Below are 57,671 nucleotides of genomic sequence, written 5' to 3' on the forward strand. Positions count from 1 at the left end.
CCAGACGCTGATCTATCGGCCACTCGATGTGGCGGCGCTCGCGTCGATCATGCGGCTCAAACTTGCGAAGATCGGCGAACGCATGCAAAGGCAGCATGATGTGCGCTTCGCATGCGATGACGCACTCGTCGATGCGTTCGCGCGGCTTTGTGTCGAACGCGATTCCGGCGCACGCAGCGTCGACGCATTCCTTGACGAGCGTATCTTGCCCACGATGTCGCGCGAGCTGCTCGCGCGTATGGCAACCGGTTCGTCACCGGCGGGAATCCGGCTGTCGGGGGCGCCAGAAGGCAAGCTGACAATCGACTTTGTCGAGCGGGACGACCCATCCAGCGCAATGCCGGCATGCGCGTTGCCCACTCCGTAACCGACGTTACCCCTCGTACCGATCCGCATGCCACCCCGCCCTTCCCTCTATGACGTCCTGCTCGCACACATCGGCGGCGAGCCGCTCGATGCATACGACGACCGCACGCTCGAATGCCTGAGCGTGCAGCAAAACATCCGGCGCATTCTGAACACGCGCGCTGGGGCAATCAAACATTTGCCCGACTACGGTTTGTCCGACCTGACCAACATCTACAAGGCGTTGCCCGCATCCGCGCAGCGGCTGAAAAATCAGATGGAAACCACGCTACTGAAGTACGAGCCTCGAGTCCACTCGATCGACGTCGAGATGATCCAGAACCACGACCCGGGTGTCCTCGTCAGCTTTGAAATGACCTGCCATCTGCGCAAGTCCGGGCTTGTACGGTTCGGCACGCATTTCGAACCGCCCGGTCGCATGCGAATCGATCGGCGTTAAACTTCGGCGCACCGATCGCCGCGACTGGCCCGGTCAGTGGACCACCACCATCTTTCCCCCCGCCTGATTCGCTTCCATCACGCGATGGGCTTCGTGGATCTGATCGAAGCCGAACACACGCGACGGCTTCGCGCTCAGACGTCCCGCCGCAACGTCCTCGGCAATCTTCTGCAGCGGCACGTCCGACAGCGGAAACCCCGGCGTGCCAAACACAAAGCTGCCGAAAAACGTCAGATACACGCCGCTGGCCATTTGCAGCAACGGATTGAAATCCGGGATCGGGGCGAGGCCACCGAGCCAGCCTGCGAGACACGCGCGGCCACCGCGGCATAGCATCGCGAGCGAATCGAGAATCGTGCTGTTACCAATCAGATCGAGCACCGCGTCAATCCGCTTCGCTTCGGCAATACGCTCCGACAGATCAGGGCTTTCGATCTCGACGCGCACCGCGCCCAGCGCTTCCAGCATCGCGAACCGGCTCTGGCTGCGCGTCGTTGCGATCACGCGCGCGCCCGCGTTGACCGCCATCTTCAACGCCGCCTGTCCAAACGACGAGGTCGCGCCGCGAATTACGAGCGTCTGGCCGCTCGATACGTCCAGATTGCGGAGCAGGCACGTCCACGCGGTCGCAAAGGTCTCCGGAATCGCCGCCAGTTCGGCCCACGGCAGATCGGCATCGATCAACGCGACATTTGAAACCGGCGCACGTGTGTACTCGGCATAGCTGCCATTAATCGTGCGCCCAAGCCCGCCCATCAGCGCGGCCACCTTCGCGCCGACCGGAAACTCGCCGCCCGGACACGACTTCACCAGCCCAACACATTCGATCCCGCTCACTTCAGCCGCCTCGGCCCACTCGCCGCGACGCATATGCATTTCCGCATGATTGATACCGAATGCCTTGATTTCGATCACCACGTGCCCGTCTTTTGGCTCAGGTTCCGGGATATCCCGGTAGACCAGGTTTTCGACGGGACCAAATTTGTCGATCACGATTGCGCGCATCTCAACCCTCCTCAACGATCAGGTATGCCTATCTGCCCCCACGCGAGCAGCAGCACGACCGTCACCTCGTTCAAAGCCATTTTCCGCCCGTTCCGGTTCCGCCGCTTTCTATCAGGGATGCCTCCCGACCACGCGGCCGCTCGACCCGACGTCATCGGTCGCGGCGCGTCGCAAATGCGTCGCAATCACCAGAAGGAAACGCAGCGGGAAGCCCCCGATGAAGCGCAGCAAAAGTGACCGGTGAAGCACGATTCCTGTCCAGAACGCACGCCGCGACACACCGCACGGACCCGCGCGGCCATGCTCCGTTTAAAATGGACTGCTCGCCGCACCGCCGCCGCGTTTGCGCGGGTCCCGCGGGCCCGCCCCAACGCGCGCGACGAACCCGTCATTCAACGAAAGCCGTTCAGCGTTTTGCAAGGTATTCCATGCGCATTCTGGTCGTCGAAGACGAGCCCAAGACGGGCGCCTATCTGAAGAAAGGGCTGGAAGAATCCGGCTATAGCGTCGATGTCGCGACCGACGGCGCCGACGGTCTGATCCTCGCGCAGGAAGAAGACTACGACGTGATCGTGCTGGACGTGATGCTGCCGACGATGGACGGCTGGGCCGTTCTGAAAACCTTGCGCGCGACCCGCTCGACACCGGTACTGTTCCTCACCGCGCGCGACGACGTCGACGACCGCGTGCGAGGCCTCGAACTCGGCGGCGACGACTATCTCGTCAAACCGTTCGCGTTCGTCGAATTGCTTGCACGCGTGCGCACGCTCGCGCGCCGTGGGCCGCCGCGCGAAAGCGAACTGCTGAAAGTTGGCGACCTCGAAATCGACGTGAACCGGCGCCGCGTGAAGCGAGGCGCCACCCGCATCGACCTGACGCCGCGCGAATTCTCGCTGCTGCAGCTGCTCGCGCGCCGCCAGGGCGAAGTGCTGAGCCGCACACAAATCGCCTCGTACGTGTGGGACATGAACTTCGACAGCGATACGAACGTCGTCGAAGTCGCGATCCGCCGGCTGCGCGCGAAGATCGACGACCGCTACGACGTCAAGCTGATCCAGACGGTACGCGGCGTCGGCTACGTGATCGACTATAAAGAGTCCGATTGATGGCCGGCCGCTCGCTGACCACCACGCTCGCGCTCGCATTTGCCGGGACCACGATCGCGGTGTTCGCGCTCGTCGGCAGCGTGCTCTACTTCGCGCTCGAAAAGCAGGTGACGCAACAGGACGACGACGAGATCGTGCTTGCCGCACGCCACACGCGGCGCCTCACGAACGAGCTGCGCTCCGCCGACGACGTACGCACGCACGCGGACCGTCTGACGAGCCAGGTGCTCGGCAATGCCGCGCTGTCGATGGCCGTGCGCGACGCGAACGGCACGATGCTGCTCAGCCACAACGCAGAAGGCGGCACGACGTCGATGATCGAGCCGCTGGTCGCGACGCAGCGGGTCGCGCCGTCCGCGCGCATCACCCATACCGCAATCGTCGAGGCGCAGCGCGACGCGCGATTACCGGTGCGCGGGCTCGCGGCCGAAGCGTCGCTGGCGGACGGCAGCGCGGTGACCATCGTGATCGCGCGCGACATGACCGACCGCTGGATCCTGCTCGATCACTATCGCGACCGCCTGTACGGCGCCGGCTTCGGCGGCATGCTGCTCGCGTTCCTGATGAGCTGGATGCTGGTGCATGAATCGCTGCGGCCGTTGCGCCAGCTTGCCGCGCACGCGGCACAGGTGACCGTGGACCGGCTGCATGCGCGGATGAACATTGACAACGCGCCCCGCGAGCTCGCGGTGGTGATCGCGTCGCTCAACGCGATGCTCGACCGGCTCGCCGGCGGCTTTCAGCGGATGTCGCAGTACACCGCCGATCTCGCGCACGATATGCGTACGCCGCTCGCGAATCTGCGCGGCTCGAACGAAGTCGCACTCGCGCGGCCGCGCAGTGCCGAAGAATACCAGGCGGTACTCGAATCGAACCTCGAGGAATGCGAGCGCCTGTCGCGCATGATCGAAAGCGTGCTGTTTCTCGCGCGCGCCGAGCATCCGCAGTTCGTCACGCATATGAAAACGCTCGACGCACGCGAGGAGCTCCAGCGTGTCGCCGACTACTTCGAAGGGATCGCCGACGATGCCGGTGTGCAGGTACGCGTCACGGGCAGCGGTGCGGTCCGTGCCGATCCGGAGTTATTCCGCCGTGCGGTGTCGAACCTGCTGGCCAACGCGATACGGCACACGCCGCGCGAGCGCGAGATCGAGCTCAGCGCCGCGGCGGCCGCGACCGCGTTGCGCATCACGGTTGCGAATCAGGGCTCGCATATCGATCCGTCCGCGCTCGAACGGGTATTCGACCGGTTCTACCGCGCGGACCCGGCGCGCCACAACGCGCCGGCGGGCCCGGCATCGACGGGTCTCGGTCTGGCCATCGTCCGCACGATCATGGAATTGCACGGCGGCAATGCCTATGCCGAGAGCGACGCAGCCAGCACGCGCTTTATTCTGAATTTCCCGAAGACGTAAGGACCGCGCGATCCCATCCGCCGCCCAGCGCTCTCAACAACTGCACGCTGGCGTCGATGCGGCGCGCGTCGATCTGGTCGACGGTGCGCTCGTTCGTGAGCGCGATCGTCTGCGCCGTGACGACGTCGAGGTAGCTGACCGCGCCCGCATTGAACTGGTTCGTCGTCAGTTGCAGCGAGCGCTGCGCGGCGCTGGCCGCGAGCTGCTGGCTTTGCGCTTCGCTCGCGAGCGTCGATAGCGCGGACAGCTGGTCTTCGACCTGCTGGAACGCGACCAGCACCGTTTGCCGATAGTCGGCGACCACGCCGTCGTACTGCGCATGCGCGCCTTGCAGCGCCGCATCGCGGCGGCCGCCGTCGATCAGTGTGCCGGCGAGCTGCGCGCCGAGTGACCAGAACAGACTGGGCGCAGTCAGCCACGGCGCGAAGAATGTGCTTTCGAGGCCGGCGCTCGCGGACAGCGTGAGACTCGGGTAGTACGCGGCGCGCGCCTCGCCGATCTGCGCGTTCGCCTCGCCGACGCGCCGCTCAGCCGCCGCGATATCGGGCCGGCGCTCGAGCAATTGCGACGGCAGCCCGGGCGGGATAGTGGGCACCGGCACCGCCGTGGTGTCCGGCGCAATCGTGAAGGTCGATGCCGGCTCGCCGATCAGCGTCGCGATTGCGTGCTGCAACTGCGCGCGCTGCACGTCGATGTCGGTGTCCTGCGTGCGCGTGCTTTCCAGCTGCGTTTGCGCCTGCGCGAGCACCGACGCATCGACCACCCCCATCTGGAATTTTTGCTGGGCGATCTTCAGCGCGGCCGCATAGGCCGTCACGGTGTCGTCGAGCAGCTTCTTCTGGATGTCGAGCGCGCGCAGATCAAAGTAGTCGGCGGCAAGGTCCGCGCTCACTGACAGACGCACCCCGTCGAGATCGGCTTGAGACGCCTGCGCCTCGTCGCGCGCGCCGACCACCGAATCGCGTACCCGGCCGAACAGGTCCGGCTCCCAACTCGCGTTCAGGCCGACCGAGTAATCGGGCAGCGTCAGACCCGCCTTCGACGTGTGCTTGACGTTCTGCGACGTGCGGAAACGCTGCGCGGCTGTCCCCGCCGTGACCGTCGGAAAGAAGCCCGAGCGCTGATACGCAACCATCGAGCGCGCCTGCTCCAGCTGCGCGATCGCTTTCTTCACCGTCTGGTTCGACACGTCGACACGCGCTTCCAGACGGTTCAGCTCCGGGTCGTTGAACACGGTCCACCATGGGCCGCGCGGCGCGGCATCGCCGGGTTCGGCAAGCGACCAGCCGTTGGTCGGTTGCGGCGTCGCCGGTGCGCCCGCGAAGTGGGCCGGCACCGCGACAGCGGGCTTCGTGTAGGCCGGCAGCGTCGAGCAGGCCGCGAGCGACGCGGCAAGCCATCCGGCAAGCACCGCGCGCGGCGCGATGCGCGTCGGTGCGTCCCTCAGGCTCAGTGCGCCTCTCAGTGCGCCTCTCAGTGCTCCCGTCAGCGCGGCCTCGCACTTGCGCATCCCTGACACAGGCAGGTTCGTCATCATCCGCTCCTGGTTCTCCGCACCGGTTCGTCTCATTGGCTCGCCATGCCCGCGCCCGACGCCGTCGCTTCGATCGTCACCGGTTCGCCCGTCACGATTGCGTCGCCGGGGTTGTTGATCACGCGATCCGTGGTCGAGAACCCTGCCGCAATTTCGACATAGGTGCCAAAGTCGCGGCCGATCGTCACCGTTTTCAACTGCACCTTGTTATCGGGGCCGGCCAGCGCGACGGTCACACCATTCGGCCGGAACAGCAGCGCGCTGACCGGCAATTCGAGTGCCGGGTTCGCCGAGTCCAGTTGCAGATGCACCTGCGCATACGAACCCGGCAGCAACGCACCGTCCCGGTTATCGACGTCGACTTCGACGCGCAGCGTGCGGCTGACCGGATCGATCGCGTCCGCGCTGCGCGCGACCTTCGCGTCGAAATGCCGCCCTGGGTACTGCTGGATCGTCAGATAGACAGGCGTGCCCGGCTTGACCTCGCTTGCATCGTTCTCCGGCACGTCGATGTACACCCGCAGCGTGCTCGTCTGTTCGACATGGAACAGCTCGCCGGGCATGGCCGCGAGCCCCGGCGCGCCGCCCGCGGTGACAAGCGAGCCGATGTCGACATTGCGTGCGGTCACGACGCCGTCGAACGGCGCGGTCACCTTTTCGTATGACACCAGCTCCGCCAGCCGCGCCACGTTCGCCTGTGCCGATGCGAGAATCGAGCGCTTCGCCTCCATGTCGCTCGTTTTCAGATCGGCGTCCTGTTGGGCGACCGATTGCGTCTTCAGCAGCGCCTGCCAGCGCTGCGCGGTCGTGTTCGCATACGCGTAGTTCGCCTGTGCGGTCGCTTCATCCGCGCGCGCCTGGCGCAATTGCGCGTCGAGCTCCGGCGTTTCGATCACGGCCAGCGTCTCGCCCGCTTTGACCTGTGCGCCGATGTCGGTGTACCAGTGCGTCACGTAGCCGCTGGTGCGCGCGTAGATCGACGCATCCGCATAGGGCATCACCGAGCCCGGCAGCAGCAGTTCGCTCGACGCGGGTGCAGGCTTGGGCGCGACAACCGACACCGGCAATGCGCGTTGTGCGGCGAGCTGGTCGGTCAGCGCGCGCTTCGCTTCGAGCCGCGGCACCAGACCGATCGCGAGCAGCACCGCCGCCAGTCCGCCCACCACGAGCAATGCGTGATAGCGCCGCCGCACGGCCGGTTGCGGTGCGTCGCCGTCCGCCCCGGGTGGACTGTCTTGTATCGATTGTTCGAGTTCGGTATCGGTATCGGGGGTATTCATCGCGGTTCCTTGGCGAAGAGGCGTTGCGAGCAGATAGCGGGTTGATCACGCATGCGCGGAAGACGTGTGGTCGATAGCACGCGCCGCCTTGCGCTTCGCGAGCCAGCTATGCACCATGCCGAACACCACCGGCACGAAGATCAGCGTCGACATCGTGCCGGCGGCGAGGCCGCCGATCACCGCGCGGCCGAGCGGCGCATTCTGCTCGCCGCCGTCGCCAAGACCCAGCGCCATCGGCAGCATGCCGATCAGCATCGCGAGCGCGGTCATCAGCACCGGGCGGAAGCGGCTGAAGCCCGCGTCGAGTGCGGCGTCGAGTGGCGGCACGCCGGCGGCGAGCTTCTCGCGCGCAGTGTTGATCACCAGAATGCTGTTCGCGGTCGCGATGCCAATGCACAGGATCGTCCCCGTCAGCGCGGGCACGCTCAACGTCGTATGAGTGGCGAACAGCATCCACGAGATGCCGGCGAGCGAAGCCGGGTAGCCAGTCACGATAATCAGCGGATCGACCCACGACTGAAAATTCACGACCATCAGCAGGTAGACCAGCACGATCGCGAACACGAGCCCGAAGCCGAGGCCGGAAAACGATTCGTTCATCGACTGCACCTGGCCGCGCACCACGATCGACGAGCCCGGCGGCAACTGTGCGCGCGCATCGTCCACGAGTTTGGTGACGTCCGATGCGACGCCGCCCAGATCGCGCCCCTGCGCCGACGCGAAGATGTCGAGCACCGGCTGCACGTTGTAGTGCGACACGACCGCCTGCTGCGTGCCGCGCGTCATCGTGCCAAGCGTGCCGAGCAGGTTCTGCGGGTTCACCTTCGGCGAGATGGTCGTGATCGGGATATTCGCGAGCGTCTGCAGCGAGTGGATATCGTATTGCGGCACTTCGGCCATCAACGGGTAGCTGACGCCGTTCTTCGGGTCGAGCCAGAAATTCGGCGAGGTTTGCGAACTGCCGGACAACGCGATCAGCAGGTTCTGCGCGACGTCTCGCTGCGTGAGGCCGGCCTGGATCGCCTTGGTGCGATCGACGTCGACGTTGATGGCCGGTTCGTCGCCGGGCTGCTGGATGCGCGCATCGACGAGGCCGCGCACGCCGCGCAGCTTCGCGAGCAGATGATTCGCGACCACCCGGTTCGCATCGAGCTTGTTGCCGACAATCTGCACGTCGATCGGCGCCGGCAGGCCGAAGTTCAGAATCTGGCTGACGATGTCCGCGGGCAGAAACGCAAACGTGACGCCGGGAAACGACGCGTTCAGCACATTGCGCAGCGTCGCGACGTATTGGGCGGTCGGCTTGTGGTCAGGCTTCAGCGAAATCAGGATGTCCGCATCTTCGGAACCGATCGGGTCCGACGAGTCGTAAGTCAGGTTGATGCCGCTGACCGGCACGCCGATGTTGTCGAGTATCGAGCCCTGCTCCGACGCCGGAATCACGGTGCGGATCTTTGCTTCGACTTCGTCGGTGAGGCGTGCGGTTTCCTCGATGCGGGTGCCGGTTGGTGCGCGCAGGTGCAAACGAATGTCGCCAGTATCGACGGCCGGAAAAAAGTCGCGGCCGATCAACGGCACCAGCACCAGCGAACCGACGCACACGAGCACGAACAACGGAATGAAACGGCGGCGCCGTTCAATCGCCTGCTCGAGCGCGCCGCGATAGAGATGACGCACCGTCTCGAAACGCTGTTCGAAGCCGGCCTGGAAGCGTGAGAACACCGCAAAGCGCCCTTGCGGCGCACCGGCTTCCTTGCTCCGCGCGCGCATCAGGTACATCGCAAGCGTTGGGATCAGCGTGCGCGAGAAAAAGTACGACGCACACATCGCAAATACCACCGCTTCCGCGAGCGGCACGAACAGGTATCGCGCAACGCCCGACAGCAGGAACATCGGCACGAATACGATGCAGATCGACAGCGTCGATACGAACGTCGGCACCGCGATTTCGCCGGAGCCGTTCAGGATCGCATCGTGCAACGGCGCGCCGTTCTCCAGGTGATGCGTGATGTTCTCGATCGCAACGGTCGCATCGTCCACCAGAATGCCGACCGCGAGCGCGAGTCCGCCCAGCGTCATGATGTTGATCGTTTCGCCCAGCGCCGACAGCGCGATCAGCGACGTCAACACCGCCAGCGGAATCGTGACCGCGATAATCAGCGTCGCACGCCAGCTGCCGAGAAAGAGCAGGATCATCGCGGCGGTCAGGCACGCGGCGATCGCGGCCTCGCGCACCACCCCGCTCACCGCCGACTTCACGAACACCGATTGATCCGACAGCGGCGTGATTTTCAGCGAACTCGGCAGACCGGCGGCGATATTCGGCAGCTTCGACTTCACCTGCTGGATGATCGTCAGCGTCGACGCGCTGCCGGTCTTTTCGATTTCCAGCAGCGCCGCGCGCTTGCCGTCGCTGCGCACGATATTGGTTTGCGGCGCATAGCCGTCGATCACATGCGCGACGTCGCGCACATAGACCACCCCGCCGTTCACGGTCTTGATCGGCAGGTTATTCAGTTCCGCGATCGTATCGGTGCTGCCGTTCAGCTCGACGTTGTATTCGCGCGTCCCGATCTTGGCGGTGCCGCCCGGCAGGATCAGATTCTGCGCGTTCACCGCATTGACGACGTCGAGCGGCGCGAGTCCCTTCGCCTGCAACGCGGCCGGATCGAGTTCGACCATCACCTGGCGGACCTTGCCGCCGAACGGCAGCGGCACGGCCGCGCCCTGCACGGTCGCGAGCTGCGTGCGGATAAAGCTGTTGCCGAGGTCGTACAGCTCCTGCTCCGGCAGCGTGTTGCTCGACAGACCCAGTTCGAGCACCGGCACGGTCGACGCGTTGTAGGTGATGATGTTCGGCGGCAGCGTGCCTGGCGGCAACAGGCGCAGCAGCGACTCGGAGTTCGACGACGCCTGGGCGACCGCGCGATTGATGTCGGCGCCCGGATGGAAGAACACCTTGACGACCGCGACGCCATTCAGCGATTGCGACTCGATGTGCTCGATATCGTCGACGTCCGTCGTCAGCGCGCGTTCGTAGATCGACGTGATCCGCTGCGCCATGTCCTGGGCGGACAAGCCGTTGAACGACCACACGATGCTGACCACCGGCACATTGATATTCGGAAAGATATCGGTCGGCGTGCGCAGGATCGCGAGCGGCCCCATGATGAAGAGCAGCACGGCCAGCACGATGAACGTATACGGACGCTTGAGCGCGAGCTTGACGATCCACATGGCTGGACTTCCTCGACGATAAACGGTGTGTCGGCCGCCCTCGCCGCCCGCTGCGGACACGAAGGCCTCGTGATGGCTAGCAGTGTGCGCAGCCCGCCATTACCCGATACCGACGCATTGATTACCGCTCTGTTATCTACGCGTCGCTGCCCGACATTACGGGTTCGTCATCTGGGCGTCAGGGTCTGGTCAACGTGCGTTTCCGACAATGAACGCGTTGTTCAACCACTCAGAAGGAACGCGTCATGAAATCGCTGATTCACGCTGTCGTCGCGGCATGCGCCGTCACCGCCACCACGCTCGTCTTCGCGCAGACGTCGACCGCTCCGGTCACGCGAGCCGAGGTGCGTGCGGATCTCGTGCAGGTCGAACAGGCCGGCTATCAGCCGGCCGGCAATCAAAGGGAGTATCCGCAGAACATTCAGGCAGCCGAGACGAAAGTGGCTGCACAGCAGGACTCAGCCACCACAGCCGTGGGCGGCGTGATGATGCCGGGATCGTCGGCGTCGGGCATGCGCGCGCCGGTCGTGCTGAGCGCGTCTGGAAACGATGCTGGTTCGGTCTACCAGCACCACTGAGGCGGCGCGTGAGGCGCGTACGCGATTCGCGTGCGCCGCCTCGCTCGCGAGGCCCACGCGCCAGCGGTCGCGATGCTGGTCACCGGCCGCCTCCGAACAGGCTGCGCGACGCAACATGCCGTCGCGCCCGCCTCATTCAGTTTGCCACTTTAAGCGCGTCGTATTGGTCTTTCGTGATGCCCCGGCCTTTATAGAGGAAGGCGGTCAGTTGCCAGATCGTGTCGTCGGATTGCGTCTTGCCGAATGCCGGCATCGCCGTCATGTTCACGCCGTGCTTGATCACCCAGAACATCAGCGGCGGATTGTTGCGGCGGGTTGCCGCGAGCAGGCTCGGCGCGGATGGTTGAATGCCCTGGCCGACCGGGCTTAGCGGCTGGCCGGGCGCGCCGTGGCACAGCGCGCAAGTCGAGTCGTACAGGCGAGCGCCCGCCCGGATATTCTCCAGCGACATCAGATCGGCCGGCGCCACATCCTTGCCGCCGTAGCGATGAAGCGACGCTTCGTAAGTCCGGTGCAGCATCCACGCAACGATCGGGTTGTCCTTTGAAGACGCCGAGACGTTGTAGATGCCGGAGTAAATGAAGGCGAAGCCTGCCGCGATGGACAGCACGAGCAATGCAACCGCCGTCGCGACAACGGTTGCGATTCGGGAACGAGTGGACATGCTGGTGGATACCTCTATGCGTGACCGGTTTAACGGATTGCGCGGCAACGGGTGACGAGCGCCGGACACCTGTCGGGTCGTCGCGGTGCGCCGGTCCCGTGCGCCGCGCATGGGGTCCGATAGTAAGGCGCGCCAGTTTTCCACCCGCCGTCACGCGGATTACCGTTTTGTTATCTTCGGGCGAAACGGATGGGCCCGATTACCGCACGCGACGCAGGATTTCCAATGTGCACGCGCGAACGCGCGTTCGGCACACACGCACAGCGGCAACGTATTCAGGATGGTGCCGCGCTCAGCCGCGCGGCTCGCCTCGCGACGGTCGATTGAAACGCTGCTCGACCACCGGCCTTCCCCAATGCGTGCCTTCGGCTTCGTGCGTCAGCGTAAAGCCCTCGGATTCGTACAGATGCCGCGCCGCGTCGAGTCCTTTGAACGTCCACAGGAAGGTTTCTTCGAAGCGCGCATCGACGAAGTCCAGCGCGTTCGTCAGCAGTCGGCGGCCGATGCCCGTGCCGCGCAATGCATCGTCGACGATAAACCAGCGCAAATGCGCGTGGCCGGTGGTTTCATCGCCGTCGATCGCGATCGACGCGAGCGTCCTGTCGTCTTCAACGTAACACCACAGTTCTTTGCCGCAGGCGGGCAACTTGTCCGCGAATTCGGCCAGTTCGGTCGCGACGCGTCGTTCGAAGAACGAGCCGAATCCCGATGCGCGCGCATAGTAGCGCCCGTGCAGGCCCGCGATATCGCCGATGCAGCCGGGCCGGTAGCCTGTCTCGATCTGACCGAGCGGGACCCGTTCGGATGCGTGACGCGTGGTCTTGCCTGCGTCGTTGTCGAGCGCGAGGGCATCCGCATACAGCGCGAGCGATCGCACGAGCGCCTGCTGGTCCTCCGGCACGAGTCTGCGCAACGCATTCGACACCTGGTCCGTCGCGAACCGGTCGATCTTTCTGCGCAGCTTCTGCCCTTCTTCGGTCAGATAGAGTTGCGACGAACGCGCATCGTCGCTGGCGGTTTGCCGGTACACGAGGCCCGCCGCTTCGAGCTTGGCCAGTTGCCGGCTGGTATTCGATTTGTCGAGCCGCAGCAGAGTGGCAAGGTCGCGCGCAGGCAGGCCCGGTGCGACACCGATCTCCAGAATGGCGTGACAGGCGGACGGCGCAAGCTCGCTATTGGCCAGCGTCGAGCGCATAAAACCCAGTTCGCGCACCAGCTTGCGCGAAAACTCGCGCAGTTCGAGGATGGTGCGCTCGCGCGGCTTCGCCGGTTGTTCAACGTAGTCCATCGGGCGTCTCCTGCACTTATATTGGTTGCGATACGCAACCAATATAAGTGCGCATCGCAGCTTGTTCAAGATTTTTTTCAGGGGATGGACAACGGCGCAGCGCGAGCGTGCGCTATCGCCGCCTGACTGCTGCGCGATCCGTCAATGCGCGACCCACGCGCGCTTATTGCGCAGCGCCGAGCTGCTCTTCAAAGAATGCGCGCGCCGCGTCGATCGTCAGCCGATGCACGTCGTCCTGGTGAGCGGACTGCTGACATACCGGTAGCGTCGCGCGACCCGCGTCCGTGCACGGGGAAAGGAAGTCGTCGTGTGTGACGCCGTCAAAGCGCGTCAACACCGCATGCGGTATCAGCTTTGCGGCGACCACACCGTTAGTCGCCGGCGGCGCAATCGTATCCGCATTGCCCAATACGATCTCCACAGGCACGCGCAGCGCCTCCAGGCTCGCGGGCTGCAACGAGGGCACAAGCGCCGGCGCCATCACGAACACCGCGCGCACATGCGCGATCGCATGATCGCTGCCGGCATCGGCGAATGCGGCGCGAATCTCCGGGCGCTCGATCGCGCGCTCGTAGTCCTGCAGCGTGGCCGCGAATTCGGGTTGCGGCAGGCACGTCGGATCGTCAGGGTGCGCATGACAGAACTGCAGCAGACGCGTCGGTTGAACACGCGCGCCCGCCGCGACCAGCGACGTATACCCGCCCGCCGAAAAGCCCGCGAGACCCAGCCGCGACAGATCGACGTGACGCCCGACGACCGGGTCTCGCGCGATCGCATCGAGCGCCACGCGCAAATCCTCCGCACGTTCCCACGATAGCAATGCGCCGGGCACGGTCATCGGATCGACGCCGTTGTTGCCGGGATGATCGACGGCGACGACGATATCGCCGTCGCGCGCGAGCGCAATGCCGAACCAGCCCATCACGCGCGCGCTGCCGCCAAAACCGTGCGACAGCAGAATGACCGGGCGCCGCGCGCCAGCCGCAAAGGGTGCGTCAGGCGCGGCCGAGCCTACGTTGAATAGCGGCTTCTGCGGCGGGCCGATCACGATGGGCCGCTCGACAGCGTCGTCAGTCGCCGGATACCAGACGGTAATGCGTAGCTCGGTGCGATGCTGCGCATCACGCAGGCTGGCCGTCGGATCGAACGCGACGCGATGCAGCTCGCCGACGGGTGCAGCGTAAGCCGCCGCTGCCACGGCCAGCATCAGCAGACATCCCGCAGTCTTGATCAGCATGTCGCGCATCCTGTCTCCTTATATTCGTTTTAGCTGATCGCGCAAACGCGCGCGCGCGGCATCCAACCGCTTAAAGACGGCCAGATACCGCGCGCTTTGAAACCGCCCACGAAGTCAGTCAGGCATCCCCTGCCCACGCGTCTCCGGCAGGAACCACGGCAGCACGATACCGAGCACATACACGGAGCCGAGCGCCAAGGCCGCTTGCGGCACGCCGCCGAACGATTTGATCATGCTGCCAGCGATAATCGGAAAGACCCATGCTATCAGCCGCGCGGCGTTAAACACGAAGCTGATCGCGGTCGAACGCACCGTGCTGGTAAACAATTCGCAAGGATAGATTGCCATCCACACGTACGCGCAGCCGAGCGTAAAGAAGCCGTTGATCGGCGCGATCACCATCATCGCTTCGACGCTCGACGTGAACTTGTACGTAATGACCGTCGTGAGCAGTGCGCCGACGAACGACAGTGACAAAAACATCTTGCGACCGATCGCATCGACGATAAAACCAGCCACCATATACGCGACGATCGCGCCGATCGTGTACGAGATCGACACTTTCGAACCCCACGACAGCGGATCCGCCACGCTTTCCGCTTTCGCAATCGCCACGGTAAACGTCGGCAGCCAGCTCGATATCGCCCACCAGCCGACGGTCGTGACGATCGACAGCACAAGCAGGATCAACGTGCGCCGTGCCGCTTCACGTTCGGTGAAAAGCTGCGCCAGCGTGAACGGCCGCTTGCTGTTCTGCGCCGCCGCGCGGCCGGCCGCCGGTTGCCCCGACGACGTTGCATTCCAGCGCTTTTCGCGCACCGCGCGCTGCCATTTCTCCGATTCGTTCACGCTGCGCCGGATATACAGCACAAACAGCGCGGGGACTGCGCCGAGCACGAACATCAAGCGCCAGGTTTCGGCGCCAAGCGGATGCAGCGTTGACATCGCATACCAGATCACGGCGGCGATCAGCGTGCCCCAGCCGAAGCCCGATTGCAGAAAGCCCGCGCCTTTCGCGCGCGCCTGCTCGGGCCACGTCTCGGATAGCAGCGCTATGCCCGTACTCCATTCGCTGCCCATCGCGAGGCCGGTCAGAAACCGGAGCGCGCATAAGGTCCAGACGGTATCGGACAATGCGGTGAAACCCGAGAACAGCGCATATAGCAGCACCGACCACAGCATCATCCGTTTGCGCCCGACGTAGTCAGCGAGGATGCCGCCGACCAGTCCACCGATGCCCCAACCGAGCAGCGTGATACCGATCACGACCCCGGCATAGACGGTCGTCGATGCGGCCTGCGCCGGCGTGAGCAACGAATGCAGCATCGGCCCGAGCACAACCACCAGTACAAGCGCCTCGTAGCCGTCGAAGATCCAGCCGAGAAAACTCGCGCGCAGCACGCGCCAGTGCGTCGCCGTCAGTCCGTCGTACCAGCGGCCTCGCGCGCCGACTGCAACCTGCCCTTGTTCCATCTACCTGTCTCCTTGTTGCGGTTCGGCTGGAGCACGCGTGTCGACCTTGTCGACACCTACCCCATGCAACTTCATCGCGTGATTGTTACCGGGACGGTCCACCGGTCTTGCGCCGGTATGCCGCCATTGCCACTGCCACTGTACGCTAGCGCTGGCCGAACGAGGCGCCGTTGAACACCTTGCTCACGCCACGCGGCTCGCTTCGCCAGTATTGCGGCGGCGCCGTGACGCTCGCACCGAGCTCCGCAGCCGCGTGCCATGCCCAGCGCGGGTCCCATAGCACCGCGCGGGCCAGCGCGATGAGATCCGCGTCGCCGTTGCGAATCACCTTGTCCGCATCGGCCGGCTGCGTGACGAGGCCCACGCCGATCGTCGTCATGCCGGTCGCTTCGCGCACCGCCTTCGCGAACGGAACCTGATAATGCGGGCCAAGCGGGATCTTCTGCAATGGCGATACGCCACCGGTCGATACGTCGATCCAGTCGCAGCCGAGTTGCTTCAGGCGCTGCGCGAGCTCGATCGTCTCCTGGATGTCCCAGCCGCCGGTGACCCAGTCGGTCGCGGACACGCGCACGCCAAGCGGCCTGTGCGCGGGCCACGCGGCGCGTACCGCGTCGAACACTTCGAGCGGAAACCGCATCCGGTTCTCGAGCGGTCCGCCGTATTCATCGCTACGCTGATTCGCAAGCGGCGACAGAAACTGATGCAGCAGGTAACCGTGTGCGAAGTGTAATTCGATTGCGGAAAGACCGATGCGTGCCGCGCGCCGCGCGCTTGCCGCAAACGCCTCGCGAATGCGCCGCAAACCGGCGTAGTCGAGTTCCGCAGGCACGGCCTCGCCGTCGCGCTGCGCGATCGGCGACGGCGCGCACGGTCGCCAGCCGCCGTCCGCCGCCGCCGCGATCAGCGTGCCGCCACGCCACGGCGGTTCGCTCGATGCCTTGCGTCCCGCGTGATTCAGTTGCATGCCGATCGGCATGTCGCTGAACTGGCGCACTTCGTCGAGCACCCGTGCGAGCGCGCGCTCGTTGTCGTCCGAATAGAGTCCGAGGCAAAACGGCGTGATGCGGCCTTCGGGTTCGACCGCGGTCGCTTCGAGCAGCATCAAGGCCGAGCCGCTCAACGACAGATTGCCGATATGCGTGCGATGCCATGCGCTCGCCGAGCCATCAATCGCGCTGTACTGGCACATCGGGCTGATCACGATCCGGTTCGCGAGTTCGAGCGAACCGAGCTGAAGGGGAGAGAAAAGGGTTGCGCTCATCGAGGTGACGGAGTTGAACGAAGGAAAAGACACGGGATACGGCGTGCGCAATCGCGTTTCGGCGTGGCTCCGGCTTCGCGGCCCGTGATGGCTAGCGCCGCCTTGACCGGCCCCGCATAGCCCGCGCCCAGTGGCGTATGCGCTATAGAATGCGGGTTACCGGGCGATCTGAGAATTTCTGATTGTTCATAGCAGGCATCGCGAATCGTGATGGATCGGTGGGGATTCCTGCGGGGATTCGAGTCGCGCGACCGTTGCCGTTGCCGCGGCCTATTCGCCCGAGGGAAAACCCGTATACGAAGAGGGAATCATGCGCGTGACCGAGAGCCGTCCGCTGCGCTTCGACATCGAGTCGTTGCGGATTTTTGTCGCGGTGATCGAAGAAGGCAGCATCGCGGCGGCGTCGGGCAGAATGCATCTGGTCGCGTCAGCGGTCAGCAAACGCGTGTCGGATCTCGAAGTCGAGGCGGGCACCCCGCTTCTCTACCGGCATAGCCGCGGCGTGCAGCCCACGGCCGCCGGTGAAGCGCTCTACCATCACGCGAAACGGCTTATCGAGCACCTGCAGCAGATTTCCGACGAACTGTCCGAGTATTCACAAGGTCTGCGCGGCCATGCGCGCATCCATGTGAACTTCACGGCGATGGTGCTGTACCTGCCCGCCGCGCTGCATTCGTTTTTGCGCGCCAATCCGCAAGTGCGCATCGATATGGTCGAGAAAACCAGTGACGAGGTCGTGCAGGCCATCGCCAGCGGCATCGCGGACCTCGGTGTTTGCGCGGCCACGCGGGACGCGCTGGGCGGCCTGCAGGTGCGGCCGTACCGGCTCGACAAGCTGGTGCTGATCGTGCCGCAGGCACACCGCCTGGCCGAGCGCACGCACATTGCGTTCGACGAAACGCTGGACGAAGACTTCGTCTGCATGCCCTATGGCACGTCGATTCCGAAGCTGTGCCGCGCGGCCGCCGAACGCGTCGGGCGACGCTTGCGCGTGCGCATCGAGGTAACGAGCTTCGAAGGCGTGCGCAATATGGTCGGTGCGGGTCTCGGCGTGGGAGTGCTGCCGGAAGGCAGCGTGCTGCCCTATGTGGAGTCGGCAGGCATTCGCGTGATCGAGCTCGAAGAGCCATGGGCGCTGCGGCCACTGGTGATCATCGCGCGCAATTTCGACACGCTGCCGATGCCGGCGCGCATTCTCGTCGATCACCTGCTGAACGATGTCGCCGTCAGCCCTTGAGTTGCGCGAGAAACGCTTCTACCGCGCGATTGAATTGCGCAGGCCGTTGCCATGGCGCGAAATGACTGACACCGTCCAATAACAGCCACTGCGCGCCGGGAATGCTGCGCGCCAGATATTCCGCGTGTTCGCGCTTGATGAACTCGTCGTGCTCGCTTTGCACAATCATCACCGGCACGCGAACCTCCGCGAGTTCGCGCGCGCTCCAGTCCGGTTGGGTCTTCTGCATCGTGCTCACCGCTTGAACGAACGCATCGAACTGCTCCGGCGTCGCCGACAGTTGCGCGTAGTCTTTAACGTGCCGCGAAAAGCAACGTTCAATGACCGGTGTCGCCTCGAATGGTTTTGCGCCGCCCGGGTCCATATTGCAGCCAAAAAAGAGCACGCCGGCGACACGCTCAGGCACCTGTCTTGCAAGTATCAACGCGGTACACGCGCCGTCGCTCCAGCCGACGAGCGCGGCTCGCGCGACATGCAATGCGTCGAGCACCGCGCGCACGTCCGATGCCATCCGTTCATAGCGATAAGGTTGTGCATCGCGTGTGCTGCGGCCGTGTCCACGGCTGTCGAGCGCGACGACATCATGACCCGCGGCCAGCAGCGCCGGCACCTGATGCCCCCAGTTGCCGCTATGACCAAGGCCGCCATGCAACAGCACGACCGGCACGCGAGGCGCGCGGTCGCCGCGCGCGCCGTATGCCGCATACCAGATCTGCGCACCGTCGTGTTCGAGATAGCCTTCGCGCTGGCTCGCGGGTAGCGGCGGCGCGCCCACCTCGGCGAATTGCTCGAGGTCGTCGTCGAATGAATCCATGCTGATGGTCTCCCTGTTGTCCGATCGGGCAGACGTTATCGCCCTGCTCGCGGTTCGTTGCCTCTTCAACTTCTTTGCGGTTTAACGGAATTCCGCGCGCGTCGCCGGTGTTATGCGAGTGGCGTTCGTCGCGTTCATCGTCTGGTGGCAGGCCAACGAGGCCCGCGTACGGATGCGATGAGCGATGCGTTTCTAACCCGAGAAAACATCGATGAAACGACTTTATACAATGATCAGAGGCGGCGCGGCAGTCGCCGCGTTGTTCGGCGTAGTATCCGCAGGCGCGCAGATGATCGATTCCGCGCCTGCAAACGCACCGGTCAGCGCATCTGCAAGCACAAGCGCGGGTATCGCGGCTGCCGCGTCGCTGAACCTGCCGTTACCCGGCATACCGACCGGGCGGCCGTCTCCAAAGAGACCCTGACGACTGGCCTGCGTCAGGACGCGCTGCGCAACGACCTGCTCGATTTCAAGCCGAACGTGCCGCTGCAAATGTGCGGCGCGCATTCCGATAGCCTTGTGTATTTCTTCAATACGCAGATCGCCGAGTAGTTCTTCCGGCAGCAAGGCGTGTCGGCGTCGAGGCTGACGGTGATCGATGTCGATCCGGGTAACGCCGCACCGTCAGGTCCGTTCGCATCGCTACAAGCCGGGTTCGTCGCCGCCCGTGCGCAGGAGGCCGCGCAGCTTGGCAACGCGCCGGGCGCGGCATTGCAGCTCGCTGAGGACGTGCATACGCTCGCAGCGCCGTTCTGTGTGATTGGCGCGCGCAGTTTCTTCCAGAGCTTCAAGTAAGGACACGGCACGCGCGTAGCGTGCGCAAGTGAGTGAATCAGTGAATACGCTTTCACCGCTTGCGACGCGTGCCGCCGACGCGGTCCTGATTGCATCGGCAAGCAGGACCGCCCGGCTGCACGCTCACGCGCGAGCACGCGACACAACGCCTTATTTCGGTTGCGCGACGTAACGCAGATACGGCTTCAACGTCTTGAAGCCTTGCGGATACTTCTTGTTCGCATCGTCATCCGATACCGACGTCGGAATGATCACATCGTCGCCCGGCTTCCAGTTCACCGGTGTCGCAACCGTGTGCTTCGCGTTTAGTTGCAGCGAATCGAGCAGACGCATCACTTCGTCGAAATTGCGGCCCGCGCTCATCGGATACACGAGCATCGCTTTCACCTTCTTGTCCGGACCGATCAGGAACACGGAACGGACCGTCGCGTTGTCGACCGCGGTACGCGTGCCACCGCTCGCATTCGGGTGAATCATGTCGTACAGCTTCGCGACGGTCAGCTCCGAGTCGCCGATCAACGGATAGTTGACCGCATGGCCCTGGGTCTCCTCGATATCCTTCAGCCATCTCTGGTGGTCGCTCACCGGGTCGATACTCAGGCCGATAATTTTCGTGTTGCGCTTGTCGAACTCGGATTTGAGGCCGGCCATATAGCCGAGCTCGGTCGTGCAGACCGGCGTGAAATCCTTCGGATGCGAAAACAGGATCGCCCACTTGTCGCCTATCCAGTCGTGAAACCGGATCGTCCCTTCGGTGGTCTCGGCAGTGAAATCGGGCGCTTCTTCTCCTAGACGAATCGACATTTGTCAGTCTCCATGGTTGGGCGCGTCAAGGGTGATTCCGCCGTGGACGCGAACGGCGAATACGGCTGCTTGCATTGTAGCCAGCTTATCGGCCATTATTTCCTGCTCTGCGCGGTGTTTGCGTGGAAATTTGTCGCGCTCTGTGTGCTCGCGCGATTGCCTTTACTTCTGACGAAACAGAATGCGGCAATGCAACGAAGCGGTGCGCATCATTCAAATGACATTGAATGATGCGCACCGCGTCACTCCGGCTGGCGTGTCACGCGAAGTCCGTCGACACCGCAAGCGCGTGCCACGTTTCAAGCTCGCTTTCGACGAAGCGGTTCTTCGCGCCGATTCTCGCCACCGTGTCGGATCCCAACGGCAGGCGCACGGGCGGATTCGTACTATCGGCAAGCGTCAACAGGGCCGCCGCGAGCTTGTTCGGATCGCCCGGCTGCGCGTGATTCGCGCCCGCGGCAACATCGCGCGTGACGCCAACCGTCTGCGCATAGTCGGCAATATGCTGCTTCGTCGACACCAGCGAATTATCGTTCAGGAAGTCCGTACGGAAAAAGCCGGGTTCGACCACCGTCGCGCGCACCCCGAGCGGCGCAAGCTCGGCCGCAAGCGCTTCGGTCATGCCTTCGACCGCGAACTTCGTCGCACCATACACGCCCCAGCCCTGATACGCGGAATAGCCGCCGATCGACGAAATATTGATGATGTGTCCGCTGCGCTGCTTGCGCATGTGCGGCAGCACCGCACGCGTGACGTTCAGCAGACCGAACACGTTGGTGTTGAACACCGCTTTGACTTCACTGTCGCTCGCTTCTTCGACCGCGCCGAGCAATCCGTAGCCTGCGTTGTTCAGCAGCACGTCGATACGCGAAAAGCGTGCGACCGCGGCTTCGACCGCTTGTGCTGCTTCGGCTTCGCTGGTGACGTCGAGCTTGACCGCCAGCAGATTCGGGTGATCGCCGAGTTGCTCCAGCACCGCTTGCGGGTTGCGCGCCGTCGCGACGACGCGCTCGCCGCGTTGCAGCGCGTCGCGTGCGATCAACGCGCCAAAACCGCGCGACGCGCCCGTGATAAACCAGACCTTGCTTGTATTTGCTTGTGACATGATTCGCTCCTTTGAAGGTTAGGGCTTCATGCTTTCGGTTGCTGCCGTCGAGTGGCACGAAGCGCGTGACACGAATAGTAGGAGCGCGCGAATCTTCAAACTAGGCCAATGTGGCTTGAATGATTTTCAACCTGGAGTTGCGAATTGAATGCATGATGGCGACGCAATTTGCAAGCCATTCAGGCATGGCCATTGCCAGTTTTTGGCACAGCGCGCGCGACACGCGCGGCGCATCTCATATGCATCGCGCGGTCGCGCGTGGGTATGCGCCGATCAGTTCGGTCCTGCCACGCGGTGCGGCACGTACGGCGCTTCGAGCGCCGCGATCTCTTCCTGTGTCAAGGTGAGCGACAGCGCGGCGATCGCATCGGTCAGGTGATGCGGCTTCGATGCGCCGATGATCGGCGCGGTGACTCCCTGCTTCTGCGCAACCCACGCGAGCGCGATTTGCGCGCGCGGCACGCCGCGCGCCTGCGCGATCGCCGCCACCGCTTCGACCACCACGCGATCCGCTTCGGCGGCCGCGTCGTACAGACGCTTGCCGGCTGCGTCCGTCCGCGCACGCTCACTCGTTTCATGCCAGTCGCGCGTCAGGCGTCCGCGCGCGAGCGGGCTCCATGGAATCACCGCGATCTGCTCGTCCGCACAGAGCGGCATCATTTCGCGCTCTTCCTCGCGATACAGCAAATTCAAGTGGTTCTGCATGCTAATGAACCCGGTCCAACCATGTTGCCGCGCGGTATAGATCGCCTTCGCGAACTGCCACGCATACATCGACGACGCACCGATATAGCGCACCTTGCCCGCCTTCACGATATCGTGCAGCGCTTCGAGCGTCTCCTCGATCGGCGTGCCGTAGTCCCAGCGGTGAATCTGGTACAGATCGACGTAGTCGGTGCCGAGGCGGCGCAGGCTGTTGTCGATCTCGTTGAAAAGCGCCTTGCGCGACAGGCCCGCGCCATTCGCGCCTGGGCGCTGACGATAAAACACCTTGGTGGCGATCACGATGTCGTCGCGTTTCGTGAACTCACGCAATGCGCGACCGACGATTTCTTCCGACGTGCCGTCCGAATAGCTATTCGCTGTGTCGAAGAAGGTGATGCCGGCTTCGACCGCCTGACGGATCAGCGGGCGGCTCGCCTGTTCATCGAGCGTCCACGGGTGCGTGCCGCGCTCCGGCACGCCATAGGTCATGCATCCCAACGCGAGCCGCGACACCTCGAGCCCGGTCGAGCCGAATTTCACGTAGTCCATCTGCGATTCTCCTTGCATGGAAACGCGCGTGCCGTTCAACCGGCCGGCACTGTACGCGCAAACCCATTAGGCTATCCCGGCGAAATTCGGATTGACGTTAGTTTTGCTTCAAAGGGTTTTGATGCAAGCACGCGTCACGGCGCGCGCGTCGCGTTGCGGACTTTCGCCACCGCGTGCGCGCTCACCGACGGCGCCTGATTGTTCCAGTGGTTGCGCACGAAGGTCAGCACGTCCGCGATCTGCTGATCGGTCAGTATCGGGTGGTACGTCGGCATCGGATACGGCGCGGGCAGGCCGCCGATGATCAGCGGGCCGGCGCCGTTCAGCGTCACGTTGATCAGCGATACCGGGTCGGGCTCGAGCACGTTCGGGTTGCCCGCGAGCGGCGCGAGCCAGGGCGCTGCGCCGAGTCCGCCCGCGCCGTGGCAATGCATGCAATACGTCGCATAGGTTTGTGCACCCGGGTTGCCGGGCAGCGCGGTCAGCATCACGCGCTCGCCGTCGGGATGCGGCATAAAGGGCGGCCCGTCGTTGCTGCGCCCGCCCGGCAGCGATTTGATATAGCGTGCGATCGCGCGCGTATCGGCATCGCTCAGCATTTGCGTGCTGTCGTTGATCACGTCAGTCATCGAGCCGAATGCAGTCGCATGCGCGTTCGCGCCGGTGCGCAGGAACGTGTTCAGGTCGTCCTCACTCCAGCGTCCGAGACCGGTGTTGTGATTGCCGGTCAGATTCGACGCAAACCAGCTCTCGAGTGGCGCACCGGTCAGAAACGCACGCCCGCTTTGATCAAGCGCCTGTTCCTGAAAGGCGAAGCCGCGCGGCGTATGGCAGGCGCCGCAATGACCGAGGCCCTGCACGAGATACGCGCCGCGATTCCACTGCGCGTCCTTGTCCGTTTGCACCTGATAGCGCGTGTTGTCGAGAAAGACGAGGTTCCACAGCTTCAGCGGCCAGCGCATGTTGAGCGGCCACGGAATATCCGTCGCCCGGTTCGCGTGCCTGACGGGTGCCACGCCATGCATGAAGTACGCGTAGAGTGCGTTCATATCGACGTCGCTGACCTTCGCATACGACGGATAAGGCATCGCGGGATACAGCGCGTGACCGTCCGGTGCGACGCCCGCGCGTACCGCGCGCGCGAAATCCGCCTTGCTGTAACGGCCGATGCCGGTGTCCGGGTCCGGCGTGATGTTGGTCGAATAGATCCGGCCCATCGGGGTCGTCATCGGCAGGCCGCCGGCAAACGGCTTGCCGCGCGGCGCCGAGTGGCACGCAATGCAGTCGCCGGCCTTCGCGAGATATTCGCCGCGTGCGATCAGCGCCGCATCGACGTCCTGCGCGGCTGCGCCAACGGTGGACACGCCGCCGGTCAGCGCGGCGAGCATCACGGCGGCGCGCCATGCGTGTTTGCGAATACGACGGGCATGCAGGTGGGACCCGTCACGCGGCCACGGGCAGCAAGCGTGCGAGCTCAGTCCGACTCTCCTCATGCCGCCCTCCTTATGCCGTCTGGCCGGCGCGCAACTGATCGCCGACCGGCAGCCGGCGCACGCGCGTGCCGGTCGCCGCGAAAATCGCATTGGTGAGCGCCGGAATGACCGCCGACGTGCCCGGTTCGCCGATCCCACCGGGATCTTCGCCACTCCTGACGATGATCGTTTCGATGCGCGGCGCCTCGTTGATCCGCATCATGCGATAGTCGGTGAAGTTGGTCTGTTCGACGCGGCCGTCCTTCAGCGTAATCTCGCCCCACAACGTCGCGGTGATGCCGAAGATCGCGCCGCCCTCAATTTGCGCCTCGATCGTGTTCGGATTCACGACGTGACCGCAATCAACCGCGCACACGATCCGCTCGACGCGCACGTTGCCGTCTTTCACGTCGACCTCGGCGATCATGCAAAAGAAGCTGCCAAACGCGTGCATCACCGCCACCCCGCGCCCTTTCCCTTTTGGCAGCGCGGTGCCCCAGCCGGCGGCGCGCGCCGCAACCTCGAGCACATTGCGTGCGCGCGGCGTCTGGCCCAGCAGAGCGCGACGGTATTCGACCGGGTCGGCTTTCGCCTGAAGCGCGAGCTCGTCGATAAAGCTCTCGACGACGAAGGCGCCGCGCGTAGGGCCGACGCCGCGCCAGAATGCGGTCGGCACGCCACGCGGTTCCTGGCGCACGTAGTCGATCCGCTGTGCGTGGATCGCATAAGGAAGCGACGCCGCCACTTCGATCACATCCGGATCGATGCCGTTTTTGAACCAGGCCGGATACCAGCGCGCGACGATCGATGAGCCGGCGATCCGGTGCGTCCACGCGACCGGTTTGCCGCTCGCATCGAGTCCGGCGGACAGACGGTCGTAGTAGCACGGCCGGAACATATCGTGCTGGATGTCTTCTTCGCGGCTCCACATCACCTTGACGGGCGCATCCACCTGCTTGCCGATCGCGACCGCCTGCGCGGCGACATCCGCTTCGAGCCGGCGGCCGAAGCCGCCGCCGATCAGGAAGTTGTGCACGATGATTTTCTCGGGCGGCAGTCCGGTGACCTTCACCGCCGCATCGACGATGCGGGTCGGCACCTGCGTGCCGAGCCAGACTTCGCACTGATCAGCCGTGACGTGAACGGTGCAGTTCATCGGCTCCATCGTTGCGTGCGCAAGGAACGGCTGTTGATAGACCGCATCGACCTTCTGCGCGGCGTTTTTGAAACCGGCGTCGACGTCGCCGTCGGTGCGCGCGGCGACGCCCTGACGTTCCGATGCGCGGCGCAGATCGTCGAACAGCATGGCGCTCGTCAGGGCTGCATTCGCGCCTTCGTGCCAGTCGATCACCAGCGCGCTCGCGCCGCGCTTCGCGGCCCACGTATGGTCGGCGACGACCGCGACCGCGGTGTCGAGCTTCACGATCTGCCGCACGCCGGGCTGCGCAAGCGCGACACGGTCGTCGACGTGCGCAAGCGTGCCCCCGATCACCGGGCAATTGACGACCATCGCGACCCGCATGCCGGGCTCGCGCACGTCAATGCCGAAGCGCGCGACGCCGTTCACTTTTTCCGGCGAATCGAGGCGTTTGTGCGGCGTGCCGATCAGCGTGAACGCCTGCGGCTTTTTCAGCGCGACCGTTTTCATCAGGTCGGCGTCGACTGGCAATGCGGCCGCGCGCGACGCCAGCTCGCCATAACCGAGCGTGCGCCCGCTCGCGGTGTGCGTGACGACCGCATTGCGTGCGACGCAACTAGCCGGCTCGACCTGCCACGCCTGCGCCGCCGCACGGATGAGCAGCATGCGCGCAGCGGCGCCGGCGCGCCGCATCGGCTCCCACGTGGCGCGAATCGACAACGAGCCGCCGGTCGCCTGCTGGCCGAGCAGTGGATCGGCGTAGAGCGCCGCATCGGGCGGCGCGTGTTCGAGCTTCACGCGCTCAAGCGGCACTTCGAGCTCTTCCGCAAGCAGCATTGGAATGGCCGTGTACACGCCCTGCCCCATCTCGACCTTCGACACGACGAGCGCGACCGTCCCGTCCGGATCGATGCGGATAAACGCGTTCGGTGCGAATTGGTCGGGCGGCGCCTGCAAAGAACCATCGCCAGCAATGACGCTCGCCGGCGCGGCGCCACCGTCGCTACGCGCGTTGAAACTCACGCCCAGCAGCAGACCGCCGCTTGCCGCGATGCCGACAGTCAATCCGGCGCGCAGAAAATCGCGCCGGCTGAAAGCGCGCTCCACGCTGTGCGGCGCGTTGCGCATGTCAGGCGCCCTGCGCAGCGTGTTTGATCGCTGCGCGAATCCGCACATACGTGCCACAGCGGCAGATGTTGCCCGCCATCGCGCTGTCGATGTCCGCATCGGTCGGCGCTGGATGGGCGGCGAGGAGCGCGGCCGCCGACATGATCTGACCGGACTGGCAATAGCCGCATTGCACGACGTCGAGATCCAGCCAGGCCTGCTGCACCTTGCGGCCCGCCGGCGTGTCGCCGATTGCTTCGATCGTCGTGACCTTGCGCTGGCCGACCGCGGCGATCGGCGTCACGCACGAGCGTGCCGGCCGGCCATCCAGATGCACGGTGCACGCACCGCACTGCGCAATACCGCAGCCGAACTTCGTGCCGGTCAGGCCGACGAGATCGCGCAGTACCCACAGCAGCGGCATCTCAGGCGTCGCGTCGACTTGCTGGTCTTGTCCGTTGATGTTGACGGTGAACATCGTTGCTCCCGCAGCTGGTCAAGCGCGTTGCACGGAGTTCAGGCGGTGCGCGTCAGGACCTGGATACTGCGGGGCGCGGCGCCGACATCGACTAGCGGATCTTCAATCGGGACAGGCGCTGTGGCTTGCCGATTCGAACGGATCCTTGCGTGTTTCCATCATGCGGGGTAGCCGATGTGCCTGAAGGGGTTAGCACATGATAGACGCGCAAAGCGTCATCTTCCAGGAAGAAAAATGAAGGCCAACGTTAATCGGCGGCGGCAGGCCTGGTGTCAGGCGTGGCGCCTATGTGGTGTGTTTCCGCGCATCCCATACCGGTACGCACGATAAATCTTTGCATGCCGAACGATTGGATGGCACGTCTGCACCGCGCGACCGGCAGGTCGGATTCACTTCGCGTTTTGCCGCTTGTGAACCGGTTCTTCGTTATAGAACTCGTGCTGTTCGGTCTCACTCAGGCCGTTGAGAATGCTCACGGTCTTTTCATTGATGAGATTCTCGACCGTATTCGTGATCGTATTGCCGTAATGGCTCGCAAGCCGTTCGAGATTGCGCTTTGTCGATATCCGGACGAACACAGACAGGCGTTCGGCTCCTCCTCCCGGTCCTAGATGGCGCTGCCGGTACCTTCGCTGCTTTTCGGAGTTAGATAGTCCCATTGCGTCAATTCCACGGTCGTTCCGTTTGAATCCGTTCCTTCTGGATGCCCAGTCGCGCTTCAATGGATATCGGCCGCAACTCAAGCGGCATTTAGGGTTGGGCAACGTTATGCGGTAACCGCTCCGACCGGAACGCGCTGCACTGTTACGGCAAAGCCGCTTCCAGAGCGGCTCTGCGTCGATTGGCGAAGCTTTTCGGCGAGGTGCCAATGGCTCTACGGATTCGCGTAACGAGTCTTCGCTTCGCGTGTAGGGACCGAACTTCCGATGCCGATCTTTATGCAATCGCAGATCATATGAACCGATATTCTTTCAACCACCATACGAATAAACGGTTCAATGAGACTGGAATGCGTGCATGAACCTCGGCGGAAGCTCCTCTTTGCGGTGGCGCATCTGGTCGTCGAAGAACGTCGAGAACCGGGAGGCGGAAATCGCCTTGCCCAGATAGAAGCCTTGTGCGAGGTCGATATGCGCGCGCCCGACCGCATGGAACTGACTGACGCCTTCCACGCCATCGACGACCACCGCCATATTCAACCGTCGCCCCGCGCTCGCCAGCTCCTGCAACTGGTGCGCGCGTGCGCCTTCTTCCAGTCCCATCACGTCGCGATCGACCTTCACGAATTCGCAGCCGGCCCGCGCCACCGATTCGAGCTTCTGCGACGCCGAACGCACATGCGATACCCCGACGCGAATCTTGTCGTTGCGCACCTTCGCAACCGCGGACAGCACTTCGGTCACATCGTCGATCGGCAATTGCAGCACCACGTGACTCGCCTTCGCCAATCGTTCTGCCATCCTGACCAGTTTTGCGATCGAGTCAGCCGATTCGAGCATTGAAGCGGGCACGTCGATGATCAGATACAGTGATTCGCTCTGGTTCAGCCCTTCGAGCTCGGTCGCTGCCGTCTCGAACACGTAGTTGAGGATGCGCTCGGCGATCGGGCTGCGATCGAGTTGATCCATATACCAGTCCGCGCCGCGTATCCCGTGAACGGAATTGCGCCAGCGCAGCATCACTTCGAGTCCCACGCACTTTTGTGTGCGCGTGAAGAAAACGGGCTGATACTCGAGATGAAATTCATTGCGCCGCAGCCCGCGCCGCGCGGCGCGCGCCAGCGTCGCGCGCGGACTGAACCACCGGGCGCGGGCGATCAGGAAGCCGGCGATAAGCGCGCCCAGCAACGCGGCGCCAAGCAGAATCGCAATGCCGACCCGGATCAGCAATCCCCATTGCAGCGCGGGACCTGGAGTATCCGCGTCGCGGCTAACGGGTTGAGTACTCGACTGGGTGTCATCGGGGGGCGTGGTCGACAAGTGCGGCGTCGATGGCTGCACGAACGACGCGCCCATCATCCCGCTTGCCGGCAAAACATCCTGATTCGGCGCGACGCTTGTATCGGATACGATGCCGCCGGCCGCGGATGGCTGCGCGGTGGAGTCGGTTGACGTCGACGTCTGCCCGCCGCCATCGGCCTTGCTTGTCACGTGTGTAAAACGACAGGCCACGCGCGTATCGGTGTTGAGCGTCTGGTTCATCCCCATGCCGCCAAGCGGCGCAGGCAAACGCACCACGGCGGGCCCCGCGCAATCACTACCCGAAAACGCCCGGTCGCCGTGACCGGCTGACGCCATCGCCGCCGACCGCGTCAGCGCAACGGCCGCGGCCGCATAGGCCGCCTGCGTGGACATGCAGACAGCGAATACCCATAACACCCCGATGTATCTCGATCGCATAGTCGTGTGGTTAGTGATGCCGCAGCTGTCGTTTCATTCCTGATGGAATGGCCCGCCGGCCCGGTTTCTAAACGCCGGGCTCAGCGGGCTAACGCGTTTGCGTCAGCAGTTGAGCAGCAACTTGCCGGACGCAAACGTGTGCGCGGCGGCAAGCAATTGGCGTCGTGAGACTACGCAAACGAGGACCTCAAAGGCCTCGAATTATAAGGACGCTATTCAGGCCGCATTTCAATTCGGTTACCCGGTAACCGATAAGCTGCGATGAGAGGGAGCGGAAAAACAGGCAGGAGTCTTTTATCGGAACGCAGCGAGCGAATGAATCGACGATGGGGCGTACGATTTCCTGCTCTACGTTCGTTTGTTTGTGAGCCGTAAGTCTATACCGCGAAGCCGACGCTGTGTAGGGGGACCACACTGTGCAGGTGGACCGCGCTGTGCGGTTTGACCGGTTACGCGCTAACCTTCGACGACGCTCGCCAGCGTCGGCCGGTCCGCGTGGAATCAGGTGTCGCTCCACATCCGCAACAGGTTGTGATAACAACCCACCAGCGTGCGTCGCGCCGCTTCGTCGCCGTTCGACGCATTCAGGCGCTGGATCGCATTGTCCATATCGAACAGCAGTGCGCGCTGCGTGTCGTCGCGTACGAGGCTTTGCGCCCAGAAGAAGCTCGACACACGCGCGCCGCGCGTGACCGGACGCACCTGATGCAGACTCGTGCCCGGATAGATGATCGCGTGGCCGGCCGGCAGCTTCACTTCCTGCACGCCGAACGTGTCTTCGATCAGCAATTCGCCGCCGTCGTATTCGTCCGGCGGCGTGAGAAAGAGCGTAATCGACACATCGGTGCGCACGCGTCGGCCGCTGCCCGGCACCAGCCGGATTGCGCCGTCGACGTGCGCGCCGAAATGCATGCCGCCTTCATAGCGATTGAAGAGCGGCGGATACACCTTGTTCGGCAAGACCGCGCTAATGAACAGCTGATTGCGCTCGAGCGACGCGACGATCCGGTCGCCCATTTCGAGCGCGATCGGCGACCCTTCGTCGATCTGCTGATTGTGTTTGACGGGCGCACCCTGATAGCCGGCGGTCGCGCGGCCGTGCACCCAGGAATCGGTTGCCGCTTCGAGCTGCGCGCGCATCGCGGCGGCGTCGGCGGGACTCAGTACGTCGGGAATCGAGACAATCATCGTTTAACGCTTCCTGCGTGGCCGCGCGCGGGCTCTTTCGCAGAGCCCGCGCACGGCGTTCGTGGGGTTCGCCTGCGGCGATCAGTAGAAGCGATAGTTTACCGTCGCAAGGAACGTGCGGCCCAGTGCCGGCACCGCACGGCCACCGTCGGACTGGATGATCTGATCGAAGTAATGCTTGTTGGTCAGGTTGATCAGATTCAGCTGCACGTCATAGTGCTTCTGGTGATACGCGGCCATCGCGTCCCAGCGTGTGTAGCCCGGCACTTCGACGAGGTTGTTGTTCGCCGCAAAACGAGGGCCCGTATAGACCGGACCGCCGCCGATTTCCCAGTGCGGCGTGATCGAATACGTCGTCCAGAGCGTCAGCATGTTGCGCGGCGTGTTCGCCGGGACGTTGCCCTGCGTGCCGTCCTTCGCTTCGAGAATATCGCCGTCCATATACGTATACCCGCCGAACACCTGCCACTTGTTCGTGATGCGGCCGGCCACGCCCAACTGGTAGCCGCGCACGCGAATATTGCCGTCGAGCGTATAGGTGCCGTCGACATTCTGCGTGCGTGCATTGGTCTGCTCGATGTTGAACAGCGACTGCGTGACCGACAGTCCGCCGCCGAGCAGATCCCATTTCGTGCCGACTTCATACGACTTGTTATGCACGGGCGGCAGGTTCTGTTGCCCGCTCGTCAACGTCAACGCTTCGAGCGACGGATCGAACGATGTGCCATACGACACGTAGTACGACTGCCAGTCGGTCGGCTGCCAGATGACGCCGCCACGCACACTCGTGAAGTAATTGGTCTGCGCCGCATAGCCCGGCGCATTCACGGTGTTGTTGATCGACGCTTCATAGCGGTCCCAACGCACGCCGCCGACCACCTTCCAGTGCTGGCCGATCGACACCGTATCGTTCGCATAGATGCCAATGCCGTTCGCGCTCGATTCGGCGAGATTGCCGCGTGTGATCTGCAGGTTCGACGGCGTCGGTACATACGGCGGATCGAGCAGCGGCACAATCGCGATCGTATTCGTCGGCAAGCCGGGCGTAGTCGCGTTGTACGACTGGTTGCTATAGGTCTCGTGACTCAGGTCGACGCCGGTCAACAGATCGTGCTTCAGGAAGCCCGTCTCAAACTTCGTTTCGAGCTCGGTCGTGTTGTAAATCGAATGATCGTTGATCACACGATCCTTGCCCTGCATCTTCACGAAGAGCTGCGATGGATCGAGCGTCGTGAAGTTGCCGTTCGTGAGCGCCGTCGACGAGGCCAGCGGCCCGGTCAGCACCGCGGCAGGATTCGACGCGCGCACGTCGGTGCTGTAGTGGCTGTACTGCGTCTGGTTGCTCAACGTGACGTTGTCGTTGAAGCGATGCTTGATGCGCGCCGAGAACGTCTGCACGTCCTGGATCGTGCGGTCGTTCGTGAAACCGTAGAAGGTCGACGGGCCGACCACCGAAGCCGGATGGCCGTTCAGCGACGGCACGCCGTAGTCGGGCTGATCGCGGTTGTGCTGGATCAGCGCGGACAACGTGATTTCAGTCGGCGTGCCGATGCCGAACTTCACTTCCGGCGCCACGCCGTAGTCCTTGCTCTTCATCACGTCACGCGTCGAGCCGAGGGACTGGCCGAATGCATTGATACGGAATGCCGAGGTATCGGTAATCGGCTGATTCAGGTCGACCGTGGTGCGGTAGCGGTCATGCGTGCCGGCCATCACCGACACGTCGGCAACCGGCTTCAGCGTCGGCTGCTTGCTGACCTGGTTGATCACGCCGCCCGTCGAGCCGCGGCCGAAATAGAGCGAAGACGGCCCGTATAGCACGTCGATCGATTCGAGGTTGAACGTATCGCGGTAGTACTGACCGCGATCGCGGAAGCCGTCAAGATAGATATCCGTGCGCGCGGTGAAGCCGCGCAGGTTGATGTTATTGCCGATCGAGCCGCCTTCGGCCGCCGCGATCGTGATGCCGGGCACGTTGCGCAATGCGTCGGTGAACGATGTCGCCGCCTGCGATTGCAGCACAGCTTTCGGTACGACGACCGCCGCTTGCGGAATGTCGCGCAGCGCGGCCGGCACCTTGGCGCCGACGCTCGACATTTCCGGCTGGAAGTCGCCACTGGTATCGGCCTGTCCGGTGACCTTCACCGCGGGGAGCGTTGCGCCGGGCGCGCCGGGTGCGCTGCCATCCGCCGCTGCGGCGTCGTTCGCATTCTTCGCGTCCGATGCACCGCTTGCCGCCTGAGCGACCGATGTGCCCGCAGGCCCATTCGGCGCAGCCGTCTGCGCGTAAAGAGGCGTCGCGAAAATGGCCATGACGGCCGCCGCGAGAGGCGTAGTCTTCAACATCCTGGTTCCCTGTCGTTGTCAGTTGGTTCTTATGAGCCGGCGGCGTCTTTGCGCCGCCGACGCACGCGATTGGCGTGCGGGGACCACCCCTGTCGGTGCTGAGCGTGGCGACCGGCGTGTCGGGTCGGTTATTGTTTGTCAGATTCGGTTTGTCAGATTCGGTTACAAGTTAATGCGAATCGCTATCATTACACGAACGACAATGGTTCGCAATCGTTAGCTGGTAACGGTGTAGCTGAAACACGTCGGTTAACCATTTGAAAGATTTGGAAACACTCGACTGCGTGAGCACGCCGGCCAGCCAAGCTTGCGAGCGGAGATTCGCGCCGTCAGAGGAAAAGGCAACGCCTCACCTGCCGCCCCTCGGCACGATTCGTCAGATTTTTAGCAAATCGACTGGACCGGCTTACAACACGCGGTCGAGGAAAAACGCGCAGACGCACGCCGGTCGCAGCGCGGCGACCGGCAGCGTTCAGTCCAGGGGGACAGGAAGCCGTCAGCCTCGGTGGGCCGTCGATTGCCTGCGCACGAGAACCGGCAGCGGCGCGGTCACCGCGGGCGGCATTGGGCCTCGCGGTTCATGAATCAGGCGGATCAACAGTTCGATCGACGCCTGGGCGATCGCTTCGGTGTTGATCGCCACGGTGGTCAGCAACGGCCGAACCTGGCGCGCCAGCTGAATATCGGTGATGCCGATCACGGACACATCGTCCGGCACCTTGCGACCGAGCGTCGCCAGCGCCTGCAACGCGCCGATCGCAAGCAGATCGTTGGTCGCGAACAACGCGCTCAGTTGAGGTTCGCGCGCCATCAATTCGATGCACGCGGTGAAGCCCGCGTCGATCGTGTCGGGAATTTCCAGCACCGCCGCGTCATCGGGTTCGAGGCCGGCGTCGCGCATCACACTCCGAAAGCCGGTTGCGCGTGCATCCTGTAAGCCGCCGCAACCGTCGCCCACCAGCATGCCGATCTCGCGGTGCCCCAGTTCGAGCAGATGCTGAGCGGCAAGCGCGCCCGCATGCGCGAAATCGACAGCCACACAAGGCAACGCGGGCAGGCGCTCCGGGTGTTCCCACAGGCTCAATACGATCGGCGCCCCGACGGCCGCCGACTCGCACAGCTCGTTGATCGCGATATCCGTATTGAGGACCAGCACGCCTTCGGCCAGCGTGCCCGCAATCTGCGTCAGATACGCGCGGCCGATTTCCGCGTCGTCATCGGTGTTGCAGACCATCAGAAAGTAGCCGCCACGCCGCGCGGCACGCTCCGCAGCCAGCACGAACTCCGGATAGAACGGGTTCGCGATGCTCGACAACATCAGCGCAAGCGTCGGCGAGCGACCTTCGGCCAGCGCGCGTGCGTTCAGATTCGGCCGATAGCCGAGTTCGCGGATGGCCCGCATCACGCGCAACGCGGTTTCCGGGCGTACTTTGTCAGGATTGCGAAGGACGTTCGAAACCGTCGCCGCGGTAACCTGTGCGCGCCGCGCGACGTCGCTTAGTGTCGCCATACCTTTTCCCGCCAGTAAAAAGCCACCCGAAATCCCACATTGAGAGACTGCGAATCAGATGTTGCGTGCCACTCGCAGGCTTTGATAACGTTGATTGCAAATACCTAGGAGACAGACATGAGCGCGCCTTCGAGCACATCCGGATTTAACCGCTTAAATCCGTGCCACGCAAGCGATTGCGCGATTTTTTTCGACGTAGATTTAAGCGTTTAAATCCAGGGAAAACACCATGTCTGCTATTTCCCTGACGAATATCCAAAAATCGTTCGGCGCGAATCCGCCGGTGATCCGCGATTTGAACCTCGACATTGGCGCACACGAGTTTTGTGTGTTTCTCGGCCCGTCCGGTTGCGGCAAATCGACGTTGCTGCGCATCGTCGCCGGTCTCGAAGATCAGACTGAAGGTGAAGTGACGATCGCTGGCCAGTCGATGAACGGCGTGCCTGCCGCCGAGCGCGGTGTCGCCATGGTGTTTCAGAGCTACGCGCTCTTTCCGCATATGAGCGTCTACGAAAACATGGCGTTCGGCTTGAAGCTCGCGAAGACGCCGAAGGCGGAGATCGACCGCAAGGTTCGCGAAGCCGCGCGCGTGCTGCAACTGGAGGCGCTGCTCGAACGCAAGCCGCGCGAACTGTCGGGCGGTCAGCGTCAGCGCGTCGCGATCGGCCGCGCGATCGTGCGCGAGCCGGGCGTGTTCCTGTTCGACGAACCGCTGTCCAATCTCGATGCCGCCCTGCGCGGCCAGACACGTATCGAAATCGCGCGGCTCCATCAGCGCTTTGCACAGGCAAGCGTGGTGTATGTGACGCATGACCAGATCGAAGCGATGACGCTCGCCGACAAGATCGTGCTGCTGCACGCCGGCGCCGATACCCAGCGCTTTGGCAGCATCGCGCAGATCGGCGCGCCGCTCGAGCTGTATCACCGCCCGCGCTCGAAATTCGTCGCGGGATTCATCGGTTCGCCGCGCATGAACTTTATCGACGGCGCGGTCGACGCGATCGCCGATGACGGCGTTAACGTGAAATTGAAGCAAAGCGATACCGCGCTGCGTGTGCAGGTGAACGGCACGCGCCTGAAGCACGGGCAGCCCGTCACGATCGGCATCCGTCCCGAACACATCCGGCTCGACGGCGATGCGCAAACGCTCGCGGTCAAGTCGCTGCTGACCGAGCAGCTCGGCGAGCACAGCTACCTGCACGTCGAATACGCGGGCGGCACGCTGATCGCGAAGGCGCCCGGGGACGTGGCCGTCCGTCCCGGCGAGCCGCTCGCATTGCGGCTGCCCGCGCACACGTGCCATCTGTTCGATGACGAAGGCGCCGCGTTGGAGCGCACCGTTGTAACCGAAACGCAGCCTGTCGTGCTGCAAACCGCGTGAGCATCACGCGCACAGCGCCTGCCGGAGATGGCGTCCGTGGCAGCCGGTCATAGAGCCGGCGCGGCAGGCACGAAGACCGCCGACCGCATCACGCGGCCGGCCAACAACGTAGTTAAGGAGACACCACGATGATCCACAAGCACCTGAGCCGCTTTGCCGGGCTCGCCTTGAACTCGCGCACCGTCATGGCGGCGCTCGCGGTCTCCGCGGCGCTGCTGTCGGGCGTCGTGACTGATGCGCAAGCCGGTCAACTGAACGTCAACGTATCCGCGCGCGGCAATCAGCGCTCGACCTGGCAGGACGCGTTCGACAAATTCAAGAAGGCCAACCCCGACGTCGATCTGAAGGTGACTTACATCACCGAAGAACAGTACAAGGTCCAGATGGGCGGCTGGCTCGCGACCGATCCGCCTGATGTCGTGTCGTGGCACGACGGCGAGCGCATGGCCTACTACGCGAAACGCGGGCTGCTCGAAGATCTGTCGAGCGACTGGGCGAAGAACGGCTGGAGCCAGCAGTATGCGTCGGTGAAAGAGGCCTCGACGTACAACGGCAAGCAGTATGCGGCGCCGCTCGGGTACGACGCCTATGGCTTTTTCTATCGCAAGGACCTGTTCGAGAAGGCGGGCATCAAGGAAGAGCCCAAGACCTGGGACGAATTCCTCGACGCGTGCAAGAAGCTGAAGGCTAGCGGCGTGGCGCCGATCGCGGTGGCCGCGCGCGATAGCTGGACGCTTGCCGCATGGTTCGATTATCTCGACCTGCGTATCAACGGCAACGCGTTTCACCAGAAACTGATGGCAGGCGAGGTGCCGTACACCGACCCGCGCGTGAAGAAGGTTTATACGACGTGGAAAACGTTGATGGACAACCACTACTACATTGACAACGCGCTGTCGTACGACCTCGATTCGATCTCGCCTTTCCTCGTCAACGGCAAGGCCGCGATGATGCTGATGGGCACGTTCTTCTCGGCCAGCATTCCGGCTAACGTGAAGGATCAGATCGGCTTCATGCGTTTCCCGGTCGTCGATCCGAAGGTGCCGACCGCGGAAGACGGTCCGGTCAACGTGCTGCTGATCCCTGCGAAGGCGAAGAACAAGGCCGACGCGCGCCGCCTGCTCGCGTTCATGGAAACGCCTGACATCAACGCGGATCTCGCACGCGGCTGGGGTCAATTGCCGTCGAACAGCAAGGCGACCGAGCCGGACGACCCGATTTCGAAGGTCGGCTTCCAGACGCTTGCCAATACGACGGGCGGCATCGCGCAGTTCTACGATCGCGACATGACGAAGGAAATGGCCGACGAAGGCATGAAAGCGATGCAGCAGTTCTACAACGATCCGTCGCAGATCGATGCGCTGCTTGCCAATCTCGAAGCGACCCGCAAGCGTATTTACCACAAGTGAGGTCCTTGCCGGTTGCGCGGTCCACGTGACACGCGCAACCGCCAGCCGGGCGCATCGCCTTCATCGCGACAGCGAAAGCCAATGCAGTTGCGGTGCGTCCGCGAATCACCCGCCGTTCGCGCAGGCGAACGGTATCGAACGAGGTTTGCGTCATGTCTACCACTCTCGCCCGCCTGCCTGTGGCGCGCGGCCGCCGCACGTCCGCAGCGGGGCGTGCCCGCAACCGCGCGGCGTTCCTTTTCCTGCTGCCGGGCTGTGCGCTGTTCGCGCTGTGCGTGATCTATCCGATCTTCAACAGCATCGCGCTCAGCTTCTACAACTGGGACGGCATGACGCCGAAGACCTTTGTCGGTCTCGCCAACTATATCGAACTGTTTCATAGCGGCACCTTCTATGTCGCGCTGAAAAACAACCTGATCTGGCTCGTGTTCTTTCTGCTCGCGCCACCGCTCGGTCTGCTGTTTGCGCTGTATCTGAACCAGCAGGTGAAAGGCATACGGATCGTGAAGTCGCTCTTCTTCGCGCCGTTCGTGCTGTCCGGCGTCGTCGTGGGGCTCGTGTTCAGCTGGTTTTACGACCCGACCTTCGGCCTGCTCAAGCTGATTGTCGGTCATGGCATTCCGGTGCTCGGCGACGCGCACCTCGTGACGTACGGCATCGTCTTTGCCGCGCTCTGGCCGCAAACGCCGTACTGCATGGTGCTGTATCTGACCGGCCTGACGTCGATCAATCCCGAAGTGGTCGAGGCCGCGCGTATGGAAGGCGCGAAGGGTTTCAAGCTGCTGTGGCATGTGATCCTGCCGCAACTGCGCCCCGCCACCTTCCTCGCGATCGTGCTGACCGTGATCGGCGCGCTGCGCAGCTTCGATCTGATCGCGGTGATGAGCGGCGGCGGTCCGTTCGACAGTTCGACCGTGCTCGCCTATTACATGTACGACCAGGCGATCAAGTACTACCGCGAAGGCTATTCCGCGTCGATTGCCGTGGTGCTGTTCGCGATCATGCTCGTCTACATCGTGTTCCATCTGCGCCGGATGCTGCGCGAAGAACGCTGATTCACGCATCCCGCCCAAGGACAACCCCTATGTATCCGCTTCCCGTCGAACGCTGGAAAACCTGGAATCGCACGATCTACAAAGCGTCACTGCCGGTCGCGCTATTCATCTGGCTGCTGCCGATGCTCGCTGTGCTGGTCACGTCGATCCGTTCGTCCGAAGAGCTTGTGCAAGGCGACTACTGGACATGGCCGAAACACTTCGCTCTGCTCGATAACTACGGCACCGCGCTCACGCAAACGCCGATGCTGCACTACTTCGCCAATAGCGTGCTGATTACCGTGCCGTCGGTGCTCGGCGCGATGCTGCTCGCGTCGATGGCGGGCTTTGCGCTGGCGACCTATCGGTTCCGCGGCAATATCGTCGTGCTGTTCACCTTCGTCGCCGGCAACTTCGTGCCCGTCCAGATCCTGATGATCCCGGTGCGCGACATGGCGCTCAAAGTCGGGCTCTTCAACACCGTGTGGGCGCTGATCATTTTTCACGTGGCGTTTCAGACGGGCTTCTGCACGCTTTTTCTGCGCAATTTCATCAAGCAGTTGCCATTCGAGCTGATCGAGGCCGCGCGCGTCGAAGGCGCCGGCGAATGGACGATTTACGCGCGCATCGTGTTGCCGCTGATCCGCCCTGCACTCGCGGCGCTCGGCATTCTCGTCTTCACCTTCGTGTGGAACGACTACTTCTGGGCGCTGTGCCTGACACAGGGCGATGACGCGGCGCCGATCACGGTCGGCGTCGCCGCGCTTAAAGGGCAATGGACGACCGCGTGGAATCTCGTCGCAGCCGGCTCGGTGCTGGCCGCGCTGCCTTCGGTGCTGATGTTCTTCGCGATGCAAAAACAGTTCGTGGCCGGTCTGACGTTCGGCGCAAGCAAGGGCTGACCCCTCCCTGCATGCGTGTGTGCATGCACCACGATCGCGACGCGCCGGCGCCGCCCTGATATCTGGAGAAAACGACAATGCAACTGGGTGTTTGCTACTACCCCGAACAATGGCCCGACACCATGTGGGCGGACGACGCGCGCAGAATGGTCGAACTCGGCATCACGCATGTCCGCATTGCAGAGTTCGCATGGAGTCGCATGGAGCCGCGCGCGGGCGTCCATGACTGGACATGGCTCGATCGTGCGATCGATCTGCTCGCCGATGCTGGTCTGAAAATCGTGCTCGGCACGCCCACCGCCGCGCCGCCGAAGTGGCTCGTCGATTCGATGCCAGACATGCTGCCGGTGCGCGCGGACGGCACGACATGGAACTCCGGCTCGCGGCGTCACTACGATATTTGCAGCGAAGCGTATCGCCGCGCCTGTCTGCGCATCGTCGAAGCGATGGCGCAACGATACGGTGCGCATCCGGCTGTCGTCGCGTGGCAGACCGATAATGAACTCGGCTGTCATGAAACCGTGCCGAGCTATTCCAGGGCCGCGCGGGCGCGCTTTCAGGCGTGGCTCGCACGCCGCTACGAAACCGTCGGCAATCTGAACGCGCGCTGGGGCACCGTGTTCTGGAGCATGACCTACCCGTCGTTCGATACGGTCGAGCTGCCGCATCTGACGCCGACCGACGCGAACCCGATTCACCTGCTCGACTTCCGCCGCTTCATGTCCGACGAAGTGGCGAGCTTTCACCGCGAACAGGTCGACGTGCTGCGCCGGTATGCGCCGAACGCGGACATGCTGCACAACTTCATGGGCTTTTTCACGACCTTCGATCACTACCGCTTTGCGTCGGACAACAGTATCGACGTCGCGACGTGGGACAGCTATCCGATTGCGCGCACTGAAGTGATCGCGCTGAGCGAAGACGACAAGGCGCGCTATGCGCGCACCGGTCACCCCGATGTGTCGGCATTCGATCACGACCGCTATCGTGCGATCGGTCGGGGTCGCTTCTGGGTGATGGAACAGGAAGCGGGCCCGGTGAACTGGGCGCCGTGGAATCCGGTTCCGGCGCCGGGCATGGTGAGACTGTGGGCATACGAAGCGCTCGCGCACGGCGCGGAACTGGTGTCGTATTTCCGTTGGCGGCAGGCGCCCTTCGCGCAGGAGCAGATGCATTCGGGCCTCAATTTGCCGGACAACACGTTGTCGCCGGGTGGCCGCGAGGTGGCGCGCGCCGCGCAGGAAATCGCGCAAACCGAAGCGTTGTCCTCACTGGCGCGGCACGGTTCCGCTTCACGTGCTCAAGTCGCGCTCGTGTTCGACTATGAGACGCAATGGATGTTCGAAATCCAGCGGCACGCGAAGGCATTCGATTATCAAACGCTTGCGTTCGAGTATTACCGGACGCTGCGCGAAATGGCGCTCGACGTCGATATCGTTCCCGCAGATGCGGATCTGTCGGGCTACCGGCTGGTCGTCGTGCCGGCTCTGGCGACGCTGCCGGCGCGGCTGGTACAGACCATCGAAGCGTCTGGCGCGCAATGGGTCATCGGCCCGCGCAGCGGATCGAAAACAGCGGATTTCACGATTCCCGCCGAGCTTCCGCCCGGCGCGCTGCAAACGCTGCTGCCGTTCAAGGTGCTCGAAGTGGATTCGCTGCGGCCGACGTTGCAACCCGCCACGACACTCGAGGGCGTGTCAGGCATCGCGCTGCATTGGCGCGAGCATCTGGAAACACGCGAAGGACTGGACGTACTTGCGCGCTTTGACGACGGCTGGCCGGCGGTCGTCGCGCGCCATCACGTGCGCTATGCGAGTGCGTGGTTCGATACGGCACTGCACCGCGCGCTACTGGCAGGCGCGGCGCGCGATGCAGGCCTGCCCGTCACGTATCTTCCGCACGGACTGCGCATGCGGCGACGCGGCGACGTCACCTTCGCGTTCAACTTCGGCGCGAGCGCGATCGAAGCGCCCGCGCCTCATCGCGCCCGGTTCGTGCTGGGTCAGCGCATGCTTGGCACCGCGGACGTTTGCGCGTGGGTCGACGCATGACCGCCCGAACGGATCGCGACGCGATGCCGGCCGGCGCGCCCGCGTCTGTGAGCAGATCGGGCGCCTCGCACGACGCATCGACGACGCTGACGGTCGACGCAAGCCGCCCCGCCGACGCGCCCCTGACGGGCACCGTGCAAATGGGCTCGAACACGTCGCCCGATGGCCACACCGTCGGCATCAACAGCCGCTATCTGACGCGTAACGGCGCGCCCTGGCTGCCCGTGATGGGCGAACTGCACTACACGCGCGTCCCCGACGCGCATTGGGACGACCAACTGGCGAAAGTTGACGCAGCGGGTGTCGATATCGTCTCGTCGTATGTGATCTGGCGTCACCACGAGCCGCGCGCGGGCCATTTCGAATGGAGCGGTCGGCGCGATCTGCGGCGTTTCGTGCAAGCGTGTGCGCGGCACGGACTGCTTGCGTTCGTGCGCGTCGGCCCATGGGTTCACGCGGAAGTCCGCTATGGCGGCGTCCCCGACTGGGTTGCCGATCAGGTGCCCACGCGCAGCGACGACCCGCTGTATCTGCAGTACGTGCAGCGTTTCTTTGCGCAGATCGCAGCCCAACTCGCGGGCCTGTGGTGGAAAGACGGCGGCCCCATCATCGGCATCCAGCTCGAGAACGAATACAACCTGACGGGGCCGCAACAGGGGGCCGCGCACATCACGACGCTCAAGCGCCTCGCTCGCAACGCCGGACTCGACGCACCGCTCTATACGGTGACCGGCTGGGACAACGCGGTGTTTCCACGCGGCGAAGTGACGCCGGTATTCGGCGGCTACCCGGACTTGCCATGGGGCACATTAACCGCGACAGCACCGCCCAACGAAGTCTATGCGTTGCGCTTCACGAGCCGCGTCGGTGGCGATCTCGGCGCGCAAACTCACAATAGCGAACCGGGCGACGCTGATGCGGTAGCGGACGAGACCCCCTTTCTCGGCGCGGAGTTCGGCGGCGGCCTACCGACGATGTACCGGCGCCGGCCGGTGCTCGACCCTGACGACATAGCGGCGATGCTGCCCGTGCAACTGGGCTCGGGCGTCAACCTGTACGGGTATTACATGCTGCATGGCGGACGCAATCCGCCTGGCGACCTGAGTGGACAGGAATCGACCGCGACGGGCGGCTACAACGACGTGCCGATCGTCAATTACGATTTTCAGGCGCCGTTCGGCGCGAACGGCGAAGCGCATCCTGTGCTCGGCAAACTGCGGCCGATGCATCTGTTTCTGCGGCAATGGGGCAGCGCGCTCGCCACGTGCGCGGTCTACCCGCCCGACGTTTTGCCGCGCGGCGCCGACGATCTCGACACGCCGCGGTTTTCGGTGCGTGCGAACGGCGATCGCGCTTTCCTGTTCTTCAACAACCACGTGCGCCAGCATCCGATGCCCGCGCGACGCGGCATCCGCTTCTCGATCAAGCTTGCGACGCGCACGGTCGAGTTGCCCGCCGAGCCGATCGACATCGCACCGGGTTGCGCGTTCGTATGGCCGATCGGACTGCCTCTCGGCACCGCGCAATTGCGCTACGCGACCGTCCAACCCGTCACGCAACTGTCGACGCCTGAAGGCAATACGTATGTTTTCTCCGCAAGCGACGGCATTGTGCCCGAGTTCGCGTTCGAAACCGGCTCCGTGACTGACGTTGCATCCGTCAGCGCGGATGCCGCCACGCTGACGATCGATGAAGTCGACGGTGCGCTCGTCGTGCGAGCGGTTGCCGGCGACGCGTTGATCGTCACATGCTCAGACGGGAAACGCATGACGCTTATCACGCTGGCGCGCGCGGACGCCGAGCGGCTAAGCGTGCTGCCGTTCGCCTCACAGCGCAGGCTGATCCTGACCGACGCGACCGCGTTTGAACGCGATGGCAGCCTCGTATTGCGTTCTATTGGCATGGCGTCCTTCGATGTCGCGGTGTACCCGCCGCTTACGCGCATGCCCGACGCAGCGGATGCCAATGTCCTCGCGCAAGCGCCGCAAACAGGTCTATTCCAGCGCTTCACGCTCTCCGTGCCGCCTGTCGCATTCGACATTGGCGTCACGCCATTGCGTGCGGCGCGCACGATGCCACCCATCGTGCTGGGCGGCGCGGCGAAAGCGGCCGTTGAGCCTACGCCGGAGACCTTCGGCATCGCGGCCGCGTGGCGCATCGATCTGCCCGAACCGGCGCGGATGGCGCCCGGGTTGAGCAACGCGTACTTGTCGATCCGCTACACCGGCGATGTCGGGCGGCTGTTTTGCGGCGCAGACCTGATCGACGACCACTTCTACAATGGCTTGCCCTGGCAGATCGGCGTACGCAATGTGAAGATCGATCCGCATCAGCCGTTGATGCTCACCGTGCTGCCGCTGCGCGCCGACGCACCGATCTATCTCGACGCGCGCTACGACCCGAGACCGCGCACAAACAATCAGGTAGCCGAAGTGGAAAGCGTAAGGTGGATACCCGAGTATGAAGTGACCATTTCGGGAAAGTGACGCTGAAATCCGTTTGATTCCGGGACCCAACGCGCAGCAACGCGATTACGGTTCTTTTGCGTCCGGCTGCCGTCATTTTGTACCAGGTTTACATGCAGACGCCTATGCTATTTGCCCTTAGACGACAAGGGCAGTCACGTCTGCCTGAAATTCATCATGCCGTACTCTTGGAAAGAGGTGGCAGAGGCCTGGTGTGTCACGCTGGACGACTTTCTCGGAACGCACGGCTCAAGCCTCGCGGACTTCGACCCGTTCGAGCGCATCAGCAGAGAAGTCCAATGGTTTTCGATTGACCCGTTTGCGGCTGCGCCACTGCCGGGTGAATCGGGGCTCACGGTGCATCTATTGAAGTCGACCGCTCCTCACCTTCGTTTGACGTCGGTGCTAATGAAGGATGGTGCCCGCGCCGGCTTCGTTGCGCGCAGGCAGGAAGGCTGTGACATTGTCAGCCTTGCGCCTGATTTGCGTGGCAAGGGTCTGTCGCCAGACTTGCTGCTGGCGACCCGCGTGTTACGCGCAACCCTGAAGTATTCGGATGTGATGGATTTGCGTAGCGCGTCAAAGCAGTTGTTCTGCGGCGGAAGCTACTCGTGCGCAGGCCTCGCGTCCGCGCGCGCCGCCCACCGGCTGGCCGTGACGCGTGCCGTGGCCAAAGGCAAGGCGATCCCCGCAACGGTACTCGCACACTACGCGCGTCACCCGGAATTGCCTCCTGGGCAAAAACCGCCTGATTGTTCAGTGACGCCGTTCCATCCTCGACGCCGAGCTGCTTTGCGGCCGATGTTCCGCACGCGCAGGCATCGGCAAACGCCGCGGCCGTGCGGCCCATCGCCGATCAGAAACGCGTACGCAAGCCGACTGCGGTCACGATCTGGTTGCCCGTCGACGACGGGCCGCCCGAATTGTTGATAAACGCGACGAAGTTATGTCCAGACACATGTTGGGCCATCGCTTCGACATAGACGTCCGTGCGCTTCGAGAACGCATAGACCGCCTGCAGATTGACCTGATTCCACTTCGGATCGGCGCCGAATGTGGAGCTCTGCGTCACGTGCCCGTCGGTATGCACGTAGGCAGCGCCAACGGTGATCGCAGGGGTCACCGCGTATTTGCCGTTCAGTTCGTAGTTGTCGAATCTGACCGTGCCGTTATCCGATCCAAACGACTTCGTCCCCTGGAATTGGCTATGCGAGTACACGAAGCCCACTGTCGCGGGGCCGTACGTATAGTTCATGCCCGCCGTCGCCGTGCGCTGCACGTCCGAGCCGAGTACAAAACCGCCGGTGCCGTTCGACGGTGACTCGGCCGTATCGATGACGCCGGCGGTATTCGTGCCGTTCGACCCGTTGATTTGCAGATAGCCGGCGCCGATATTGAACGCGCCATAGTTGTAGCTCGCGCCAAAGCTATACGCACGATTCAGCGCGAAGTCCTGATTGTTCGAGAACGCGTACAGTCCGCCGAATTTGAACCCGCCAAAGCCCGGGCTCGCGTACTTCACCGCGTTGTTGATCCGGAAGCCGTGATTCAGATTGTCGTTGTCGAACGGATGCGCGAAACCGGTATCGCCAAACGTTCCAGCGACGGCCGACAGTGGCAGCACGAAGTCCGTGTTCGAGTCATATTGCCGACCGAGCGTGACCGTGCCGAAGCGCTCGCTGCTCAATCCGACGAACGCCTGCCGTCCGAAAAACTTATTGTCCTGGCCGAGTTTTCCGTTTTGAACATTAAAGCCGTTTTCGAGAACGAAGATCGCCTTCAGGCCGCCGCCCAGATCTTCCGAACCCCGCACGCCAAACCGGCTTCCGTTGATTTCGCCGCTCGTCGCCTGAAACAGCGGGCCGTGCGCGCCGGCTTTTGCGACGTTATTCGTGTAGATGAGACCTGCATCGATGATTCCATACAGCGTCACCGAGCTTTGCGCATGCGCCGCGGACGCGACCGAAGCCATCAGCGCGGCAGTAACCAGCCCTTTGTTCACTTGTGTTCCCCTGACAGCATCGAGAGTCTGTTGTTGAGGCAACCGAGTATTCAAGACTCCTGCGTCTGGAGGAAGCCGTTATCGGTAAACAGAGCTTTCCTGTTTTACTCACAAATCGATGACGGCCCGCTGACGATGTGCAATACGGACAGGTGTCGCGTGCGGACAGATGAGAAACGGAGAGTCAGCATCCTCGCGAAATTCTCACCACTAAATGAAAAATGAACCTCACGATAGAACGCCGTGTGCGGTTGCTTTCGTTTACCGTGAAAAAGCATGACGATTAATTAACCAACGTGTTTTACGTAATAATAAGGATTACATAGCATATTGCCAAGCATTCGAAACATCGTGAGCAGACGCCCGCACGCCCATCTTTTTCGCTTCACCTCAAACCGCCTGGCTGGTGGACCGGAACCCGAACACAAATTGGCTCTCAGGTGAAAAATCCAAATTTCTTTATACTGTTAGCTTGCGCAATCGTGGTTCGCCCGTACGCATCGCACCATCTACCTCGTCCGGCCGTTCATGCAACGGTCGCGTCCACACTTTGAACACGCACTGATCCGGAGAAACATGGACACCGCAACCTACACCGACACCCTATTGCTCATCGACGGCGAATGGTGCGCTAGCGCAAGCGGCAAAACCATCGACGTCGCCAATCCCGCCACCGGCAAGGTCATCGGCAAGGTCGCGCACGCCGGCATCGCCGACCTGGAGCGCGCGGTCGCCGCCGCGCGTCGCGGCTTCGAAGTGTGGCGCAAGGTCCCCGCCTACGACCGTGCCGCGCTGATGCGCAAGGCCGCCGCGCTGCTGCGCGAGCGGGCAGACTCGATCGCCCGGCTGATGACGCAGGAACAGGGCAAACCGTTTGCCGAAGCGCGCATTGAAGTGATGTCGGGCGCCGACATCATCGAATGGTTCGCCGACGAAGGCCGCCGTGCATACGGCCGGATCGTGCCGGCGCGCAATCCCGCCGCGCAACAGAGCGTCATCAAGGAGCCGGTCGGCCCGGTTGCCGCGTTTACGCCGTGGAACTTCCCGGTCAACCAGGTCGTGCGCAAGCTGTCCGCCGCGCTCACCACCGGTTGCTCGTTCCTCGTGAAGGCGCCGGAAGAAACGCCCGCATCGCCTGCGCAGTTGCTGCGCGCCTTTGTCGACGCAGGTGTGCCGGCCGGCGTGGTCGGCCTCGTATATGGCGACCCCGCGGAGATTTCCCGCTTCCTGATCTCGCATCCGGTCATCCGCAAGGTGACCTTCACCGGCTCCACCGCCGTCGGCAAGCAATTGGCGGCGCTCGCCGGCCAGCACATGAAGCGCGCGACGATGGAACTCGGCGGCCACGCGCCGGTGATCGTCGCCGAAGACGCCGATCTCGCCCTCGCCGTGCGCGCAGCCGGCGGCGCCAAGTTCCGCAACGCGGGTCAGGTCTGCATTTCGCCGACGCGTTTTCTGGTTCACAACAGCGTGCGTGAAGAATTCGCGCGCGAGCTCGTCAAGCATGCCGAAGGCCTGAAGCTCGGCGACGGCCTGACCGAAGGCACGACGCTCGGGCCGCTCGCCAACCCGCGCCGCTTGACGGCCATGACAAGCATCGTCGCGAATGCGCGCGAGAAGGGCGCGACCGTTGCGACCGGCGGCGAGCGCCTGTCCGGCGGCGGCAACTTCTTTACGCCGACCGTGCTGACCAACGTGCCGCTCGACGCGGACGTGTTCAATGAAGAACCGTTCGGCCCGATCGCGGCCATTCGCGGTTTCGATTCGCTCGAGGACGCGATTGCGGAAGCCAACCGCCTGCCCTACGGGCTCGCGGGCTACGCGTTCACGCGCTCGTTCCGCAACGTTCACCTGCTTTCGAATTCGCTCGAAGTCGGCATGCTGTGGATCAACCAGCCGGCCACGCCGTGGCCCGAAATGCCGTTCGGCGGCGTCAAGGACTCGGGCTATGGTTCCGAAGGCGGACCGGAAGCGCTCGAGCCGTACCTCGTGACGAAGTCCGTCACGGTCATGTCGGCGTAAAGCGCGTTTCGCAAGCGAAGGCTGGGGCATCGAGCCCCAGCCTTTTTATCGTCAGAACGCCGCCGTCAGAACCGGTGTCTGATACCGGCGATCACCAGTTCCTGCGTGCTCTTCCCGCCATCGACGAACGCGTCCGAAATCACCGCCTGCGCCGGTCCCAAACCGTTACTCCCCGATGCATGCCCGTAACTCGTCGTACCGTACAGATCCGTACGCTTGCTCAGCGCGTAGTCCACTGCGAGCGTGACCTGCTGATACGTGGCCGATGAATCGCCATGTGACTTCAGAATGTTGTAGCCCGTCTCGAACAGCAGTGAGGACGTCGCCTGCCACGCCGCAAATACCGACCCGTTGTTGTACCGCTCGGCGGACTCGAAAGTCGAGTGGCCGTCCGCGAGATATTCCGAGTAGCTGTAATATCCACCCAGCGTCACCGATCCCAACACATAAGTCGCACCGGCGCGCGCGATATTGATCGCGCTTGCCGTCACATAGGCATCGTTGACCGGCGAAAGAAAAATGCTGTCGGCGCTACTCGTGCCGCGCATTGACAGTGTTGGATTGCCGTTATCGATATGCGCGTAGCCGGCGGCAACGGTCAACGGCCCGTGGCTGTAACTGAGCGCGGCGTTGTACGCCTGCCCCGAAGCGACCGAGCCGGCGACCCCGCCCAAACCATACATCGCCGCTGCTTGCAGTCCACCCCACGACGGGCTCGTCCACTTGACCGCATTGCTGTTACGCACCGAGCCGTCCGCGTTGTCGACGTCGCCGGGCGCCGTGAAGTATTCGAGGAACGCATCGCCCTGAACGGACAGCACGAAATCCTGCAACGTATCCTGCTGCCGGCCGATCGTGACCGTGCCGTATCGCCCCGCCAGCCCGACGTAAGCCTTGCGCCCGAACAGCAGCCCGGAATTCAGATTGCCGTTGTTGACGTTAAAGCCATTCTGCAAATTAAATAGCGCGCTCAGGCCGCCGCCGAGATCTTCGGTGCCGCGCACGCCCCATTGACTGATCGACATCTGCCCAGACTGCAACTTGATCTGATTGCTCGCGCCACCCGTGTTGTGCGTGTACTGGATTGAATCGTCGATGATCCCGTAAAGCGTCACCGAATTCTGCGCATAGGATGTACCGCATATGACTGCGGCACATCCCGCCGCTATCGCTGCTGCCCACTTCATTGCTTTACTCTCCCGTCGATGCATGATCAAAAGAATCTGTCCAGAGTCTCACTCCAGTTTACATTTTCAATTCGTATACCTAACTTTTATTTTCAGTTTTATTTCAGCGGGAAATTCCCGCTGAGATCGACCACCCGCATCCAGCTCGGGAGGCTCGTACAGGCGGGCGTCCCCCTCGTTAGGTTTGCCGTCGCTCGTGCGCCCGCTGCCGGAACAGGCAGATCAATTCACTCGTCACGTGTGCCGCGGCAAGCGCGGTGATGTCCGCGTGATCGTATGCCGGCGCAACCTCCACTACGTCCGCGCCGACCATATCGATTGACGTCAAGCCACGTATGATCGACAGCGCCTGAGCCGTGGACAGGCCGCCTGGAACGGGGGTCCCGGTGCCCGGCGCAAAAGCCGGGTCCAGACCATCGACATCGAACGTCAAATAAGCGGGGCGTTCGCCGACAATGTCGATAATCTTCGCGATCGTTGCCTTCACGCCGTTTTCATGTACCCACGGTGCGTCGAGAATGCGGATCCCCATGAAATCGTCGTTCCACGTGCGTATGCCGATTTGCACCGAGTGTTGCGCATCGATCAACCCTTCTTTGACCGCCTTGTAGAACATCGAGCCGTGGTTCAGGCTGTCCGGCCGATCATCCGGCCATGTATCGCAATGCGCGTCGAAATGGATCAGCGACAGCGGCTTGCCGAACTTTTCCGCATGCGCGACCAGCAATGGGTAGCTGATGTAATGGTCGCCGCCCAGCGTCAGCATCCTCGCGCCGGCGTCGAGTATCGTGCGCGCATGCGCAACGATGGTTTCCTTGACGGTCGACGGATTGTGCACGTCGAGCCAGCAGTCGCCGTAGTCAATCACCGCATAGTCGTCGAACGGATTGATGCCCCACGGGTACGGCAACAACACACCGAGCTGGCTGCTCGCGGACCGGATTGCGCGCGGCCCGAGACGTGCGCCGGGCCGGTTCGTCGTCGCGATGTCGAGAGGCACGCCGGTGACGGCCAACTCGACGCCGGTCAGATCCTTCGTGTACTGGCGCCGCATAAACGACACGACCCCCGCGTACGTGTTTTCCTTCGACGAACCATATGGCGATTCACGGCGGATCGCGCCGTCGCCGCGCAAGACCTGTTGGTTTTCCATGGTGCGGATTGACTCCCCTTTGAGCGCCGCTGTAGTCGGCCTGCATGTCAGATACCGAGCGCGCAACCATCCTTGCGATGGTCCGACGCGCCGATCAGCGAGCCGGCTTCCCAATCGATGCGGATGGCCTGCGCGCCGCCGATCGCCCAGTTCGGCGCAACGAGTTCGAAGCCACGGCGCGTGAGTTCCTCGCGTGCCGGCGCGGGTAATGTGCTCTCCGCCTCCACAAGCAAGGTGCCCGGCCGCGGGAACACGCGTGGCAAATCGATCGCCGTTTGCATGTCGAGACCGTAGTCCAGCACCTTCGACAGGAAGTGCGCGTGTCCCATCGCCTGATAGTGGCCGCCCATCACGCCGAACGTCATCTGTACCTTGCCGTCTTTCGTCACCATGCCGGGAATGATCGTATGCATCGGCCGCGCGTGCGGCGCGATGGCATTCGGGTGACCTTCTTCGAGCACGAAGCTTTGTCCGCGGTTATGCAGCATCACGCCGCTTTCCGGCGACATGATGCCGCTGCCGAATGGATGGAACAGCGAGTTGATGAAACTTGCGCAATTCCGGTCCTTGTCGACCACGCAGATATAAACCGTGTCTTTGTGTTCCGCGGTTTTCATCCGCGGCGCACCGTCCGACATGCGTTGCGTGCCGATGCGCGAGCGCAGGGTTCGTATCGATTCATCGGCCAGCAGTTGCTCGACGTCCATCGGCTGACCGCCCGGGTCGCCAAGCGCTGCGTCGCGAATCGCATAGGCGATGCGCGTCGCTTCGATTTCGCGCTGCAAACGATCCGCGCCGAGCGGATCGTCGTTCGCGTCGAAGCCTTCGAGCATCTTAAGGATCAGCAGCGCGACCACACCCTGTCCGTTTGGTGGACACTCGTGCACGTCGTAACCTCTGAAACTGGCCTTGATCGGCTGCACATACTCGCCGTGAGATTGCGCGAAGTCGTCCATCGTGTGCAGCCCGCCCAATCCGCGCAGACAGGCGACGATGTCCTCGGCGATCCAGCCCTCGTAAAACACGCGCGCTCCCGCCTCCGCGATTGCTTCGAGCGAGCGCGCGAGCAGCGGTTGCCGATGCACGCTTCCCGCCCGCGGCGGTTTGCCGTCGACCAGCATGCGCTGCCGGCTCGTCTTGTCGAGCGACAGCAGTTGAGCCTGATTCGCCCAATCCAACGCCGCGCGCGGCGCGACCGCGTAACCATCGCGCGCGAGCCTGATTGCGGGCGCAAGCAGTTGCTTAAGCGGCAACGAACCGTGATCCCGCGCAAGCATCGCCCACGCATCGACCGCGCCGGGCACCGTCACCGCATGCGGCGATTGACGCTCGAGGGTCGTCACGCCGCGTGAGCGAAGCGCGGCGACGTTCGCCGCAGCCGGCGCCCAGCCTGAACCGTTGAAGCCGACGATATCGTCCGATCCGCGCCGCGAGTAAAGCGCAAAGCAGTCGCCCCCGATGCCGGTCGAACCGGGCTCGACGACGCACTGCACCGCGCAGGCGGCAAGCGCCGCATCCATTGCATTGCCGCCCACTTCGAGCACCCTGACCGCGGCAAGCGTCGACGCCGGATGTGACGTCGCCGCCATGCCGTCGGTCGACATGACAAGCGAGCGCCCCGGCTGTTCGAAATTTCTCATCGCCGTGCCCCGATCAGCGGTTAGCCAGCGACTTGCGCCATGCGAGCGTATCGTCCAGCGCCTTCTTCGACGCGTCGAACATTGCGTCGATCTGGTCGTGCGTGATGATCAGCGGCGGGCAGAAGTTGAACGTATCGCCGAGCGCACGGGTGATCACGCCATACGTCAACGCGCACTTGCCGGCATGAATCGCCACCCCTTCGGCAGGCGGGAACGGCTCCTTCGTTTCCTTGTTCGCGACGAGTTCGACGGCGGCCAGCAAACCTGAGCCACGCGCCTCGCCGACCAGTGGATGCCTGCTGAGTTCCGCCAGGCGTTCGTGGAAATGCGGCATCACGCTTCTGACGTGTTCGAGAATGCCGTCCTCCTCATAAATGCGCAGTGTCTCGAGCGCGACGGCCGCGCACACCGGATGACCGCTATACGTGAAGCCATGACCGAACGTGCCGATCTTTTCGCTTTCCGAAACCAGCCCGCGATAGATCGTCTCGTTGACCATCAGCGCGGAAATGGGCAGATAGCCGGCTGAAAGCTGCTTGGCCATCACGATCATGTCGGGGCGCATGCCATACGTTTCCGATCCGAACAGATTGCCGGTGCGGCCGAAGCCGCAAATCACCTCATCGGCGACGAGCAGAATGTCATAGCGGTTCAGCACAGCCTGAATCTTTTCCATGTACGTGGCGGGCGGAACGATCACGCCGCCGGACGCCATGACCGGCTCTGCGAAGAACGCCGCGATCGTCTCGGCGCCTTCTTTCAGGATCAGTTGTTCGAGCGACTCGGCGCAGCGCGTCGCGAACTGCTCCTCCGTTTCGCCCGGGTTCGCATGGCGATAGTGGTGCGGGCAGTCCGTGTGCAGGATCCGATCGATCGGCAAATCGAAGTCACGGTGATTATTTGTCAGCCCCGTCAAACTTGCCGATACAATCGTCACGCCGTGATACGCACGCATCCGCGAGATAATCTTCTTCTTGTTCGGCCGCCCAAGCGCATTGTTGTAATACCAGATCAGCTTCACCGCGGTGTCGTTGGCTTCGGAGCCGGAATTGGCGAAAAACACCTTCGACATCGGCACCGGCGCTAACGAGATCAGCTTCTGCGCCAGCAGGATCGACGGCTCCGACGACTTATGCCCGAACGCGTGATAGAACGGCAGCTTGCGCATTTGCCGGTCCGCCGCGTCGGCCAGCCGCCGTTCGCTGAAGCCTAGCGACGCACAAAACAGTCCGCCCAACGCTTCGATATAGCGCTTGCCTTCCGTGTCATACACATAGATGCCTTCACCGCGATCGATCACCATCGGTCCCACTTCGCGATGCAGACTCAGGTTCGTATAAGGGTGAAGATGGTAATTGATGTCGTTCTGTTTCAGATTTTGCATTGGAGCCGTCCTTGATTCGTCTCTTCCATGAATTCAAGCTCGATTGCTGCCACTTGTGTTGATCCGTGCGACGGCGTTACTTCATCGCACCGCACAGAAACTTTTGAAGGCGCTCGCTTCTCGGTGTTTTCAGCACTTCGCGGGGATGCCCCTCCTCCTCCACGACGCCCTGATGCAAAAAGACCACGTGGTTCGACACTTCACGCGCAAAGCCCATTTCGTGCGTCACGACGATCATCGTGCGTCCCTCTTCCGCGAGCTCGCGCATCACCTTCAATACGTCGCCCACCCGTTCAGGGTCGAGCGCCGAGGTTGGCTCATCGAACAGCAACGCGTCCGGCTCCATCGCCAGTGCGCGCGCGATCGCGATGCGCTGCTGCTGCCCGCCGGACAAGTGCGTCGGATAGGCATTCGCGAAGCGCGACATGCCGACCTGCTCCAGATAGCGCTGCGCGCGCTCCGTGGCTTCTGCCCTGGTGAGCCTCAGCACGTGACGGGGCGCTTCGACCACGTTTTCAAGCGCCGTCATATGCGCCCATAGATTGAAGTGCTGAAACACCATCGCGAGCCGCGTTCGCATCTTGCGCAACTGCACCGGGTCCGATATCCGGATCTGTCCGCTTCGGTCGACGGAGGTCTTCACCTCGGCGCCGTTCAGTGACACACGCCCCGACGAAGGCGATTCGAGAAAATTGATACAACGCAGCAGCGTGCTTTTGCCCGAGCCGGACGAGCCGATCATGCTAATCACGTCCCCGCGCTTCGCGACCAGCGAGATGCCCTTGAGCACCTCGTTTTCGCCATACCACTTATAAAGATTCTCGACAGTGAGTGCATTCATGAGTCGTCGCTCTAGCCTCTGGCAAGGTGGGTAAAGTGCTGTGGCCGCAGATGGATGAGATATCTGCGCTCGGTCAACCGGATTACGAACGTCATGATCGAGGTCAGCCCGAAATAGACGGTTCCCACCGAAATAAACGCCTCAAACGGCGCGTAGTAGTTCGCGTAAAAATCGCGTGCGGCTCCGGTCAGATCGACCAACGTGATCGCGCTGACGAGCGACGTGCCGTGCAGCATCAGGATGACTTCATTGCTGTACGCCGGAATGAAGCGGCGCAACGCGGAGGGCAGCAGAATCCGCCGCCATGCGGTCAGCGGGCTCATGCCATAGGCTTGCGCGGCCTCGATTTCGCCGTACGGCGTCGTTCGCAATGCGCCGGCGAGGATTTCCGTCGTGTATGCGCAGGTGTTTGCGGTCAGCGCGATCAGCGCGCAGCTGAATGGATCGCGCAGCAGCGACAGCACCAGGTTGCCGCGCTGCCACGCATCCTGTACCCATTGAAACTGGCCGAATCCGTAGTAGACGATCATCAGTTGCGCGAGCAACGGTGTACCACGTATGAACCATGTATAAGCCGCCACCGGGCCGCTCAACAACCGGTTCGGCGAAATGCGCAATACGGCGAGCGGAATGGCAAGCAACAGGCCAAGGCACAGCGAGTAAACCGTGAGCTGCACGGTGATCCACAGCCCGCTTGCATAGGCCGGGAACAGTTGGGCGAGTTCGTCGTAGCTCATCAGTGGGGTCTCCCTTCACGCACGCCGCGGTTCAATTTCACACGCGTCCGTGCAAGGCACGCCGTCGAACCCGAGGTCACCAGCAGATAGACGACACATGCCGCGAGATAGAAGGTCATCGGCGCCTGCGTCGTGCGGCCGGCCTGGTCCGCGATAAACATCACGTCATGCAGACCGATCAGCGAAGCGATGGCCGTTGTCTTCAGCAGCACGAGCCAGTTATTGACGGCCGCGGGCAATGCGAGACGAATCATCTGTGGAAACAGGATGCGGCGGAACGCGAGCCATCCAGAAAAGCCGTATGCGCGGGCAGCCTCCATCTGGCCGCGCGGCACGCTCAGAATCGCGCCGCGGAATGTCTCGGTGTAGTACGCGCCGAAGATCAGGCCAATCGTGAATACGGCGGTCACGAACGCGTTGACGTCCGGCGCGTGAAAGCCGAACGCAGCGCAGATTCGGTTGAGGACGATCTGGCCGCCGTAAAACACCAGCAGCATCATCACAAATTCGGGCACGCCGCGAATCAGCGTCGTATAGGCGGTGGCCATCGACACCAGCGAACGTGAATTCGACAGTTTCGCCAGCGCGCCCGCCATCCCGACGCACACGGCGAGAATGACCGACGACACGGCAAGCACGAGCGTGAGCCCGGCGCCTCTGATCAACGCCGGCAAATAGTCCTGCAGGTCGGACATGGCAATCCCTTTGATCTTCGTCAGGCTCTTCTGTCATGCAACGAAACCGGCAGGCAGGTACGGCGCTGCCGGCTGGCGGCGAGATCAGTAGATGTCGAAGTCGAAATACTTCTTTTCGATGGATTGGTAGACGCCGTTAGCGCGAATCGCTTCGATCGCCTGATTGAACTGCACCCGCAGATCGTCGTCGGACTTGCGAACGGGAATGCCGTAGCCCTCGCCCAGCAGCGTTTTCTGCTCGGACGTCGTGCCGACGATGGGCGCGCCGACGAACTTGTAATTGGCGCCCTCGGGCTTCGTCAGGAACGCGGAGTACGCGGCCGTCGCATCCTGCAGCGCGGCGTCGATACGTCCGGAACGCAGGTCGAGGAACACTTCGTCCTGCGTCGGATAGCGAACCAGTTGAACGCCGTTCGGCACCCAGTACGCACTCGCATACTTGTCCCCGAGTGTGCCGCGCTGCACGCCGACGCGCTTCCCCTTGAGTTCGACCGGATTCGCATCCTTGATCGAACTGTTCTTCGCGACCACGAGCCGACGCGGCGTGTTGTAGTACTTCTCGGTAAACGCGACCTTCTGCTTGCGCTCGGCGGTAATCGCCACCGACGCGACGATCGCATCGATCTTTTCCGCCTGCAGCGCCGGAATGAGACCATCCCAACTGATCTGCACCAGCGTGCAGTTCGCATGCATTTGCGCGCACAGCGCGTGAATCATGTCGATATCGAAGCCCACCGGCTTGCCGTCGGGCTGGATCGACGAGAACGGCGGGTAGGCGCCCTCGTAGCCGATGCGGATGTCTTTCCATTCTTTTGCATGCGCGTTGATCGCGCCCAGCGCGATGGCGATCAGCAACAGGTATTTCTTCATGCCTCGTCTCATATCGATGCTCTAAATAGGGGATCCCGTTGAAAATGACAGCTTGAAATCATCAGATAGAAAACGCATTATTGAGTAGTACACCTTACCGATATAAAAATCGGCTATCACATCACGGCAAATATCGTTAGCTATCGGTCGTCATCCAGTCGCGCAATGCGGGTACGGTTGCCTCGATATGTTCGCGCACCGCCGCTTCGAGCAGCAGCGGGTCGCCAGCCTTGATCGCGCTGATGATCGTCATATGGTCGTCGCGAGACGTCATCGGCTTGTCGGCCAGTTCCAGCCAAAGACGCATATGCGGCTCCATCACGGTATGCAGCCCGCCGATCTGTGCAATGAGGCGGCGGCGGCCGCATAGCTGGCACAGGTACTCGTGAAAGTTGCGGTGCGCAGTCACCCACTGCTGAACATCCGGTTCGAGGCGCTCCATCACGTCGATCAGGCGCGTCAACTCCGCGATGTGTTCCGGCGTGATCTTCGGCAAGGCCATGCGCGCGGCAAGTCCTTCGAGCGCGCCGCGCATGCAGAACACCTCTTCCATTTCGTCCGCATCGAGGCCACGCACAAGCGCGCCCCGATTGGGCCGGATCACGACCAGCCCTTCGCTCGCAAGCCGGCGGAACGCTTCGCGCACCGGCATGCGGCTTGTGTTGATTTCAGCGGCGATCTCTTCGGGGATCAGACGGTCGCCCGCTTTGTAGGTGCCCATCCGGATGCGATAGAGCACATACGCGTACGCCTCTTCTTCGGCCGTCGCGGGAAAACGGGCATGCAGGGAATGCGTAGGAGTGTTCATCGTCAGACGGCGTCCTCGCGTGAACGTGGTGCGAGCGATGACGCACCGCTCGCCAGGCCAGTGCTTTTCCGGCGCCCCGCCCGTTGAATGGACCTTGTACGCGCCGTTGCGCTTCTGTCATGTCGACGACTGATACGCATCATGAAAAGATTTTGTAAGAGTGGATATTTGTATCTGTGGATGCAATATACCCCGCCAAAAATGATGTCGAATAGTAGTTAACCCTGAGAAAGCGACCCGAGTCCGGTCGTGCGGAAAATGAAATTGGCAGTGCCACGCATTGTGCGAATCGCGCAGCCGTGGCGCTCAGGCGAATTGCGGCAGCGTCGCGACAATGGACTGCGCAAGCGTGTCGAAAGCCAGAGCGATCTCGTCGTCCGGCACGCATGCGTAGCCGAGCAGCAGGCCGGCCGACGCGTGCGACGGATCGGCGTAGTAGCCGGATAACGGCCGCACGATAATGTTGCGCTCCAGCGCCGCGTTGGCCACAGCGCGATCGTCGGCGCCTTCGGGCAAAGGCATCACAAGGTGCAGCCCCGCATCGCCGCCGACCGCCG

Annotated in this window: 48 protein-coding genes (2 of these 48 cut by a window edge); 16 read left to right on the top strand and 32 right to left on the bottom strand. The window is 63.1% G+C overall.

Features of this window, described 5'->3' with window-relative positions:
• On the top strand, positions 1-367 hold the final stretch of the coding sequence (gene tssH, locus HV796_RS05130) for a type VI secretion system ATPase TssH (protein WP_175225380.1). It extends 2,405 nt beyond the left edge of the window; the window shows 367 of its 2,772 coding nt (coding positions 2,406-2,772); its start codon lies beyond the left edge, outside the window; the stop codon is at positions 365-367.
• A gap of 27 nt (positions 368-394) precedes the next feature.
• On the top strand, positions 395-805 hold the full coding sequence (tssE, locus tag HV796_RS05135) for a type VI secretion system baseplate subunit TssE (RefSeq protein ID WP_175225381.1): 411 nt from the start codon (positions 395-397) through the stop codon (positions 803-805).
• 33 nt (positions 806-838) lie between these two features.
• Here tssE and HV796_RS05140 read toward each other — a convergent pair whose 3' ends face one another.
• The gene (locus HV796_RS05140; RefSeq protein WP_175225382.1) at positions 839-1,810 is read right to left on the bottom strand and encodes a zinc-binding alcohol dehydrogenase family protein; all 972 of its coding nucleotides are present in this window, start codon (positions 1,808-1,810) and stop codon (positions 839-841) included.
• 24 nt (positions 1,811-1,834) lie between these two features.
• Between HV796_RS05140 and HV796_RS05145 the strand changes: the two genes are divergently transcribed.
• From HV796_RS05145 to HV796_RS05155, 3 genes are all read left to right on the top strand, one after another.
• Entirely contained in the window at positions 1,835-2,047 is a 213-nt protein-coding gene (locus HV796_RS05145) for a hypothetical protein (RefSeq protein ID WP_175225383.1), read from the top strand.
• 191 nt (positions 2,048-2,238) lie between these two features.
• Positions 2,239-2,916, top strand: coding sequence for a heavy metal response regulator transcription factor (locus HV796_RS05150; protein ID WP_175225384.1), 678 nt, complete (start codon positions 2,239-2,241; stop codon positions 2,914-2,916).
• On the top strand, positions 2,916-4,331 hold the full coding sequence (locus HV796_RS05155) for a heavy metal sensor histidine kinase (RefSeq protein ID WP_175225385.1): 1,416 nt from the start codon (positions 2,916-2,918) through the stop codon (positions 4,329-4,331). Before HV796_RS05150 ends, HV796_RS05155 begins: the two co-directional genes overlap by 1 nt.
• Here HV796_RS05155 and HV796_RS05160 read toward each other — a convergent pair.
• The 3 genes from HV796_RS05160 to HV796_RS05170 are packed head-to-tail and all read right to left on the bottom strand — an operon-like array spanning position 4,306 to position 10,382.
• Positions 4,306-5,901 (bottom strand): efflux transporter outer membrane subunit, encoded by a 1,596-nt coding sequence (locus tag HV796_RS05160; RefSeq protein ID WP_246355704.1) that lies wholly within the window; start codon positions 5,899-5,901, stop codon positions 4,306-4,308. The two genes, HV796_RS05155 and HV796_RS05160, sit on opposite strands and share 26 nt — an antisense overlap.
• A complete protein-coding gene (locus HV796_RS05165; RefSeq protein ID WP_175225386.1) occupies positions 5,898-7,145 on the bottom strand; it encodes an efflux RND transporter periplasmic adaptor subunit in 1,248 nt (415 codons plus the stop codon). The genes HV796_RS05160 and HV796_RS05165 overlap by 4 nt, the downstream gene beginning before the upstream one ends.
• A gap of 45 nt (positions 7,146-7,190) precedes the next feature.
• Complete coding sequence (locus tag HV796_RS05170) at positions 7,191-10,382, bottom strand: efflux RND transporter permease subunit (RefSeq protein WP_175225387.1); 3,192 nt, start codon at positions 10,380-10,382, stop codon at positions 7,191-7,193.
• A gap of 245 nt (positions 10,383-10,627) precedes the next feature.
• Between HV796_RS05170 and HV796_RS05175 the strand changes: the two genes are divergently transcribed.
• Complete coding sequence (locus HV796_RS05175) at positions 10,628-10,960, top strand: DUF4148 domain-containing protein (protein ID WP_175225388.1); 333 nt, start codon at positions 10,628-10,630, stop codon at positions 10,958-10,960.
• Positions 10,961-11,096: 136 nt separating this feature from the next.
• Here the strand turns inward: HV796_RS05175 and HV796_RS05180 are convergent, their stop codons facing one another.
• From HV796_RS05180 to HV796_RS05200, 5 genes are all read right to left on the bottom strand, one after another.
• The gene (locus HV796_RS05180) at positions 11,097-11,624 is read right to left on the bottom strand and encodes a c-type cytochrome (protein ID WP_175225389.1); all 528 of its coding nucleotides are present in this window, start codon (positions 11,622-11,624) and stop codon (positions 11,097-11,099) included.
• A 292-nt stretch (positions 11,625-11,916) separates the two neighbouring features.
• Positions 11,917-12,912, bottom strand: coding sequence for a helix-turn-helix domain-containing GNAT family N-acetyltransferase (locus HV796_RS05185; protein WP_175225390.1), 996 nt, complete (start codon positions 12,910-12,912; stop codon positions 11,917-11,919).
• Between the two features lie 163 nt (positions 12,913-13,075).
• Positions 13,076-14,149 carry an alpha/beta hydrolase family protein gene (locus HV796_RS05190; RefSeq protein ID WP_175225391.1) on the bottom strand — a complete coding sequence of 358 codons (1,074 nt, stop codon included), beginning with the start codon at positions 14,147-14,149 and terminating at the stop codon, positions 13,076-13,078.
• 114 nt (positions 14,150-14,263) lie between these two features.
• Complete coding sequence (locus HV796_RS05195; protein ID WP_175225392.1) at positions 14,264-15,622, bottom strand: MFS transporter; 1,359 nt, start codon at positions 15,620-15,622, stop codon at positions 14,264-14,266.
• Positions 15,623-15,767: 145 nt separating this feature from the next.
• The gene (locus tag HV796_RS05200) at positions 15,768-16,886 is read right to left on the bottom strand and encodes an NADH:flavin oxidoreductase/NADH oxidase (protein ID WP_175225393.1); all 1,119 of its coding nucleotides are present in this window, start codon (positions 16,884-16,886) and stop codon (positions 15,768-15,770) included.
• 316 nt (positions 16,887-17,202) lie between these two features.
• Here HV796_RS05200 and HV796_RS05205 point away from each other — a divergent pair, with 316 nt between their 5' ends.
• Positions 17,203-18,123, top strand: coding sequence for a LysR family transcriptional regulator (locus HV796_RS05205; RefSeq protein ID WP_246355705.1), 921 nt, complete (start codon positions 17,203-17,205; stop codon positions 18,121-18,123).
• On the opposite strand, the gene HV796_RS05210 is transcribed toward HV796_RS05205, so the two are convergent.
• Complete coding sequence (locus HV796_RS05210; RefSeq protein ID WP_175225394.1) at positions 18,113-18,937, bottom strand: alpha/beta fold hydrolase; 825 nt, start codon at positions 18,935-18,937, stop codon at positions 18,113-18,115. The two genes, HV796_RS05205 and HV796_RS05210, sit on opposite strands and share 11 nt — an antisense overlap.
• A 177-nt stretch (positions 18,938-19,114) precedes the next feature.
• Here HV796_RS05210 and HV796_RS05215 point away from each other — a divergent pair, with 177 nt between their 5' ends.
• Both HV796_RS05215 and HV796_RS05220 read left to right on the top strand, forming a co-directional pair.
• On the top strand, positions 19,115-19,489 hold the full coding sequence (locus tag HV796_RS05215) for a hypothetical protein (RefSeq protein ID WP_175225395.1): 375 nt from the start codon (positions 19,115-19,117) through the stop codon (positions 19,487-19,489).
• A gap of 18 nt (positions 19,490-19,507) precedes the next feature.
• Complete coding sequence (locus HV796_RS05220) at positions 19,508-19,732, top strand: hypothetical protein (RefSeq protein ID WP_175225396.1); 225 nt, start codon at positions 19,508-19,510, stop codon at positions 19,730-19,732.
• Between the two features lie 150 nt (positions 19,733-19,882).
• On the opposite strand, the gene HV796_RS05225 is transcribed toward HV796_RS05220, so the two are convergent.
• The 11 genes from HV796_RS05225 to HV796_RS05280 all read right to left on the bottom strand — a co-directional run bounded on the left by HV796_RS05225 (position 19,883) and on the right by HV796_RS05280 (position 34,533).
• Positions 19,883-20,536, bottom strand: a complete 654-nt coding sequence (locus HV796_RS05225; RefSeq protein ID WP_175225397.1) for a peroxiredoxin — start codon at positions 20,534-20,536, stop codon at positions 19,883-19,885.
• 259 nt (positions 20,537-20,795) lie between these two features.
• Positions 20,796-21,641: an oxidoreductase gene (locus HV796_RS05235; protein ID WP_175225399.1), complete on the bottom strand. Its 846-nt coding sequence runs from the start codon at positions 21,639-21,641 to the stop codon at positions 20,796-20,798.
• 273 nt (positions 21,642-21,914) lie between these two features.
• Complete coding sequence (locus HV796_RS05240) at positions 21,915-22,895, bottom strand: aldo/keto reductase (RefSeq protein WP_175225400.1); 981 nt, start codon at positions 22,893-22,895, stop codon at positions 21,915-21,917.
• 134 nt (positions 22,896-23,029) lie between these two features.
• Positions 23,030-24,283: a c-type cytochrome gene (locus HV796_RS05245; protein ID WP_175225548.1), complete on the bottom strand. Its 1,254-nt coding sequence runs from the start codon at positions 24,281-24,283 to the stop codon at positions 23,030-23,032.
• Positions 24,284-24,398: 115 nt separating this feature from the next.
• Positions 24,399-26,633, bottom strand: coding sequence for a xanthine dehydrogenase family protein molybdopterin-binding subunit (locus tag HV796_RS05250; protein WP_175225401.1), 2,235 nt, complete (start codon positions 26,631-26,633; stop codon positions 24,399-24,401).
• 1 nt (position 26,634) lies between these two features.
• The gene (locus HV796_RS05255) at positions 26,635-27,090 is read right to left on the bottom strand and encodes a (2Fe-2S)-binding protein (RefSeq protein WP_175225402.1); all 456 of its coding nucleotides are present in this window, start codon (positions 27,088-27,090) and stop codon (positions 26,635-26,637) included.
• 389 nt (positions 27,091-27,479) lie between these two features.
• Positions 27,480-27,668, bottom strand: coding sequence for a hypothetical protein (locus HV796_RS05260; RefSeq protein WP_246355706.1), 189 nt, complete (start codon positions 27,666-27,668; stop codon positions 27,480-27,482).
• Between the two features lie 417 nt (positions 27,669-28,085).
• A complete protein-coding gene (locus tag HV796_RS05265) occupies positions 28,086-29,444 on the bottom strand; it encodes an EAL domain-containing protein (protein WP_175225404.1) in 1,359 nt (452 codons plus the stop codon).
• A 546-nt stretch (positions 29,445-29,990) separates the two neighbouring features.
• Positions 29,991-30,677: a Fe2+-dependent dioxygenase gene (locus tag HV796_RS05270; protein WP_175225405.1), complete on the bottom strand. Its 687-nt coding sequence runs from the start codon at positions 30,675-30,677 to the stop codon at positions 29,991-29,993.
• Positions 30,678-30,758: 81 nt separating this feature from the next.
• Positions 30,759-33,023: a TonB-dependent receptor gene (locus HV796_RS05275; protein WP_175225406.1), complete on the bottom strand. Its 2,265-nt coding sequence runs from the start codon at positions 33,021-33,023 to the stop codon at positions 30,759-30,761.
• A gap of 496 nt (positions 33,024-33,519) precedes the next feature.
• Complete coding sequence (locus HV796_RS05280) at positions 33,520-34,533, bottom strand: LacI family DNA-binding transcriptional regulator (protein ID WP_175225407.1); 1,014 nt, start codon at positions 34,531-34,533, stop codon at positions 33,520-33,522.
• 229 nt (positions 34,534-34,762) lie between these two features.
• Between HV796_RS05280 and HV796_RS05285 the strand changes: the two genes are divergently transcribed.
• The 6 genes from HV796_RS05285 (at position 34,763) to HV796_RS05310 (ending at position 43,796) form a co-directional block, all read left to right on the top strand.
• Positions 34,763-35,914 (top strand): ABC transporter ATP-binding protein, encoded by a 1,152-nt coding sequence (locus HV796_RS05285; RefSeq protein WP_175225408.1) that lies wholly within the window; start codon positions 34,763-34,765, stop codon positions 35,912-35,914.
• A 128-nt stretch (positions 35,915-36,042) separates the two neighbouring features.
• Positions 36,043-37,323 (top strand): ABC transporter substrate-binding protein, encoded by a 1,281-nt coding sequence (locus HV796_RS05290; protein WP_175225409.1) that lies wholly within the window; start codon positions 36,043-36,045, stop codon positions 37,321-37,323.
• Between the two features lie 152 nt (positions 37,324-37,475).
• The gene (locus HV796_RS05295) at positions 37,476-38,378 is read left to right on the top strand and encodes a carbohydrate ABC transporter permease (RefSeq protein ID WP_175225410.1); all 903 of its coding nucleotides are present in this window, start codon (positions 37,476-37,478) and stop codon (positions 38,376-38,378) included.
• Between the two features lie 29 nt (positions 38,379-38,407).
• On the top strand, positions 38,408-39,259 hold the full coding sequence (locus tag HV796_RS05300) for a carbohydrate ABC transporter permease (protein WP_175225411.1): 852 nt from the start codon (positions 38,408-38,410) through the stop codon (positions 39,257-39,259).
• Positions 39,260-39,336: 77 nt separating this feature from the next.
• Positions 39,337-41,310 (top strand): beta-galactosidase, encoded by a 1,974-nt coding sequence (locus HV796_RS05305; RefSeq protein ID WP_175225412.1) that lies wholly within the window; start codon positions 39,337-39,339, stop codon positions 41,308-41,310.
• The gene (locus HV796_RS05310) at positions 41,307-43,796 is read left to right on the top strand and encodes a beta-galactosidase (RefSeq protein WP_246355707.1); all 2,490 of its coding nucleotides are present in this window, start codon (positions 41,307-41,309) and stop codon (positions 43,794-43,796) included. The genes HV796_RS05305 and HV796_RS05310 overlap by 4 nt, the downstream gene beginning before the upstream one ends.
• An 835-nt stretch (positions 43,797-44,631) precedes the next feature.
• Here HV796_RS05310 and HV796_RS05315 read toward each other — a convergent pair.
• Complete coding sequence (locus HV796_RS05315; protein ID WP_175225550.1) at positions 44,632-45,747, bottom strand: porin; 1,116 nt, start codon at positions 45,745-45,747, stop codon at positions 44,632-44,634.
• Between the two features lie 606 nt (positions 45,748-46,353).
• Here HV796_RS05315 and HV796_RS05320 point away from each other — a divergent pair.
• On the top strand, positions 46,354-47,799 hold the full coding sequence (locus tag HV796_RS05320) for an NAD-dependent succinate-semialdehyde dehydrogenase (protein ID WP_175225413.1): 1,446 nt from the start codon (positions 46,354-46,356) through the stop codon (positions 47,797-47,799).
• Positions 47,800-47,864: 65 nt separating this feature from the next.
• Here HV796_RS05320 and HV796_RS05325 read toward each other — a convergent pair whose 3' ends face one another.
• The 10 genes from HV796_RS05325 to pdxR form a co-directional block, all read right to left on the bottom strand.
• Positions 47,865-48,986 (bottom strand): porin, encoded by a 1,122-nt coding sequence (locus HV796_RS05325; protein ID WP_175225414.1) that lies wholly within the window; start codon positions 48,984-48,986, stop codon positions 47,865-47,867.
• Between the two features lie 178 nt (positions 48,987-49,164).
• Positions 49,165-50,139, bottom strand: a complete 975-nt coding sequence (gene speB / locus HV796_RS05330) for an agmatinase (RefSeq protein WP_175225415.1) — start codon at positions 50,137-50,139, stop codon at positions 49,165-49,167.
• Between the two features lie 47 nt (positions 50,140-50,186).
• Positions 50,187-51,779, bottom strand: coding sequence for a gamma-glutamyltransferase family protein (locus HV796_RS05335; RefSeq protein ID WP_175225416.1), 1,593 nt, complete (start codon positions 51,777-51,779; stop codon positions 50,187-50,189).
• Positions 51,780-51,792: 13 nt separating this feature from the next.
• Positions 51,793-53,163: an aspartate aminotransferase family protein gene (locus tag HV796_RS05340; RefSeq protein WP_175225417.1), complete on the bottom strand. Its 1,371-nt coding sequence runs from the start codon at positions 53,161-53,163 to the stop codon at positions 51,793-51,795.
• Positions 53,164-53,239: 76 nt separating this feature from the next.
• A complete protein-coding gene (locus tag HV796_RS05345) occupies positions 53,240-54,004 on the bottom strand; it encodes an ABC transporter ATP-binding protein (protein ID WP_175225418.1) in 765 nt (254 codons plus the stop codon).
• An 11-nt stretch (positions 54,005-54,015) separates the two neighbouring features.
• A complete protein-coding gene (locus HV796_RS05350; RefSeq protein WP_175225419.1) occupies positions 54,016-54,741 on the bottom strand; it encodes an ABC transporter permease in 726 nt (241 codons plus the stop codon).
• A complete protein-coding gene (locus HV796_RS05355) occupies positions 54,741-55,436 on the bottom strand; it encodes an ABC transporter permease (RefSeq protein ID WP_175225420.1) in 696 nt (231 codons plus the stop codon). The genes HV796_RS05350 and HV796_RS05355 overlap by 1 nt, the downstream gene beginning before the upstream one ends.
• 84 nt (positions 55,437-55,520) lie before the next feature.
• On the bottom strand, positions 55,521-56,306 hold the full coding sequence (locus HV796_RS05360; protein WP_246355708.1) for an ABC transporter substrate-binding protein: 786 nt from the start codon (positions 56,304-56,306) through the stop codon (positions 55,521-55,523).
• 136 nt (positions 56,307-56,442) lie between these two features.
• Entirely contained in the window at positions 56,443-57,114 is a 672-nt protein-coding gene (locus tag HV796_RS05365; protein WP_175225422.1) for a GntR family transcriptional regulator, read from the bottom strand.
• A 306-nt stretch (positions 57,115-57,420) separates the two neighbouring features.
• Positions 57,421-57,671, bottom strand: partial view of a MocR-like pyridoxine biosynthesis transcription factor PdxR gene (gene pdxR / locus HV796_RS05370; RefSeq protein ID WP_175225423.1) — the 3' portion only. It continues 1,429 nt past the right edge of the window; the window shows 251 of its 1,680 coding nt (coding positions 1,430-1,680); its start codon lies beyond the right edge, outside the window; the stop codon is at positions 57,421-57,423.

This window comes from Paraburkholderia humisilvae (assembly GCF_902859855.1).
GTDB lineage: Bacteria > Pseudomonadota > Gammaproteobacteria > Burkholderiales > Burkholderiaceae > Paraburkholderia > Paraburkholderia humisilvae.

What these genes read in the sequence shown, in the direction of transcription:
- HV796_RS05355 (WP_175225420.1), bottom strand. Translation starts at nt 55,436, where the DNA reads ATGTCCGACCTGCAGGACTATTTGCCGGCGTTGATCAGAGGCGCCGGG.
- HV796_RS05360 (WP_246355708.1), bottom strand. Translation starts at nt 56,306, where the DNA reads ATGAAGAAATACCTGTTGCTGATCGCCATCGCGCTGGGCGCGATCAAC.
- HV796_RS05350 (WP_175225419.1), bottom strand. Translation starts at nt 54,741, where the DNA reads ATGAGCTACGACGAACTCGCCCAACTGTTCCCGGCCTATGCAAGCGGG.
- HV796_RS05240 (WP_175225400.1), bottom strand. Translation starts at nt 22,895, where the DNA reads ATGGACTACGTGAAATTCGGCTCGACCGGGCTCGAGGTGTCGCGGCTC.
- HV796_RS05185 (WP_175225390.1), bottom strand. Translation starts at nt 12,912, where the DNA reads ATGGACTACGTTGAACAACCGGCGAAGCCGCGCGAGCGCACCATCCTC.
- HV796_RS05195 (WP_175225392.1), bottom strand. Translation starts at nt 15,622, where the DNA reads ATGGAACAAGGGCAGGTTGCAGTCGGCGCGCGAGGCCGCTGGTACGAC.
- speB (WP_175225415.1), bottom strand. Translation starts at nt 50,139, where the DNA reads ATGGAAAACCAACAGGTCTTGCGCGGCGACGGCGCGATCCGCCGTGAA.
- HV796_RS05175 (WP_175225388.1), top strand. Translation starts at nt 10,628, where the DNA reads ATGAAATCGCTGATTCACGCTGTCGTCGCGGCATGCGCCGTCACCGCC.
- HV796_RS05225 (WP_175225397.1), bottom strand. Translation starts at nt 20,536, where the DNA reads ATGTCGATTCGTCTAGGAGAAGAAGCGCCCGATTTCACTGCCGAGACC.
- HV796_RS05310 (WP_246355707.1), top strand. Translation starts at nt 41,307, where the DNA reads ATGACCGCCCGAACGGATCGCGACGCGATGCCGGCCGGCGCGCCCGCG.
- HV796_RS05345 (WP_175225418.1), bottom strand. Translation starts at nt 54,004, where the DNA reads ATGAATGCACTCACTGTCGAGAATCTTTATAAGTGGTATGGCGAAAAC.
- HV796_RS05200 (WP_175225393.1), bottom strand. Translation starts at nt 16,886, where the DNA reads ATGAGCGCAACCCTTTTCTCTCCCCTTCAGCTCGGTTCGCTCGAACTC.
- HV796_RS05190 (WP_175225391.1), bottom strand. Translation starts at nt 14,149, where the DNA reads ATGCTGATCAAGACTGCGGGATGTCTGCTGATGCTGGCCGTGGCAGCG.
- HV796_RS05155 (WP_175225385.1), top strand. Translation starts at nt 2,916, where the DNA reads ATGGCCGGCCGCTCGCTGACCACCACGCTCGCGCTCGCATTTGCCGGG.
- HV796_RS05235 (WP_175225399.1), bottom strand. Translation starts at nt 21,641, where the DNA reads ATGTCACAAGCAAATACAAGCAAGGTCTGGTTTATCACGGGCGCGTCG.
- HV796_RS05150 (WP_175225384.1), top strand. Translation starts at nt 2,239, where the DNA reads ATGCGCATTCTGGTCGTCGAAGACGAGCCCAAGACGGGCGCCTATCTG.
- HV796_RS05295 (WP_175225410.1), top strand. Translation starts at nt 37,476, where the DNA reads ATGTCTACCACTCTCGCCCGCCTGCCTGTGGCGCGCGGCCGCCGCACG.
- HV796_RS05320 (WP_175225413.1), top strand. Translation starts at nt 46,354, where the DNA reads ATGGACACCGCAACCTACACCGACACCCTATTGCTCATCGACGGCGAA.
- HV796_RS05170 (WP_175225387.1), bottom strand. Translation starts at nt 10,382, where the DNA reads ATGTGGATCGTCAAGCTCGCGCTCAAGCGTCCGTATACGTTCATCGTG.
- HV796_RS05275 (WP_175225406.1), bottom strand. Translation starts at nt 33,023, where the DNA reads ATGTTGAAGACTACGCCTCTCGCGGCGGCCGTCATGGCCATTTTCGCG.
- HV796_RS05315 (WP_175225550.1), bottom strand. Translation starts at nt 45,747, where the DNA reads ATGGCTTCGGTCGCGTCCGCGGCGCATGCGCAAAGCTCGGTGACGCTG.
- HV796_RS05255 (WP_175225402.1), bottom strand. Translation starts at nt 27,090, where the DNA reads ATGTTCACCGTCAACATCAACGGACAAGACCAGCAAGTCGACGCGACG.
- HV796_RS05270 (WP_175225405.1), bottom strand. Translation starts at nt 30,677, where the DNA reads ATGATTGTCTCGATTCCCGACGTACTGAGTCCCGCCGACGCCGCCGCG.
- HV796_RS05335 (WP_175225416.1), bottom strand. Translation starts at nt 51,779, where the DNA reads ATGAGAAATTTCGAACAGCCGGGGCGCTCGCTTGTCATGTCGACCGAC.
- HV796_RS05305 (WP_175225412.1), top strand. Translation starts at nt 39,337, where the DNA reads ATGCAACTGGGTGTTTGCTACTACCCCGAACAATGGCCCGACACCATG.
- HV796_RS05160 (WP_246355704.1), bottom strand. Translation starts at nt 5,901, where the DNA reads ATGAGACGAACCGGTGCGGAGAACCAGGAGCGGATGATGACGAACCTG.
- HV796_RS05300 (WP_175225411.1), top strand. Translation starts at nt 38,408, where the DNA reads ATGTATCCGCTTCCCGTCGAACGCTGGAAAACCTGGAATCGCACGATC.
- HV796_RS05215 (WP_175225395.1), top strand. Translation starts at nt 19,115, where the DNA reads ATGAGCGATGCGTTTCTAACCCGAGAAAACATCGATGAAACGACTTTA.
- HV796_RS05280 (WP_175225407.1), bottom strand. Translation starts at nt 34,533, where the DNA reads ATGGCGACACTAAGCGACGTCGCGCGGCGCGCACAGGTTACCGCGGCG.
- HV796_RS05245 (WP_175225548.1), bottom strand. Translation starts at nt 24,283, where the DNA reads ATGCTCGCCGCGCTGACCGGCGGCGTGTCCACCGTTGGCGCAGCCGCG.
- HV796_RS05285 (WP_175225408.1), top strand. Translation starts at nt 34,763, where the DNA reads ATGTCTGCTATTTCCCTGACGAATATCCAAAAATCGTTCGGCGCGAAT.
- HV796_RS05140 (WP_175225382.1), bottom strand. Translation starts at nt 1,810, where the DNA reads ATGCGCGCAATCGTGATCGACAAATTTGGTCCCGTCGAAAACCTGGTC.
- tssE (WP_175225381.1), top strand. Translation starts at nt 395, where the DNA reads ATGCCACCCCGCCCTTCCCTCTATGACGTCCTGCTCGCACACATCGGC.
- HV796_RS05325 (WP_175225414.1), bottom strand. Translation starts at nt 48,986, where the DNA reads ATGAAGTGGGCAGCAGCGATAGCGGCGGGATGTGCCGCAGTCATATGC.
- HV796_RS05210 (WP_175225394.1), bottom strand. Translation starts at nt 18,937, where the DNA reads ATGGATTCATTCGACGACGACCTCGAGCAATTCGCCGAGGTGGGCGCG.
- HV796_RS05250 (WP_175225401.1), bottom strand. Translation starts at nt 26,633, where the DNA reads ATGCGCAACGCGCCGCACAGCGTGGAGCGCGCTTTCAGCCGGCGCGAT.
- HV796_RS05145 (WP_175225383.1), top strand. Translation starts at nt 1,835, where the DNA reads ATGCCTATCTGCCCCCACGCGAGCAGCAGCACGACCGTCACCTCGTTC.
- HV796_RS05165 (WP_175225386.1), bottom strand. Translation starts at nt 7,145, where the DNA reads ATGAATACCCCCGATACCGATACCGAACTCGAACAATCGATACAAGAC.
- HV796_RS05340 (WP_175225417.1), bottom strand. Translation starts at nt 53,163, where the DNA reads ATGCAAAATCTGAAACAGAACGACATCAATTACCATCTTCACCCTTAT.
- HV796_RS05290 (WP_175225409.1), top strand. Translation starts at nt 36,043, where the DNA reads ATGATCCACAAGCACCTGAGCCGCTTTGCCGGGCTCGCCTTGAACTCG.
- HV796_RS05180 (WP_175225389.1), bottom strand. Translation starts at nt 11,624, where the DNA reads ATGTCCACTCGTTCCCGAATCGCAACCGTTGTCGCGACGGCGGTTGCA.
- HV796_RS05365 (WP_175225422.1), bottom strand. Translation starts at nt 57,114, where the DNA reads ATGAACACTCCTACGCATTCCCTGCATGCCCGTTTTCCCGCGACGGCC.
- HV796_RS05265 (WP_175225404.1), bottom strand. Translation starts at nt 29,444, where the DNA reads ATGTCCACGCAGGCGGCCTATGCGGCCGCGGCCGTTGCGCTGACGCGG.